The following is a 57,336-nucleotide window of genomic DNA, read 5'->3' as shown; positions in this document are numbered from 1 at the left end:
TCGGTGCGGCCGTCGAGGCACTGCTCGATGGGCGTGTTCCAGAACGCGATGTTCTTCCAGTAGCTCTCGTCGGTGGCGTGGAAGGTGTCGCAGAAGGTCTTGTCGCTGGTGTACTGACAGGCCTGGGAGTTGGCGGGCGCCTCACCGAAGTACTCGGCCACCTGGGCGTTCACCTTCGGCGAGATGATCCAGTCCATCCACTTGTAGGCGCAGTTGGGGTGCTTGGCCTTGGCGGAGACCATCCAGGTGTCGGACCAGCCCGTGGAACCCTCCTTGGGCACGAAGGCCTTCACCTTGGCGCCCTCGTCGGCCGTGAGGTTCGCGATGACCTGCCAGGTGGTACCGACCACGGAGTCACCGCTCTTGAAGGCGGAGATCTCCTTGAGGTAGTCGCTCCAGTACTCCCCCACGTTCGCGCTCTGCTTCTTCAGCAGGGCGACGGCCGCGTCGAACTGCTTCTGGTCGAGCGCGTAGGGGTCCTTGATCTTCAACTCGGGCCTGGCCGACTTCAGATAGAGCGCCGCGTCGGCGATGTAGATCGGCGAGTCGTACGCGGTGACGTGGCCCTTGTTCGCCGAGGCGTCGTCGAAGACCGCGGACCAGGACGTGGGGGCGGGGGTGACCTTCTGGGTGTTGTACATCAGGAGGTTGGCGCCCCGGCCGTGCGGGATGCCGTACATCTGGCCGTGGACGGAGTTCCAGGCGCCCTTCTTCAGGCCGCTGAAGACGTTCTTGTAGTTCGGTACGAGGCCGGTGTTGACCGGGGCCGCGTCACCCGAGGCGATGAGGCGCAGGGAGGCGTCTCCCGAAGCGGAGACCGCGTCGTACTGGCCGGTCTTCATCAGCTTGACCATCTCGTCCGAGCTGGCGGCCACCTTGGAGTTGACCTGGCAGCCGGTCTGCTTCTCGAAGTCGCTGACCCAGTCGACCTTGGGGTCGTTGGAGCCGTCCTCGACGTAGCCGGCCCAGGCGATCAGGTTGACCTGGCCTTCGGCCTTGCCGAGCTTCGACTGCGCCTTGAGGTCCGGCGGGTTGAGGCCGCCGGACGCGGAGGAGCCCGTACCGGACGATCCGCAGGCGGTGGCCGCGAGGAGCACCGCGACGGCGGCGGCGGCCTTGAGGGTTGGGGTGAGGCGCACGGCGTACTCCATACGTGACGGGTGACGGGGAGGGAGGGTCAGCGGGGGTCGGGGACCTGGAAGGTGTGGCGGCGCTGCCACTGGAGCCGGACCCGGGTGCCGCGGAGGGCGGCGACGTCCTCGGAGGAGGTCTCCAGGTTCTGCTGGAGCGCGGTGAGGCGGCCGCCGACGTCGAGGTCCACCAGGAAGCGGGTGGCGTCGCCCAGGTAGACGACCTCGGCGACGGTGCCGGTGGCGGTGGAGTACTCCGGCCCGGCGGACTCGGCAGGCCCGTCGGACGCGGCGGAGTCGGCAGGCCCGTCGGACGCGGCGGAGTCGGCAGGCCCGTCGGACTCGGCGGACTCCTTGAGGACCCGGATCTTCTCGGGCCGGATGCTGTACGTGCCCGGGGCGCCGACGATCTGCTGCGCCGACTGCCCGTCGAGCAGGTTCGATGTTCCGACGAAGCCCGCGACGAACGGGGTGGCGGGGCGTTCGTAGATCTCGGCCGGGGTGCCGACCTGTTCGATGCGGCCCTGGTGGAAGACGGCGATGCGGTCGCTCATCGTCAGGGCCTCCTCCTGGTCGTGGGTGACGAACACGAAGGTGATGCCGACCTCGCGCTGGATCGCCTTGAGCTCGACCTGCATCTGCTCGCGCAGCTTGAGGTCGAGGGCGCCGAGGGGCTCGTCGAGGAGCAGGACGCGGGGGCGGCCGACCAGGGCCCTGGCGAGGGCGACGCGCTGGCGCTGGCCTCCGGAGAGCTGGCTCGGACGGCGTCGGCCGAACCCTTCCAGACGTACGTCGGCGAGCGCCTTGCGGGCCCGGACCAGTCGCTCGGCCTTGGGTACCTTGCGGACCTTCAGGCCGTAGGCGACGTTCTCCTCGACGGTCATGTGCGGGAACAGGGCGTAGTCCTGGAAGACGGTGTGGACGTCCCGTTCGAAGGGGGCGAGACCCGTGACCTCCTGGCCGGCCAGTTCGATCCGGCCCGCCGTCGGGCTCTCGAAGCCGGCGATCATCCGCAGCACGGTCGTCTTGCCCGAGCCGGACGGGCCGAGCATCGAGAAGAACTCGCCGTCGGCTATCTCCAGATCGACTCCGGCCACGGCGGTCGTCTCACCGAACGCCTTTCGCAGGCCCTGGAGCCGGATCGCCTTTGCCTCCATGGGCGGGGAACCTTTCTGGTGCAGAGGTGCGTTGCAACACTGACCGGAAAGATATGAAGCCATAGTTCAAATCTCAAGACCCCATTAGAGTAAAGGTTGAGTCAACGCACAAGGTGGTGACCGTGAAGCAACACAGGGGCGACGGCGTTCGCAGAGCCGTCTTCACTCCCGTGGACAACCGCGCGCGCGTCGAGACGGTCGTACACCGGATCGGCGACGCCATCGAACTCGGGCTGCTCGCCGACGGCGAGCAGCTTCCCGGAGAGATGGAGCTGGCCGGGCAGCTCGGCGTGTCCACGGTCACCCTGCGCGAGGCCCTCATGGCCCTGCGGCAGCAGGGACTGGTCACCACGCGCCGGGGGCGTGGCGGCGGCAGCTTCGTGTCGCTGCCCGAAGTGCCGGGCGAGGAGCGACTGCTGGCCCGGCTGGCCGGCTGGAGCACCGAGGAACTGCGCGACCTGGGCGACCACTGGGCCGCCCTGTCCGGGGCGGCCGCCCGGCTCGCGGCGCAGCGGACGGAGCCGGACGACCTCAAGGCACTGCGGCGCACCCTGGCCGACCTGGCGTCGGCCGAGGACGCCGCCGCCCGCAGCCGCGTCTACGGCCGCTTCCACGTCGAGCTCGCCGCGGCGGCACAGTCCGCCCGGCTGACCCGCGAGCAGGTCGTGCTCCAGACGGAGGTGGGCGCCCTCATGTGCCTGGTCCTCGGGGACGACGAATATCGTGAAGAAGTCGCAGACCGTCACCGCTCCGTAATCTCGGCCGTGCAAGATGGGGCCCACGATTCGGCCAGAACGCTGGCCGAGCGGTGCGTACAGGACTCGACGGCGCGGCTCATCACCCTCCGCCTCTCGATGCCGCGCGCCATGTCAGGTCCGCGTCCACTGGAGGGCACCCATGAGCAGGAGCCCCGGCCCGGTCGGCGCTACGGCGACGCTTGACGCCACCGCCGAGGCGGCCGTCGCCGCGCAGGTCCGCTGCACGCTGGAGGCCGTCTTCGACGCGGTCGCCGACACGCGGGCCGATACGACCGCGCTGCTCACCCGCGTCGCCGCGCAGGGCCGCCGCCCCGCGACGGTGGACCTCGCTGCACTGCGCCCGGGGCTGCATCTGCGGCTCACCCGGCAGGAGTTGGTGTCGGGCGCCGGCTTCGTGGCGGCACCGGGCCTGCTCGCCGACGTACCGGCGTGGCTGGAATGGTGGCAGCAGGGCTCCGACGGGGGCGTACGACCGCTGCTGCTCGACCTCGATCCGGCGCACTCCGCGTACTCGGACTACACGCACTGGGACTGGTTCGCCCTCCCCCGTGACACCGGACAGCGCGCGGTCGCCGGGCCCTACGTCGACTACCTCTGCTCCGACGAGTACAGCCTGACCCTGTCCGCGCCGGTCCATGTGGAGGGCCGGTTCGTGGGGGTCGCGGCGGCCGACGTGTATCTGCGGCACTTCGAGGGCGCGGTCGTTCCGCTCCTCCAACGGCTTCCCGGAGCCGCCTACTTGGTGAACGCGCGGGGGCGGGTGGCCGCCTCCGCCGACCCGGCCCATCTGGCCGGATCACTCACCAAGGGACCGGACTTCGCGGCCGTGCTGGCGGCGGCCCGGCCCACCCGCCACGAGGACCTGCGGCTCGTCCCCTGCGCCAGTGTGCCGCTCGTCCTGGTGATGCCGGCCGCCTGCTGAACGGTCCCTTTCGCGGGGTCCCCGGGAGGTCGCGGAAACCTTCGGCGACGGGGCATGGCGGGGGCGGGGACGTGCACCCGCGACACAGGCGGGTCGAGCCCGGCGCGGACCCGCGCCGGCGACACGGCAGGACGAGTCAGGCCGGGCGCGGGCGGGCACCAGCGACACAGGCGGGGCGCCCGCGACGGCTCGTACCAGCGCCGGGGAGCGGGTGGGGTCACCGGCTCACACCGGCGCCGGGGGTCACACCGCTCGCAGCTCCGCCGCGCCGTTGCGTGTCTTGCGGGCCTTGCGCGGTCCGCCCGTGACCGGCCGGGCCGCCTCGCGCAACACCAGCGTCATCCGCGCATAGCCCATGTCCTGAAGGGCTTTGGGGGTGTCGTCGACGATCCGGCAGTCCGTCCTGCCCCAGCGCGGATCGGGGTGCACCAGCGGGCGGACGGCACCGTCGTGCTCGACCGCGCGCGGACCGACCGCCTCGATCCAGTGCGGCAGGCCGTGCCGGTACGCGGCGTCCATGATCGGGTCCTGGGCGATGTCCCGGCGGATCGCCTGGAGTCCGCGGTCCTGGCCGTTCCGCTCCACCGCCGCCGCGAAGTGCGCGAGCATCGGCAGGCACCAACTCGACTCGTGCTCACCGAGAATCGACCCCGCGTCCGGATGGAACAGCACGAAGCGCAGGAAATTGTCACCCGGCATGGCGGTGGGATGCGCACCGACGCCGTCGAAAAGTGTCTCGAACGCGGCGTTGGACAGAACGACGTCCCAGCGGTGGTCGAAGACGACGGAGGGGAAGGGGACGGCCTCGACCAGCGCGGCGTAGTCCTGGAGGTACGCCTGCGCTTCGAGACTCTCGGGGACAGGTCGCGGCTGGGACCGCTGCCTTCCTGCCTGGTACGCCATCGGGAGGTCCACCCCTCTTGCCTCTGCGGCCTTCACGCGGCGCCCCGATCCTGCTGCCCGGGGACGAGCGTGTCAACTATCGTGGCATTTGGCGCTTGTTGACGGCTGAATCTCGCCACAGTTGTGGCGAGACCTGGATGTGAGTTCGAGGGACGGGCTACGCTCCGGTTGGCTCCCCGGTCTTGCCGCCGGGATGGTTTCTGACCTTCGTGTCCACATGGTTCCCGAACTTCGTGAGAGCCACCTGAGAGAGACGTAGGAGATCTGTCGGTGACGGATGGCTTCGAGGTTCCGTGCGCCACGGCGACGGTTCTGCTGCAGGCCGTCGTGGCCAGGGTCACCGCCCTCGCCGACCGGCTCGGCGTGCCGCACGCCGAAGTCTTCGACGTCCGGCGGCTGTCGGCCGAGTCCGGCGTCCCCGAACCCGTGGTGAAGGCCCTGCTCAACGGCCGCCCCGCAGGGGAACCCGACCTGCAGGCACGGTTCCTGCAACGTCTGGACCTGCTGCGCCGTACCCGGCTCAAGCCCAACGGCCGCCGCTACACCCAGCAGGAGATCGCCGACGGCGCCGCCATGTCGCGCCAGCAGGCGGGCGCCCTCATCAACGGCGACCGGCGCCCCACCATGGAGCACTGCGACGCCATCCAGCGCTTCTTCCGGGTGCACGCCGGATTCCTCACGGCCGAGGACTCCGAAGCGCTCGTAGGCGCCCTCCAACGCTCGGAACAGGAACTCCTGCAGCGGCTCGCCGACCGCGAACGCGCGGCGGCCTCCGTCGGCCGCGATCCGCTGGAGCGGCTGCTGCTCGACCACGGCGTCCGCGGAATCGCCTGGCGGGCCGCGCAGTTGCCCACCGACCAGCACCGGGACAAGGTCGCGGAATGGCTGGACATGCTCCTGGAGAGCGTCAAACGGCCAGAGTCGTGAGCCGGGGGAGAGCAGTGGGCATCGGAAGGGAAATGCGCCGCCTGTGCGGCGAGTTGGTCTCGGAGCTGTCGCTCCCGGCGCCGGCCGCACCCGCCGACCTCTACACCGCGCTGTGCTGCGCGATGAGCAGACGCCGCGGCCGTCCCGTCCAGTTCCGTACGGCCGCCTTCCCTCCCGGCACCGCCAGCGGTCTGTGGCTCGACATGGCCGAACAGGACCTGGTCGTCATCGAGGAACGCACGGCTCCCGACCACCAGTTGGTCATCCTCGGCCACGAGCTGTGGCACATGAAGGCCGGGCACTGCAGCCACCACGTCGACGGCGCCGCCGTCGCGGCGCGCTTACTCAGCGACAGGGCGGACCTCCAGGCCACCGTCCTGAGAGTGGCCGCGCGTACCCGCTTCGACCTGGCCGACGAGAAGGAGGCCGAGAGCTTCGGGCTCCTTCTCGCCAGCAAGTGCCGTACCTGGCTGGCCGGTTCCTCGCTGCGCGGCCCGGTGCAGCGGCACGGTCTGGCCGGCCGCATCGAAGCGTCCCTGGGCTGTCGCGGGCCGCGGGGCTGAAGGTCCCGACGCCATGGACGGATCCAGCTACTACACCCCGGCCATCGCCATGGGCGCCGCGATCGCTTTCAAGGGACCCGCGCTGCTGCGCGGCTGGCGCGACCCGCTGCTGCGCTCCGTGGGCGTGCTGCTCGCCCTCGCGGGCCTGGTGTTCCTCTTCGCCGCCCCGCCGACCATCGCGGCCGTCAACGACATCACCGGGATACCCAACGTCTCCGCCCCATTGGTCTACTGCCTGCTGAGCGCGTACAGCGCCTCCTGTCTGGTGCTGATCATCAACTGGCGCGGCGGGCCGCCCGAGGTGACCCGTCGGCTGTCACGCCGCTGGATCCTCGGGTACACGGCGGTCGGCGTGGCGCTGATCGTCCTGTTCGTCCTCGGGGACGCCCCCGAGGAGCGGCTGCGGGACCTCGACACCTACTACGCCAACACCCCGTTCATCCGCGAGATGATCGTGCTCTACCTCGCGTCGCTCACCGTCGCCGGTGTCGCGATGAACTTCGTGTGCTGGCGCTGGGCGATACAGGTGCGCGGCCGGCTGCGCGCCGGGCTGGTGATCATCGCCTTCGGGTCCCTGTGCAACATCCCTTACTCCGCCGCCAAGTTCACCGCCGTGGTGGCCCGTTGGAACGGCGCGAACCTCGACGGCCTCAGCACCGATGTGGCACCGATGCTGGCCTCCGCGGGGGCCCAGATCACCGCCGTCGGATTCTGCCTTCCGCTGGCCTGGCGGCGCATCGGGGACAGCTGGAACACCTGGTCGACCTATCGCAGACTCGGGCCGTTGTGGCGCGAGCTGAGGCCGGTCTCCGTACCGGAGGACCGCGCGGTGCGGATCTCCTGGTGGTCGCCCGCCGAACTCCAGGTCACCCAGCGGGAGTCCGACATCCATGACGGGATGCTGAGCCTCTACCCCTACTTCGACTCCGGGGTCCGCTCCCGGGCGTACGGCGCCGCGGTCGCGGCGGGCTCGTCCTCCGCCGAGGCGCATGCCCAGGCGGACGCCGCGATGGTGACGGTCGCGGTGCGGGCCAGGGCCGCCGACCCGGAGGGCCGCGTCATCAGCGCGGCGGAGGCGGCCGCGGAACCGCCCGCGACCGGATCTCCGTTCGCGCACACCGACGGCCCGCGCGACCTCGTGCGCATGTCCATCGCCCTGCGCCGGTCGCCCGTCGTCGCGGCCGCCCGGGGACGGGTGACGACCAGATCGGGGAACGACGCCCGCGAACCGGCGGGTTAGCAGGCGAGGGCACCGTCCGTCGGCACGGCGTGCCGGCATCGGACGGCGCCCCGCGTCAGGACCTCAGGTCGCACTGCGTTCGCTCGCCTCGCGCAGGTTCTTTTCCACCGTGCGGTTGTGGACGGTGTCCGGTTGCCCGGCCGCCGTACCCGGGCGCCCGGCGCGCAGCAGTTCCCGCCAGTGCTCGCGGCTCCAGTCGGCCGGACTGGTGGTGGTCGTGAACTCCCTGACCAGGGCGAGGAAGCGCGCCGGATCGCTGTGGAAGGGGAAGTGACCGGCCCCCTCGAAGATCTCCAGGCGGCTGCCCGGCATGGCCTCGTGCGCCCCATGGGCGTGCCGTACCGGCACCACGCTGTCCCGGTCTCCCCAGAGCAGCATGGTGGGCATGCCCTCGGTGAGATAGCAGCGGTCGAGCATGGTGACCGCCTGGCCGCGCCAGTCGACCACGGCCCGCAGCGTCCGGATGAACGCGCTGCGGGAGGTCGTGTCGGGCAGCGCGTCCACCAGGTTCAACAACTCCGGTGCGTCCTGGGCCAGATCGGTGTCGAGCAGACGCATCAGACGTAAGAAGAGGCCGACTTGGAGTCGCATTCCGGGCAGTCGCAGCGTGGAGAGCATCAGATGGGCGCCCGGCAGCGACACGGCCCGCAGGACGGGGTTGACCTCACCCCCGACGCCGCCCGCGCTGACCAGGATCAACCGCTCGGTGCGCTCGGGGAACTGGTAGGCGAACTGCATCGCCACTCCCCCGCCCAGCGAGTGCCCGACCAGGGTGGCGGACTCGATGTCGAGGGTGGCCAGCAGATCGCGCACGCCGTTGGCGTAGGCGGCCACCGAGTAGTCGGCGCGCGGTTTGTCGGATGCGCCGTGGCCGAGCAGATCGGGGGCGATCACGGTGTGCGTGCGGGCGAGGTCGGGGATCAGGTCCGCCCAGGTCGCGGAGGAGTCGCCTATGCCGTGGATCAGGACGAGCGCCGGACCCTCACCGGCCATCCGGTAGGCGCGCCGATAACCGTGCACCACGCGGTGGTGCAGGCGCAGTTCTCCGTCACCGACCGAACGCAGCCGCGGGGTGCGCCGCGGTTGCCGAGGCTGTACGTCGACCACGGACCGACCTCCGTTCCCAGGCCGCCGCGAGGGCGGCTCCCGAGCCGCCGGAATGACGACTCCGGGGCCGCCCGGCAGGCGGCCCCAGCTCTCGTCTCCAGCGTAGGGCCCCTGTCCCACAAGGGATTTCCGTGAGGTTTCGCCTCCGCTAAGCGGGCGAACCTCCTCGGACGGAAACCGGATTGTCAGTGGCGGGCGGCAAGCTGGGGTCAGCACCAGTGTCACGACAAGCCGACCCGGGAGAGCCGTCCGATGCCGACCGCCGTACTGACCGAACACGAACGCGCCGCCGTGCAGGCCTACCTCCGCCTCCTCCAGACGGTACGAGCAGCCTTCGACGGCCCGCCGGACGGAGGCCGACCACCCATGGTCCCGCCCGCCGTACTCGCCGAGGCGGAGCGGGCCCTGAAGGCGGCGGGCCTCGCGGGCAACGAGGAGGCGTTCTTCGAACTGCTGCACTCCTGGTGCCCGGAGCCGGACTGGACGTGAGCGGGGCCCGGGGAGCGGGTCGCGAGGAGCTCTGCGGGCGTCCGGCCCGCCGAGCGGACGGCAGCGGTCTTCAACCGGCCGTTCGCATGGACGCACCGCGAAGGGCCCTCTGTCGTACCGGGGCCCCGAAGGGATCTGATCACGGCGGAGCGCGCCCCTGACCGCGCCGGGATCACTCCTCGGGCGAGCGTTTCCGGGCGGTTGCCTCCTTGGCGATGGCCGCAGGAAGGCGGCTCAAGACAGGCGATCGTCGATGTCTGTCGGTTCCTGGTGCTCCGCGTCGGCCGAACTCTCCGCGTGTGCGCTCGGTACCGCGGGTCCGGCAGCGCGGCAGCGGGAGGTCGGCCCCGGGGCCGTGTGCCGCAGCCAGCGGGCGTCGATCTCGCGGCCGTCCTCCAGGGTGTGACGCGGCGGCCCGTCGTCCGCGACGAAGCCGGCCCCCGCCAGCGCCCGCGCGCTGCGCGTGTTCGCCGACTCGTGTCCCGCCCGCACCACCTGAAGCCCCAGGTGGGTATGGCCGAGCAGCGCGGCGGCCGCGAACAGCTCTGCTCCGAGCCCTTGGCCACGCGCATGCGGAGCCAGCGATCCGCCGATCCGCCCGGTGCCGGGATGCAGTTGAGCGGACCCGGCGTATCTGCCGTCGTCCAGACGCACGGCGACCAGTATCTCTGCCGCTCGGTCGGGGCGGATCTCGACGGGACGGGCCGGCAGGCTTCGGACCCCCGGGGACGAACGGAGGGCGTCGGTGTCACCGGGGCGCAGCTCCAGGAGGGTCTCGCGAGCCTGCGCGTCGGTTATGACGTCTGTTCCCCCGAGCCATCGCTGGGCCTCGGGGTCCGAGCCGGCGGCCATGGCAGCCGCCAGGTCCGGCCACGTCTCCGGGGTGTGGAGCAGGAGACGCTCCGTGCGCAACGTATGCCGCCGATGCGCGCATACGCCGGGCAGCGGGAGCCTGGGCTTCGCCCGCCCGCGACGCAACAGAGACCAGACCATGTGCCCCCTTGGAGAACATCAGGCCGACGCGGCCGGGCTCGACATCGACCGGAGTCCAGTGCCCCCGACACCGGCATCCGTCGCCACCTCGACGGCCGAAGTGCCCTTCGTGGACTGTGGGTCCATCGCCCCCGCCGTCGGCTCCGCGTCCCGGCCCTCCGTTTCGCGGATCAGGGCGCGGAGCCGGCGGCGGAACTCGCCGGAGGTCTCGGCGAGGACCGCGGCCGGCGGGGAGCGCACAGCGGCGCACGTGGCGGGTGCCCAGGTGCCGCGCCCGCCGTGGTGGCCGCCCTTCGTACCTCCGTCAGCAGGACGCCGGTGGGATGCTCTGCTCGTACTGGAAGACGTTGCGGGGGTCGTACGTGGCCTTGACCCTGCGCAGGCGGTCGAGCCACGGCGAGTCGGGCTCGGGCCGCGATCAGCGCCCGGTAGATCCCGCGGCCCCGCCAGGCCGGCAGGGTCGTGCCGCCCCGGAGTCCGGCGAAGGCCGTTCCGGGGCTGAGGACCAGCCACGCGGCGGAGACGACCTCGCCGTCGGCCTCGGCGACCAGGACGGCGATGTCGTCCGCGGCCGCCGCGATCTGGCCGCTCAGGAACCCGTGGAGCCGGCGCCAGTCCATGCCCCACACGGTGGACTCCATCATGGCGATCCGGCGGATGTCTGCATCCTCCGCCACCCGGCGCAGCACCACGCCGGCCGGTACCACCGGCTCTGTCGCCGTGTCGGCGGCCCGTCCGAACAGCACGGTCTGCGGGTCCCCGGGGACGAATCCCGCCGCCCGGAGACGGTCGGTGAGGTCCGTCGGCATGTCATGGCTGCGGGTCTTCCACTCGACCGCCTCCCCCCGCGCCGCGAAGTAGTCACGCTGCCGGACGATCAGGCGGTCCAGGTCGGCACCGCTCAGCCCGGGGTCGCGCGGGGCGATGACGAACCCGCAGAAGTGTCCGACGACCCGCAGGAGCGGCCCGTCGCGTTCAATTCCGACCCCGGCCGGGAGGGCGGGGAGAACTCCACGCATCTGTGCGTCGTACGCGGCCAGCAGCTCGTCGAGGTCGTTCGCGTTGCCGTTCATGTCATCGTGCGGAATGTCTGCCGCGCTGTCGTCCGTCACTGTGTCGAGGGTACGCAACCGGGCGCCAACAGCCTTGATTTCTGGGCCTGTTCAGTCGTCAGACCGGGCGATGGACCGGACCGCGCGGCACCGTGACCGCCGTCGCGACCAGCCCGCTCTGGACGGTCCAGCGTCCGTCGAAGGCCTGGACGGTAACGCCGTCCACCACCGGCCCCGGGACCAGGAGTTGGGCGCGGAAGCCTCCCGACAGGGTGCGGGTGGAGGGTGTCGGTTCGAGGGAGATGTCGATGTCCGCCTCGAAGAAGTCGAGCCACTTGCCGGTGAGCGGGAACCAGGCCTTGTAGACCGACTCCTTCGCGCTGAACAGCAGCCGGTCCCAGTGGACGACGGGTGACCGGGCACCGAGGCGGTCCAGGCGGGCCGACTCGCCGGGCAGGGCCACGGCTTCCAGGACATCGTCGGGAAGGGCCAGGTGGGGTTCGGCGTCGATGCCGAGGGAGGCCAGATCGGTGGCGCGGGCGAGGGCGGCGGCTCCGTAGCCCTCGCAGTGCGTCATGCTGCCGATGACCCCCGACGGCCACTGCGGCGCTCCCCGCTCCCCCGGCAGCACGGGGCTCGGGGCCACGCCCAGCTTCTCCATGGCACGCCGTGCGCAGACACGCACGGTGGTGAACTCACGGCGCCGCTTCCCCACGGCGCGCGTCAGGACCGCCAGTTCCTCGGGGTACAGGGTCGCGCCCTCGGCCGCGTCGTCACCGTGGCTCTCCACGGCCACGACCGACTCCGGAAGCAGCTCCTCCATCACCGGCTTTGACCTCCATCGGCAGAATGCGGCGCAGCGTGCCCGGCGGTCCGGGGCGCTTACGCCATTCTCGCGGATAGCCCACCGACACCTCTTCGAAGCGGACACCCTCGTGCCAGGTGGTCCGTGGGATGTGCAGATGCCCGTAGACCATGGTCTCGACGCGGAACCTGCGGTGCCAGTCGGCCGTCGCCAGGGTGCCGCACCACATGGCGAACTCGGGGTGCCACAGGACGTCCATCGGATGACGGTCCAGCGGATAGTGGTTCACCGGGATGACGGGCAGGTCGTCGGGAATCTCGGCGAGTCTGCGCTCGGTCGCGGCCACCCGGGCCCGGCACCAGGCCTCGCGGCTCGGGTAGGGGTCGGGATGGAGCAGGTACTCGTCCGTGCAGACGATGCCGGTCCCGTGGGCGTACGCCAGCCCCTCTTCCTTGGTGGCACAGCCCCGCGGCAGGAGCGAGTAGTCGTAGAGCAGGAAGAGCGGCGCGACGACGGCGGGGCCTCCCGGGCCGTTCCAGACAGGGTAGGGGTCCTCGGGCGTCGTGACGCCCAACTCCCGGCACAGCGCCACCAGATGCTCGTAGCGGGCCACTCCCCGGAGCTGGACGGGGTCCTTGGAGTGGGTCCACAGTTCGTGGTTGCCCGGCACCCAGACGACCTTGCGGAAGCGGGCGCCGAGCGTCTCCAGGGTCCACCTGACGTCGTCGACGATCTCGCCGATGTCACCGGCCACCAGAAGCCAGTCCTCGTCCGTCTCGGGGCGCATGTTCTCGACGAGGGCGCGGTTCTCGGCGTAGCCGATGTGCAGGTCGCTGATGGCCAGCAGGTTCCCGCCACCGCCGTCTGTCGGCCGCACGCGCCACCCCCGTAGAAAGGCGAATGCCCACACAAGAACACACGCGCCGGGCGCCGGACAAGGAGGCCCGGGCGGGCAGGTCGGTGAATCCGTAACATCCCTGTAGCAGCACCAGGGTCCCCCGACCCTTATGATCGCCCCAACACCGCCGCTCGAATCTGCTTTGGCGTGCGACGGCTCGGTGTACCTCCCCTACCCCTGGCCGGGCCCGGCCCGCTCCGCCGTGCCCGCGAACCGTGAAAGGTGGCTTGCATGGGCTCTCGCGTACGCGTCTGGCTCAACCGCACGTACGCGGAGAACGTGTTCTTCATGGATCAGCTGCGAAGTAATCCGCAGCACCGCGCGGTCGAGATCCATGCCACCCACGGCGACGCCGACTCTCCCGTACTGGCCGCCGCCGACACCGCCGAGCCGGAGCCCGAGGGCCTGTCGCCACGCGCTTACGTCGAGTACGCCCTCGACATGTGCGCGCGCCGTTCCGTCGACGTGTTCGTGCCGGTCCTGCACCAGGCGGCGATCGTGGCGCAGCGCGCCGAGTTCGCCGCGCTCGGTACGGCGCTGCTTGCGCCGCCGGCGGAGGCGGAGGCGGTCTTCCACGACAAGGCCACCGCGTACCAGGCCGTCGAGGCCGTGGGCATTCCGGTGCCTCCGTGGTGGCGGGTGCGCACCGAGGAGGAACTGGTCGCGGCGGTCGAGGAGCTGGAGGCCGCGGGTCAGCGGGCCTGCTTCAAGCCCGCTGCCGGAGCCGGCGGTGTGGGCTTCCGGGTGATCACCCGCACCCCCTTCTCGATGATGCACCTCAACGGGTTCCCGAGCGCGTACGTGCCGCTGGAGCTGGTCGTGCAGGCGCTGCGCGCGGCCGACGAGCCGGTCGACTGGCTGGTGATGCCGCACCTCGGACAGCCGGAGGTGTCGGTGGACTGCCTCACCGGTCCTGACGGCCGGGTCCGTATGGCGATCGGCCGCACCAAGAACGGCCGGCGCCGCGGCTTCACCCTCGACGACGCGTGGATCGAGCCCGCCCGGCTGCTCGCGGAGGCGTTCGGGCTGCACTATCTGTCGAACATCCAGTTCCGTATGTACGGCGACGAGCCGGTCCTGATGGACGTGAACACCCGTCCCGCGGGCGGGCTGCACCAGCTCTCCCAGTGCGGGGTGAACGCCCCTTGGGCGGCTGTGCAGTTGGCGCTCGGCGAGGAGACGGGCGAGGTGGTCCCGCCGTTCCTCGGACAGGACTACACGGTGGTCTCCGGGCCGCGTCCGGTGCGTCCGGTGTCGCTGCCGCCGCAGCGGACCGACGCGCCCGTGCCGACGCTGCCCGCCGTGCCCGCGCCGATCGTGGAGTCCGCGTCCGTGCTGTCCGCCCCGGTCGAGGCGGCCGCCAACGCCGTTTCCGCCCAGGCCACCACGGCCGCGACGGCGGCCATCGCGCCCGCCTAGCCCTCGCCTGGCCCACCCCCACACGTTTACCGGTCTGGACCAATTCCGCTCAGTGTCTTGACAGCGGGATTGGTCCATACCAACTTGGTTGCGCACCTCTCTGCACTCCCGAACACCCCCATATCTCCAGGGAGATCGCGTGCGCATGACCATGCTCAGACGTTCCAGACACCGCCTCCTCGCCCTGCTGGGCACGGCCGCGCTGGCGCTCGCCGGCGCGGTCGCCCTGCCGAGTACGGCAGAAGCGGCCAACATCCTGTCCAACCCCGGCTTCGAAACGGGCAGCCTCTCCCCCTGGTCCTGCTCCGGCAACCTGGGTTCGATCGTCTCCAGCCCCGTGCACGGCGGCTCCAAAGCCCTTGCGGGCGCGGCGAGTTCGAGCGACAACGCCCAGTGCACCCAGACCGTCTCGGTCCAGCCGAACACGACGTACAACCTCACGGGCTGGGTCCGCGGCAGCTACGTCTACCTCGGTGTGGACGGCGGTGCCTCGAACTGGACGACGTCCACGTCGGCGTACAGCCAGCTCACCGTGCCCTTCACCACCGGCGCCTCGCAGACCAGCGTCAAGATCTACGTCCACGGCTGGTACGCGCAGGGCACCTACTACGCCGACGACATCAGCCTGGACGGTCCCGGCGGCGGCGGTGGCGGTTCCGACACCCAGGCGCCGACCGCGCCCACCAACCTGACCTCCACCGGCAAGAGTTCCTCCAGCGTGTCACTGTCATGGGGCGCGTCGAGCGACAACGTCGGCGTGGCCGCGTACGACATCTACAGCGGATCGAACCAGCTCCTGAGCGTGTCGGGCACGAGTGCCACGGTCAGCGGGCTGTCCGCGAGCACGGCCTACTCGTTCACCGTCAAGGCGCGGGACGCGGCCGGGAACACCTCCGCGGCCTCCAACTCCGTGAGCGTGACGACGGACGCGGGCGGCGGGGGCGGCGGCACCGGCTTCAAGCAGGCCGCTCCCTATCTGTACGAGGGCTGGGGCGATCCCCCGAACCCGACCACGGTGATGAGCGCGACCGGGATCAAGTGGTTCACGATGGCGTTCGTGCTGGACTCCGGCGGCTGCACCCCGGCCTGGGACGGCAGCCGCGCGCTGACCGGTGGCGTCGACCAGACCGCCATCAACCAGATCCGTTCCGCGGGCGGTGACATCGTTCCGTCGTTCGGTGGCTGGCAGGGCAGCAAGCTCGGCGCCAACTGCTCCTCGGCGAGCGCGCTCGCCGGTGCTCTGCAGAAGGTGATCGACGCCTACGGCCTCAAGGCGATCGACATGGACATCGAGAACACCGACGAGTTCGAGAACGAAGCCGTCCAGGCGAAGATCCTGACCGCCCTGAAGACCGTCAAGGCCAACAACCCCGGCCTGAAGACGATCGTCACCTTCGGCACCTCGACGACCGGCCCGACCTACTACGGCAACCGGCTCATCGAGCAGGCGCAGTCCCTGAACGCCAACATCGACGTCTTCACCATCATGCCGTTCGACTTCGGCGGCGGCTCCGACATGTACGGCAACACGGTCAACGCCGCCGAGGGGCTGAAGACCAAGCTGAAGTCGACCTTCGGCTGGGACGACGCCACGGCCTACTCGCACATCGGTATCTCCGGCATGAACGGCCTGTCCGACCAGCAGGAGAACACCACCCCGGCGATCTGGACCTCGATCCGTGACTGGTCGAACTCCCACCACATCGCCCGGCTCGCCTACTGGGCGGTCAACCGCGACCGGTCCTGCCCCGGCGGCGGCGTCGTGAGCAACTGCTCCGGCATCAGCCAGAGCACCTGGCAGTTCACGTCGATCACGGCCGGCTTCACGGGCTGAGGACGACGACAGCAGGACAACGCGTGGCACACCACGATGGGCCGTCCGGAGGATCCGGGCGGCCCATCGTGTCACGCAGGTGGTTCAGCCGTCACACGTCGTACGTCAGCCATCAGCCGTCGCACGTCGTGAGTCAGCCGTCAGCCGTCAGCCGTCGGACTCCGACGACGGGAGGTAGGCGCCCGGCACGTCCTGCGGCGCGAAGATCCGGTGCTCACCGGGGTACGGCTTGGTCCACCCGTGCGTCTGGTACCACGTGAAGTGGTTCATCTGCGCGGGGTTGGCGAAGTCCGGAATGGCGTTGGGTCCGGTCAGCCGCTGGTGCGACTTCCAGGTGTCCCACTTCGCCGCGAGCGGCCGCTCGGCCGCCGGCACCTTCGCCGAGGGCACCGGCGCCGCGCTGGGGTCCTGCGGAGCCGGGGTGTCCACACCGCAGGAGGGCGGGGTCTTGAGGCCGTCGGTCAGCGAGGTCCGGTTGGGCAGCGCGGTGAACGGCGTGTAGTCCGCGTGCCGGGTGAAGGCCGCGCTCATCGGGGTGGCGGCGCTGTCCTTCTGGTTCATCGGGTGGACCCCGAGGATCTGCTCGATGGTCCGGATCAGCGTGATCTGCGAGTAGTAGTGGCTGTCGACGACGCCGTGCCGGGCCCAGGGGCTGATGATCTGGATCGGGGCACGGTGGCCGTCCACGTGGTCGAGACCGGCCTGGGAGTCGTCCTCGACGACGAAGATCGCCGAGTCCTTCCAGTACTTGCTGTGCGAGATCTCGTCGACGATCCGGCCGGTCGCGAGGTCGTTGTCCGCGACCTGGGCGGCCGCGTTCGCCGGACCGCCGGTGTGGTCGCTGGAGAGCCAGAACATGTTCAGGTTCGCCGGACCGTTCTTCTCGAAGTCCTGCTTCCAGATCTGCTCCCGGTAGATGTCCGGGACGCTGGTGTCGAACTTCGGGAAGCCGTGCACGGAGACGTCGTTGAGCGACGGGATCGGCGAGGACGAGTTGAGTGTGTACCCGGTGTCCTGCCCGGTCGAGGCCATGTTCTTGGAGTCGCAGTACAGGTTCTGCCAGCTCGCGGCCGCCGGCTTGGTCAGGAACTGCTGGAACTCGCCGAAGTCCCGTGCCGACTTGCCCGTCGCCTGCGTGCCGGTCCACAGGAAGCCGGTCCGCTGGTGGCCGAGGGCGTCGTCCTCGGTGTCGTAACTGCGCAGGTACTCACCGGCCGAGGACTCGGTGTACTCCGGATCGTCCGCCTGCATCAGCCAGTTGTGGCCCTCGGCGGAGTTCGTGCCGATGTCGTACGTGTTGTCGTACAGCCCGAACTGCCGGGCCAGGGCGTGCTGGTTCGGCGTCACGTTCTCGCCGAACTGCGCAAGCGACGGGTCGCCGTTGCCCTCCGGGACATCCCCGAAGACCTGGTCGTAGGTCCGGTTCTCCTTGACGAGCAGGAAGACGTGCTTGATCGTCGAGGGCTCGCCGAGCCGCAGCGGGACGGGCACGGGCTTCGCGTGGCTCCTGCCCCTGGACTGGGTGACCGACCCGTGGGTCCAGCCGTTCTGCCGGAAGACCTTGGACGTCTGGGCCCTGATCACGCTGTCGTCCGGCAGCGTGAACCGCTGCACGCTCGACGTCGTGTCGTGGGTGCCGTGCCCGGTGCCGCTGATGGTCCGACGGGCGTCGATACCACGGGTGTTGGAGACGACCACGTCCTTGCCGACGGCGGCGATCTCCGCGGGGAAGTAGTCCGTCGGGAGCAGACCGATGTACCGGACCGGATCCTGCGGGGACCGGTACCGGTAGACGGCCACCGCGTTGGCGCGGCCGAGCGTCACCAGCAGATGACCGTCGTCGGTGAGCGTCACCGCGTCGGGCTCGTAGCCGACCGACGCCTCCGGCCACGGCTGGGTCGCGATGGTCTGTACGACCTTGTTCTTGACGGTGTCGATGACGGACACGTCGTTGGTGGCGGTGTTGGTGACGAACAGCGCCTTGTCCTTGGCGTACAGGGCGGTCGGGTGCAGACCGACGGGAATGCTCGCGACGGCGGCGGCCGGGTCCGCCAGGTCGATGACGCTGACGGTTCCGGTGGTGGCGGCCGCGGTGATCGGGTCGGCCGGCACCTGGGTGTTGTAGGAGTTGATCGTGGTGTCGCCGGCCTGCGCCGGGCGCCCGCCCTCGTTGCTGACGTAGAGCTTGGTGCCCACCTCGACCATGTCACGCGGGGCGTTGCCCACGTTCCAGCCCTGCCGGACGGTCCCGGTCGCCGCGTCGATGGCGACCACCCGGTTCTGTCCGTTGACCGCGGAGTACACGGTGGAGCCGTCGGGCGAGAACACCGCCGCGCCGACCAGCGCGTGCTTGGGCCCGTCCGCCGCGATCGGGACGAACACCGGGCTCGTGACGCTGCCGTCCGGGTTCACGGTGAACCGGGTGTAGCCGTCGGTCTGGCCCAGCCAGAGCTGCGAACCGTCGGGTGAGTACGTGGGGCCTTCCTGGCCCACGCTGTTGCCGCTGATGCGCGGAACCGACGACGCGGCGCTGCTGACGAGCTGCTGCACCTTCCAGTTCTTCAGGTCGACGATCGACAGGGCGCTCCCGCCGTCGGTGACCGAGGCCGCGAGGTGCGTGCCGTCCGGGCTGACCGAGGACGACATGATCTTTCCGTTGTCGACGACGAGCCGCTGGCCGTACGGGGCGATGTACTGGTCGCTGGAGACGACCTGACCCCGGTCGGTGACCTGGCCGACCTGGTCGGTACCGAACTGGCGCGTCTGGGCGAATGCGGCCCCGGCGGCGACCAGGGCGAGGACGGTGGTGCCTGCCGTCACCAGAGGTATCCGTCTGCCGGTGTGTCTGCCGAGAAGGCCCTTGAGCCCTTTCTCGTCATGCCGGCGGCGGCGCGTTACCTGCATGGAGTCATCCCTTCGAGGTGGCCAGCAGGTCGACATTGCCGTCGAACTGCCACAGCGGGTTCGGTGCGTCTCCGGTCGGTGTGCGGACGAGGAAGTAGCCGTTCACCTCCTTCGGTCCGTCGCCGTCGGCCATGTATCGGCCGTCCGGGGTGACATCGAGCTGGTAGACGGCCGTTCCCACGGCGTCGACGCCGGGAAGATGCCAGGAGACGACACAGCGCCAGTCGTTGCCCGGCCCCTCGGCCGCGACCTTGACACTGCCCTTGTCGCAGCTCGCCGTGACCTTGAGCTGCGCCTCCGTGACGGCGGGGCGGTTGAGCTGCCGGGTCTGCAGCCGGTAGAGGTGGGCGAAGGCCGTGGCGGCCGAACGCTGCACCTTGTCCTGCTCGATGCCGGAGCCCGTGGCCCCGGTGGCGGCGCCGACGACCACGACCGTCACGGCGGCCAGCGCGACGAGCGGCAGGACTCCGGCGGTGACCGCGCTGCGGCCCGAACCGTCGTGCGCCACGTCGGTGAAGTCGCGCCGCATGAACAGCGCGTAGGCCGCCACGGTCGCCGTCACGGCCCACAGCAGGCTGACCGCGATGCCGATGAGGAGCGGCCCGAGCTGTGCCGGGCTGGTGAACAGACCGCTCCAGGCGATGAACGCGTAACTGGGCAGCGCGAGACGCACGGCGACGGGGAGCGGCATCATCTGGGCGAGCTGCATCGCGAGCGCGACGAGCGCGGGCAGCAGCAGTCCCATCGGGGACCGTCCCAGAGTGATGGACCCGAGCAGGCCGATCGCGGCGAGGGCCAGGGTCGGGGCGAGGACGCAGACCCAGGCGAGCAGGACCTTGCCGGCGGCGTCCGCCGGTGTCAGGAGGTGGCCGTCCAGGCCGACCAGCGGCTGGTTGCCGACCGCCACGACCCCGCCGGCCGAGCTGGAGGCGACCAGTCCGGCCACGAGCAGCAGAATCACGGTGAGTCCGGCCAGCGCCTTCGCCGCGAAGATCCGGCGCGGCGACCTGACGGCCACGAGGAGATGGCGCCAGGTACCGAGCCGGTCCTCGGAGGCGAACACGTCGCCGGCGACGACCGAGGTCAGCAGCGGGAGCGCCCAGGTGCCCGCGAAGCCGAGCATCACCAGCGCTCCGGCCCACCCCGTGGCGTGCATCCAGCGGCCGAAGAGGGTGTCGACGGGGAGCGTGCTCTGTTGGCTCACCGCGGCGACGAAGAGCGCCGGCACGATCCAGCAGGCGAGGACCAGCAGTCGGATCCGCCACTGCGAGACGAGCTTGAGCAGCTCGAAGCGGTAGACACGCGCGACCGAGACACGGGGGGCGGCGGCGACGGCTTCCTCCAGACCCTGTGCTCCGAGGTCACCGTCCTCGGCGACGGTCGCTGTCATGTGCCGGTCTCCTTCTGCTCGGTGAGGGCGAGGAACGCGGCTTCGAGAGGCGACACCACGGGGGCGAGCTCGCGCAGCGCGATGCCCGCGCCCACGAGCCCGACGACCAGTTCGTCGACGGCGGGGACCAGGGCGCGCACGACGAGCGCGTCGGCGTCGTGCCGTGGTGTGGCGTCGTCGACGACCCGGATCCCGGCCGTGTCGAGGGCCAGCAGACGGGCGGCCCCGGGGTCGGAGGTGAGGACCCGGTAGTCGAGTTCACGGCTCTCGGAGGCCAGCTTGCTCAGCGGGCCGGTGAAGACGACCCGTCCGGTCGCGAGGATGGTGACCTCGGAACACAGGGCCTGGAGGTCGTCCATGCGGTGGCTGGAGAGAACGACCGCGGTCCCGTTCGCCGCGAGCCGGTCGAGGACACCGTGCACATGGCGTTTTCCGGCCGGGTCGAGGCCGTTCGACGGTTCGTCGAGGACCAGCAGCCGGGGCTCGGTGAGCAGGGCGGCCGCCAGGCCGAGCCGCTGACGCATGCCGAGGGAGTAGCCGCGGGCCGGGTCGTCGGCGACATCGGTGAGCCCGACCTGGTCGAGCACGTCCCCGACCCCGGCCGCCCGCGCGCCCTGGCCGCGGAGTGCGGCCAGGGCGGCGAGGTTCTGCCGGGCGGTGAGCGAGGGGTAGAGACCGGGCCCGTCCACGAAGCCGGCGACACCGTCGGGGGCGGCGAGCGCCCGCCGGAGCGGCGTGCCGAGGATCTCGAGGCGGCCTTCGTCCGCGACGGCCAGGCCCAGCAGGAGACCGAGCAGGGTCGTCTTGCCGGCACCGTTCGGTCCGACCAGTCCGTGGATCTGACCTCGTGCCACATCGAGATCGACGCCGTCGAGTGCGACGGTGTCGCCGAAGCACTTGGTGATCCCGCGAGCCCGGACGGCGAGGGGTCTGTCCATGAGTCCCTTGAGTCCCTTCCTTCGAAGCACTCGACGCACTCGAAGCACTCAGGGACCTTAGGGACGCTACACAACGCGGGCACAGGCGGCTGGTTGAACACGCAGGAAACGGATCGTCAAGGCGTCGGCAAGTCCCGTGCGCAAAGCGGGTGTCATCGAGACGGACCCGGGCAACACCTGCGGGCCCGGGCAACGTCCGCGGGCAACGTCCGTGGGCGCCGGGTCCGTACGAAGGCCGGGTCCGTACGGAGGCCGGCGGAAGCCGGGGGGCTCAGGCGTCCGCCGGGCCGGGCACCGGAGGCGGGCATCCCGTGCCCGGGCCTCCCCGGTGCCTCGGGCCCTCGCCGATCACGGGCACACGCGGTCCCGCACCGTAAGTCCACGGCGATCGAGGCCTACTTCAGGTAAGCGAGGCCCGGGTGTACGGCGGTGTAGCCGTCGACCAGGGCGCGTGCCACGTTCACGGAGTCGACGAGCGGGTGCAGGGCGAAGGCCTTCACCGCGGTCGCACGGGACCCCGACTCGGCGGCCGAGAGCACCTCCCGCTCCACCGCCTTGACCGCGCACACCAGTCCGGTGGCGTGACCGGGCAGCGGGTCGACGGCGACGGGGTGCGCGCCGTTGGCGTCGACCAGGCAGGGCACCTCGATGACGGCCTCGGCGTCGAGGACGCTCAGCGTGCCGCGGTTGCGGACGTTGAGGATCAGTGTGGCGCGTTCGTCCCGGGCGATGGCGCGCATCAGGGCGAGCGCCACCTTCTCGTAGCCGCCGGAGAGGTCGTCGTCGTCGCGCTCTCCGGCACCGGCCGCGTCCCGGTTCTCCGCCATGTAGGTGGCCTCGCGCTCGGCCCGGGTCCGGTCCCAGGCGGTCAGGGCCGCGGCGTCGGACTGCTTCATCTCGTCGTAGAACCGGGCCTGTTGGTCGCGCAGGAACGCGCCGCGTGTCATGTCGGCCCGCTGGTAGGCGCGGACGGTCTCGCGGTTGAAGTAGTAGTAGTGCAGGTACTCGTTGGGAACGGCGCCGAGCGACTGGAGCCATTCCGGGCCGAAGAGCTTGCCCTCCTCGAAGGAGCCGAGCAGCCCGGGGTCGGCGAGCAGCCGCGGGAGTTCGTCGCGGCCCGCGACGCGCAGTCCCCGTACCCAGCCGAGGTGGTTGAGCCCGACGTAGTCGATCCACGCCTCGCGCGGGTTCGCCCCGAGGACCTTGGCGATCCGGCGCCCGAGGCCGACCGGCGAGTCACAGATGCCGATCACGCGGTCGCCGAGGTGGCGGGACATGGCCTCGGTGACCAGTCCGGCCGGGTTGGTGAAGTTGATGACCCAGGCGTCGGGGGCGAGCCGGGCCACCCGCCGCGCGATGTCCACGGCGACGGGCACCGTGCGCAGGCCGTACGCGATGCCGCCGGCGCCGACCGTCTCCTGGCCGAGGACGTCCTGGGCGAGGGCGACGCGCTCGTCCGCAGCACGCCCCTCCAGACCGCCGACGCGGATCGCGGAGAAGACGAAGTCGGCGCCGCGCAGGGCCTCGTCGAGGTCGGTGGTGACGGTCACCTCCGGCGCGTCCGGGTCCCCGGCCGCCTGCTCGGCGAGGACACGGGCCACGGCGGAGAGCCGTCCCGCGTCCAGGTCGTGCAGCACGACCCGGGTGACGCGGCCCTCGGCGCGGTCCCCGAGCAGCGCCCCGTACACGAGCGGGACGCGGAATCCGCCGCCGCCCAGAATGGTCAGCCTCACGCAAGTACCACCTTCACAGTTCGTGCGGGGAGGCAGGTCGCGCGGCGAGGGAACGCGCCACGACCACCTGTCTCACCCACGTCTTCCAGGAAGCAGCGTGCCACCACGGCCACGGGCTCGGCCGTCACCACCACATCGAATCCCACCGGGCCGAGGACTCCCTTCCTCGCCGTGCCGCACACGACGGGCGCCGGCGAGGTCGAGCCCGCCGCCCACTGCGCCGCCATCGAGTCGACCCCAGGGCTTCAGTGCGGTGTCATCCGGGGGTCCTGGGAGCGCGCCATTCTCCAACGCGTGGACGACGGAAGATCGGCCGGGCGCGGTGGCACGCGGCCGTACGACGAGGGTGGCGCGGCAAGGGGCCGCCGCCGGGCGTACGGCGGCGACCGCGCGCCGGATACGGCCGCCACCCCTCGCGCGACGAACACGCCTTCCCCTTAACGTCGTTCATGACCCTCTGACCTAGGGACCGACACGACCATGACCGAGCAGCGACTGCCCACCTGGGCCGATCCGACCGTCTCCCCCGCCGCGCTCGATCCGCAGGGCCTGTCGCGGCGCGGACTGCTGCGCGGTGCCGGCCTGTTCGGGGCGGCCTTCGCGGCCGGCTCGCTCGCGACGCCCGCGGCGGCGTCCGGGAGAGGCCACGGCGGCAGCGACCCGCGCCTCGCGTATCTCGTGGGCGACCATCACGTCCACTCCGTCTACAGCCACGACGCGAAGTACACGTTCTCCCAACTCGCCCGCGCCGGGGCCGAGTACGGCCTCGACTGGATGGTCTTCAACGAGCACTCCAACTTCGGGCACGCCTCCTACGGCGCCCGGCTGGAGCACCAGGAGATCCTGAAGGCGCGCGCCGCGAACCCGCGCCAGCTGATCTTCCAGGGTCTGGAGTGGTACATCCCGGCGGCCGAGCACGCCACCGTCTTCGCCGCCCCGGGCCCGCACGAGGTGGACCTGCTCACCCAGTTCGAACTCGCCTACGACGGGAAGCTGTTGGGCTACACGGCGGGCTCGCCGACCAGCCCCGACACGGCCCGCAACGAGGCGCACGCGGTCAAGGCCGTCCAGTGGCTGGCCGAGCGGCGCCGCACCGGGTACGTCGACGACGTGCTGGTCCTCGCCAACCACCCGTCACGCCTGGGGATCGACTCCCCGCACGAGATACGCAACTGGCGCGACGCGGCCCCCGAGATCGTGATCGGTATGGAGGGCGCGCCCGGCGCCCAGGGCGGCGGTATCCCCGGCTGGGTCGGCTCGGGCCAGCAGCGCGGCGAGTACGTCAACAAGCCCTCGGAGAGCTCCTTCGCCGGCTATCCCGAGGACGCGTACGTCCTCTACGGCGGCTTCGACTGGATGACGGCGACGGTCGGCGGCATGTGGGACGCGATGCTCGCCGAGGGCCGGCTGTTCACCATCACCACCAACTCCGATGTGCACCGCGTCGTCTTCGACACCTGGAAGAACGGCGACTGGGCGCCCGGACAGAACTTCGACAACACCGGGCACGTCCCCGACCCGGTGAACACCGACGCCCAGCAGCCGGGCGGCGACTTCTGGCCCGGCCAGTTCAGCCGCACCCACGTCGGCGTGACCCACTACGGCTACCGCTCGGTGATGGCGGGCCTGCGCGCCGGCCGGGTCTGGCTGGACCACGGGCATCTGCTGGACGGGCTCGACGTCCGCCTGAAGCGGGACCACGACCACGGGGCGGGTGTCACCCTGGGCGGCCGCCTGCGCGTCCGCAAGGGCGACCGGCTCACCCTGTCGGTCACCGTGACGACGGCATCACGCCCCAACCCGCGGGGAATCCTTCCGGAGTTGGCGCATGTCGACGTGATCCGCGGCGCGGTGCGCGGCCGGGCGGAGGACCGCGATGTCTGGCGGGCTCCCGACACCAAGGTGGTCCGGACCGAGGACGTGAGCGGCCGCAAGGGCACGTACACCCTGCGCGTTCCGCTGGTCGCCGGCGACGAGCCGTTCTACGTCCGGCTGCGCGGCAGCGACGGCAACAGGAACGGCGCCGGTTACCTCGGTGCGGCGATCGACCCGCACGGCCCGATTCCGCACGTGCCCGGAAACGGTGACCCGTGGGTCGACACATGGTTCTACTCCAACCCGGTGTTCGTCGATGTGGAAGGCTGCTGATGAAGCGTCACTTACTTTCCCTCACCTGCCTGTTGGGCGCTCTCACGGTCGGCGTGAGTACGTCCTCCGCGATGGCCGGCGAACCCGTGTGGACCGAGACCGGCACGTCGTACGTCGACTCGCTGACCGGTGGACAGGGGCTGGCGAGCCGGGCGGACGGCTCGCTGCTGCACCGCGGGCTCGCCTCCATTCCGCTCGTCCTGCGCATCAAGGGCTGGAACCATGTGGGCGACCCGGACATCGCCCAGGGCTATGTGTTCGACGCCTACCAGGGGCCCGACACGGCGCCCTCGAAGATGTTCGCCGTCACCACACCCGCGGGCAGGCGCTTCGAGTACGTCCACCAGCTCGACGCGGGCGAGAAGCTGAACAACTCCTTCGCGACCGTGTCGCCCGACGGGCAGTGGCTGGTGTCCGGCGAATGGGGGGACCAGAACCGGCTCCAGGTCTTCCCCGCCCCGCTGCTCAACCCCTCGACCCCGCCCACCGGCGGCGCGCTGCCGCAGGCCGGGCAGATCACCTTCGACAGGCCCGTCCGTGACATCCAGGGCTGCGACTTCGTCGACGACACCCGGCTGCTGTGCGCCTCGGACGACAGCTCGCGCGCGCTCTTCCCCGAGGACCGGCCGCTGCTCCAGGTCGACCTGGACCGGAAGGTGGACGGCCGGCCGGTCACGGGGCATGTCACCAGCCTCTTCGCCCTGCCGCAGCGCAGCCTGTGCACGGACGGGACGTACGAGGCGGAGGGCGTCGACTACGACACGGCGAGCGGGACGCTGCGCGCCGCGGTGGTCCAGCCCGGTACGTGCAGCGTCGCGACCTCCGTGTACGCGTACCGGCTCAGGTAGGGGGCGCGGCCGCTGCGGAGGGGCCCCGGAGCACCGCCGCGACCCCCGGGTCTCAGACGGAGAACCGCGACAGGCTCCGCAGGACGGCGGCGGGTTTTCCGCCGCCGTCGATCTCCACCGTGCCGTCGACGGCGATCTGCACTCCGCCCGGCACGTCCTCGACGGAGGCGAGCCGCGCGACCAGCCGGATGCGGGAGCCGGCCTTCACGGGGGCGGGGAAACGCACCTTGTCGAGGCCGTAGTTGACCTTCGTGGTCACCCCCTCGACCTCAAGGAGCTCGGTGAAGAGCGGGATGAAGAGGGAGAGGGTCAGGTAGCCGTGGGCGATGGGCGCGCCGAACGGTCCCTCGGCCGCCCGCCGCGGGTCGACGTGGATCCACTGGTGGTCGCCCGTGGCCTCGGCGAAGGTGTCGATCCGCTCCTGGGTGACCTCGGTCCACTCACTGGTGCCGAGGTCGGCGCCCGCGAGCTTCCTGAGTTCGTCGAGGCCGTTCACGATGAGGGTCATGCGTTTCCCTGCCTGATGCGGTAGCCGGTGCCGTAGCGGGTACGGACGCGGGATTTGAGGAGCTTTCCGGAGGCGGTGCGCGGCAGTTCGTCCACGACGACCACCGACTTGGGGATCTTGTACTTGGCGAGACGGCCGGAGAGCGTGGCGAGGACCTCGTCCGGGTCCAGTTCGACGCCCTCACGGGCCACGACCACCGCGCGCGGGACCTCGCCCCAGGTGTCGTCGGCGACACCGATCACGGCGCACTCGACGATGCCGGGGTGGGCGAGGAGGAGGTCCTCGATCTCGGCGGGGTAGACGTTCTCGCCGCCCGAGATGATCATGTCCTTGATGCGGTCCACGATGAACACATAGCCGTCGTCGTCGACGCGGGCTGCGTCCCCGCTGCGGAACCAGCCGTCGGTGAACGCCGCGGCCGTCTCCTCGGGCAGCCCCCAGTAGCCGGGCATGACATGGGGTCCGCGGACGACGACCTCCCCCGTCTCCCCCGCGTCCACCGGGGTGAGGTCCGGCCGGACCACCCGGACATCGCTGAAGAAGTGGGGAACGCCCGCCGAACCGGCCTTGGCGACCGCGTGTCCGGCGTCCAGGAAGAGGGTGCCGGGCGCGGCCTCGGTCATCCCGTAGCCCTGGAGGAAGGTGAGCCCGCGTTCCTGGTAGGCGGCGATGAGCGGGTTCGGCACGGGTGAGCCACCGCAGGTGAGGATGCGCAGGGAGGACAGGTCGGCGTCGGCCCAGCGGGGGTGGCGGGCCACCCGGTCGAACATGGTGGGAACACCGAACATGAAGGTGATCCGGTGCCGTTCGATCAGGTCGAAGGTGGCCGCCGGGTCGAAGGACTCGGTCAGGACGCAGGTGCCGCCCTTGAGGAGCACCGGCAGGGTGAGCATGTTCAGGCCCGCTGTGTGGAACAACGGCGCCGAGACCAGGGCGCGTTCGTCGGCGGTCAGGTCGTGGTCGACGAGGACGTTGACGGCGTTCCAGGTGAGGTTGCCGTGGGTGAGCATCGCTCCCTTGGGGCGGCCCGTGGTACCCGAGGTGTACATGATGATGCAGAGGTCGTCGGCGGCGACCGGCCGGTCGATCGGCTCGTCGGGCGCGTCGGCGATCAACTCCTCGTAGGAAGTCCCCACTTCGATGACGGTACGGACTTCGGTGCCGTCCGGGGGTCCGACGGCGAGCCCGGCCTGGGCCGACGCGTGGATCAGGACCTCGGCGCCCGAATCGGCGAGCTGGTAGGCGATCTCGGGACCGGCGAGGCGCGGGTTGAGCGGCACGAAGACGGCGCCGAGCAGACCCGCGGCGAACAACGTCTCCAGATACGAAGGGTGGTTGGGGCCCAGATAGGCGATCCGGTCCCCGCGCCCGATGCCCAGGGTGCGCAGGGCGTGCGCGAGTCTCGTGGTGCGGGTGTGCAGTTCGGCGTAACCGAGCATGTCGTCGCCGTGGATCAGGGCGGTGCGGTGCGGGGTCTTGCGGGCCCGGCGTGCGGGCCACGACCCCAGTCCCTCGTTGCGCATCGGGCGCCCCTTACGGTGTGAGCCCGAGGAGCCGGGCGGCGTTGTCCTTGAGGATCTTCGGCCTGACCTCGTCCTTGATCGGAAGCTTCTCGAAGTCGGCGAGCCAGCGGTCCGGGGTGAGCACGGGGTAGTCGGAGCCGAAGAGGACCTTGTCCTTGAGCAAGGTGTTGGCGTACCGCACCAGTTGGGGCGGAAAGTACTTCGGCGACCAGCCCGACAGGTCGATGTGCACGCCCGGCTTGTGCGTGGCCACGGCGAGCGCCTCGTCCTGCCAGGGGAAGGACGGATGCGCCAGGATGATCTTCAGGTGCGGGAAGTCGGCGGCCACGTCGTCCACATGGAGCGGATTCGAGTACTTGAGCCGGATCCCGCCGCCGCCGGGCACTCCGGCGCCGATCCCCGTCTGCCCCGTGTGGAAGAGGGCGATGGTGCCGGTCTCCTCGATGACCTCGTAGAGGCCGTACGCCACGGAACGGTCATCGGGGAAGAAGCGCTGGATGCTGGGGTGGAACTTGAAGCCCTTCACCCCGAACTCCTCGACCAGGCGCCGGGCCTGGCGCACCCCCGCCTTCCCCCGGAAGGGGTCGATGGAGGCGAAGGGGATCAGCACGTCCGGGTTGGCGGCGGCCGCTTCGGCGACCTCCTCGTTCGGGACGGGTTCGGTGCCGGTGGCGGACTCGGCGTCCACCGTGAAGATCACGGCGGCCATCCTCCGCTCGCGGTAGTACGCCGCCGTCTCCTCCAGGGTCGGCCTCCGCTCGCCCTCGACCTTGAAGTAGGCGCTGGAGGCGTCGTGCAGACGGTCGTCGAGCGAGGAGTGGCCCTTGGAGGACACCTCGGCGTGGGTGTGGACGTCGATGGCGACGAGTTCGTCCGGGTTCATGGGAGGAGTCATCACGCCTCCGCCGTCTTCGGCGCGGGAGTCCCGACGGTCTGCGGTTCGGCGCCCAGGGAGGCCGCCCAGACGTCGGCGAGCGTCTGCGGGGTCCAACCACCGTCCGCGTAGGCCGTCTTGATCTCCTGCGGATGCGACCAGAGGGCGACCTTGTCGCCGCCGATGCCGATGGCCTGCCCGGTGATCCCGCGGGCGGCCTCGGAGGCGAGGAAGGGGACCAGGGCCGCGCAGTCCTCGGGGGTGCCGAAGCCCTCGCCCTTGCGCAGGAAGTCCGGAAGCGGTGTGCCGTCGCGCAGTGCCTCGACGTACGGGGCGAACGCCGGGATCGTCTCGGTCATCGCGGTGGCGGCGACGGGAACGATCGCGTTGACGGTGATGCCCGCGCGGCCCAGTTCCATCGACCAGGTCCGGGCCATGGCGGCGATGCCCGCCTTCGCGGCGGCGTAGTTCGTCTGCCCGAAGTTGCCGCGCTGTCCGGCGGGCGAGCCGACCAGGACCATGGTGCCGCCCTCACCCTGTGCGCGCATCCGCACGGCGGCGGCCCGGGCGCAGGTGAAGGTGCCCCTCAGATGGGTGGTGATCACCGCGTCGAAGTCGTCGTCGGTCATCTTCCAGAGCACCTTGTCGCGCAGGATGCCCGCGTTGGTGACGAGGATGTCGAGTCGGCCGAACTCCCGTACGGCGCGGGCGACGAGCCGGTCGGCGGCCTCGGCGGTGCCGACCGCGACCACCTCCGCGACGGCCTGCCCGCCGGACTCCTCGATGGACTTCACGGCCTGCTCGGCGACGTCCTCGTCGATGTCGTTGACGACGACGCGGGCGCCGACGGCCGCGAGGGCACGGGCGTAGGCCAGTCCGAGGCCACGGCCGCCGCCGGTGACGACGGCGGCCTTTCCGGTGAGATCGATGGGAGGCAACGAGGGGTCCCTTCACGTGGTGCGGGCGCCGGCCCGGAGCGCGGCTGCCCGCTGGAGGTGACGTCGAGATCGAAGCTAAGAGCAATAGTTGTCGACGTCAATAGTTGTTGCCGTCCGGTCGATACGGCATGCTGGGTCCGTACGTCCGAACCGCCCCCGCCCGGGGCCAGGCCCCAGGGAGCCCGTCATCGCAGGTCAGCAGCGCGCCGCAGAACACACCGGGGGCCCCGTCAGCATCGACGCCGAGGAGCCGTGGATGCGCGGCCTGCACGCGGACACCGGCTATCTGCTGTACCGGCTGGGCCTGCGCTCGGGACAGTTGTTCAACGCGTTCCTCCAGGAGTCCGGGCTGCGGCTGCGCCACTACGCGCTGCTGCGGTTCCTCGCCACCTCCAAGGGCGCGTTGCAGCGGGAGCTCAGCTCGCGGCTCGGCTACGACCCGAGCGCGATCGTCGGGCTCGTCGACGACCTGGAGAAGCTCGGTTTCGCGGAGCGCAGACCCTCTCCCGACGACCGCCGCAGCCGGATCGTCGTTCTCACCGCGGACGGCCGTGCCTTCCTGCGGGACACGGACGAGGCAGGACTGCGCGTGACGAACGACCTGCTCCAGCCGCTGGATCCCGCCGAGCGGGAGACCCTGCACGCGCTGCTGCAACGGATCGCGGACGCCGAACTGAACTCATGACCGCCCTGTCCGCCCCCGCTCGCCTCCTCGCCGTGCTCGCCGCCTTCGACCACGAGCACACGGCGCTGTCCCTGACGGACATCAGCCGCCGGGCCGGCCTCAGCCTCACCACCGCCCACCGGCTGGTGGCCGCGCTCACCGAGTGGGGCGCGCTGGAGCGGGACGCGGACGGCGTGTACCACGTGGGCCTGCGCCTGTGGGAGGTCGCGGCGCTCGCCCCGCGCGGTCTCGCGCTGCGGCAGATCGCCCTTCCGTACCTGGAGGACCTGTACGAAGCGACGCACGAGAACGTGCAGTTGGCGGTCCGTGACGGCTCCGAGGTCGTCTACATCGAGTGGATCGCCGGGCGCTCGTCGGTCGGCGTACGCATTCAGGTGGGCGCCCGCTGGCCGCTGCACGCGACGGGCGTCGGGCTCGCGCTGCTCGCCCACGCGCAGTCCGCGTTCCAGGACGCCTACTGCTCAGGACCGTTGGCCTCCTACACGCCGTACACGATCACCGAACCGGCCCGTCTGCGACGCGCCCTGGCCGAAGTCCGGCGTACCGGCGTGGCGGTGAGCACCCGTCAGGTGACCGATGACGCCCTGTCGGTGGCCGCGCCGGTGCGCGACGCGGACGGTACGGTCGTCGCGGCCGTGTCGCTCGTCGTGCCCCAGGCCGACGCGCAGGTACCGGCGTTGATCCCGGCGGTGCGACTGGCGGCCCGCGGAATCTCCCGGGCCCTGGGCTGGCGCCCGACGACGAGGACGGAACCGCACGCCTGACGCGAGCGTGCGCGGACTCACCTTGCGGGAGCGCGGGCACGGGTGGTGCTGCCGTCCCGCGACGGCGACACCGCCGGGCAGAGCACGCGCCCGCCCCGCCTCACTCGGGCAGCGCTGCCAGCAGGCGGCGGTCCCGGGGTGCGTGGCCTCGGTCGAGGCGGGTGTCCAGGAGGCGGCGGGCCGCATCACAGCGGCCCGCCGCGACCAGGGCGTACAGCAGCGTCTCCTCGACGACCTCGCGCTGGGCCGCGCTGCCGCCGACCCTGCCGAGAACGGGCAGGAGCGCGTCCAGTCCCCGGGCGGCCTCGTGGAAGCGCTCCTCGACGAGGGCGGCGAACGCCTCACAGAGGGGGACGACGACCTCGCGCTGCACGGGGTCGGCCCCGGCGGCGTGGTCGCGCAGCCGGCGCAGCGCCGCGAGGTCACCGGCGGCGGTGAGGGCGACCGCCGCGTGCAGCGCGGTGAAGGCGGTCGCGGGCCGTTCCACGATCTCACGGGCGACGCTGTCGAGGACGTCCGCCGCCGGTACCCGCCCCTGCCAGCTGTCGCTGAGCCGGGCCCGCCACAGCAGCGACCCGGAGTCGACCAGGGCCCGTACGCCGGTCACCCGCCCCGGCGCGAGCTGGGCGAACCAGCGTCTGCGGACGGCGGCGGGGTCGTCCAGGGCCAGTTCGTGCAGCGCGATGTGCCAGGAGAAGTGGGCCCGGTGGACGGCGCCCCGTCCGTGCCCCGAGACCCAGGCGTCCAGCCAGTCGCGGCCCCGCTCGTGGGCCCCGGACTCGTAGTGGACGTGGGCGAGTGCGTGCACGGCGTGTCCGGAGGCGGGCTCGACGGCCAGCGCGCGCCCGGCCAGCTCGGCGGCCTCGTCGTAGCGGCCCTGCTCCTGGCGCAGGAAGGCGAGGAGCGAGGCCGGGAACCAATGCCCGTCGTAGGCGGGCGAGGTGCGCTCGACCAGGCTCGACGCGTACGCCGTGTCGAGGTCGTTGAGGCCGGAGAAGGCGATGGTGGGGACGGCGGCGGCGAGCGCCAGCGCGTCGGCGGGGTGTGCGGCGAGGTGCCCGAGCAGGGCACCGGCGCCCGCGTCCGGAGTGTCGCCGTGCACGCGGCGGGTCACCACGTCGACGAACGAGCGCTCGCGTTCGTCGGCCCGTTCCCGGGCGCAGCGCTGCGCGTCGGCCAGCGCCCTCGGTACGTCGACGTCGGCGCCGCACTCGTGGCCGAGCAGGGCGAGGGCCGCGTGCCCGAGCGCGAAGCCGGGGTCGAGGGCGACGGCACGCGCGAAGGCGTCCTCGGCGCCGGCCCTGACCTTGAGGACGCGTTCGAGGCCGGTGCGGTGGGCTGCCGCCGCCTCGGCGTGGGTGGACAGATGAAGCCCGTGCGCGTCGAGGGGCCGTCGGCGGGCGGGGCGCCGGAGCGGAGTCAGCGGCGCGAGCAACTGCTCGGCCAGGTCGGCGGCTTGGACGCGGATCTCGGGGACGGCGGTCGTCTCCCACAGTTCGCCGCGGCGCGGGGCACCGAGGGTGAAGACCGGCGGCCCGGTCCGGCCCTCCGCGTCGAGGAGCCGTCCGTCGCGGGTCGCGACGCCGAGGCCCAGCGGGCCGGGCACGGCGGCACCCGTGTCGAACAGCGAGCGCCACAGGGGGTCTTCGGGGCGCGGTCCGGGTCCGGTGCAGTCGATCACCCAACCGGCCGTGAGGTGAAGGCCGTTGGAGAGCGTGACCAGCACGGAGCCGTCGGGCCGCGCGACGGCGTCGGTGATCCCGCCCGTGTGGACGCGCAGCCGCCGGGCCGTGCGGGCGCGGGCCAGCGACTCGGCCGTCGTCGGTGCCATCCGGTGGCGGTGGGTGTTCCACAGCGCGCCCTCGCGCCGCAGGAACGCGGCACGTTCCTCGGGTGTGAGGCTGCGCCACAGGCGCGCGGTGTGCGGGCGCAGACTGTCGAGCGCGGGACGCCAGTCGCCATGGGCGCGCACGGCGTGGCCGATGTGGCGGTAGACCGTCCGGCGCAGCGTGGACAGGGTCGGAGCGTCGAGCCCTTCGGGGGCGGCCATCGCCGGAGCGGGACTCAGGGCGTGCGCCTGCGGCAGCAGCCCGGTGCGGGACAGGGCGTGCACGGTGCGTCCGGGACGGTCGAGGCTGAGCGCGAGGTCGACCGCGGTGAGCCCGGTGCCCACCAGCAGCACGTCCGCGCCGGCACCGTCCCTCACCCTGTCCCTCACCCCGTCCTCCGCGCGGCCCTCCGCGCCGTCCTTCGCGCGGGCGTCCGGTCCGGCGAGCAGTCCGTCGAGGGCCCCCGGTGCCCAGGGTGACCCGATGAACCGTTCGGAGGTACGGAGTCCGGGCGGGGCCCAGTCGCCGGTCGTGGCCGCCGGTCCGGTGGCGAGGACCACGCTGTCGGCGAGCAGGCTTTCCCCGTCGGCGAGCCGGAGTTCCAGCCGGCCGTCCGGAGTCCGCGCGCAGCCCTCCGCCCGGGTCCGCAGCCGCTGTACGGCGACGGTGCCGTGGGCGTGGACGATCGCCTGCCCCAGGGTGTCGGCGAGGTAGGCGCCGTAGCGGTAGCGGGTGGCGAAGTCGCCTCCCCTGACGGTGGGTTCGCCGTGCCGGCACAGCCAGCGGGTGAAGTGGCCGGGGTCGTCGGGGTAGCAACTCATGCCGCCGGCGGGCACGTTCAGCCGGTGCCGGGGGTCGGTGGTGGCGTACGCGGTGCCGCGTCCGGCTTCGGGGGCGGGATCGACCAGGACGAGGTCGAGGGGGGTGCGGCGGCGGGCGGCCGTCTCGCACAGCTGCACGGCGGTGAGCGTGCCGGCGGCGCCCGCCCCGACGATGGCCACGGTGTGCCGCTCAGGGGCTGGATTCACGGATACCTCCGGCGTGGTCTGGTGCGGAACCGGCAAGCGGAACTTCTCCTTCACTCTCGCGACCGGAGAGGCCGAAAGGGGCTCCCGGAGGGGTTCTCACGGAAAACTCAGGGTTCCGGTAGGGCACTTCATACTCTGTTCACAATCCAGGGCGGCCCGGCAACCGTGGATTCAGGCCGTCTCTTCCGGCGTCTTCACCGGAATCTCAGGCAGGAGTAGCCGGATTCAAAGAATCAACCCATGGAAGTCGCGCAGGATGCACCCGCAGTGATGGTGAGCGAAGAACCGAGGAAAGGCGTTCCGTGGGCGTCCCTGAGATATCGAATCGGCCCGAGTACGCACCGGGGGACCCGGGACGGGCGCGGCCTCGTCCGGGGCGTCCGGCCTGGTCACGGCGGGGAGTCCTCGCGGCCCTCGGCACGGCCGTACCGGCTGTCGCGTTGAGCGGATGCGGTGACGCGGCGGACGCCACCGAAGGGAAGGGCGCCACGGCGACCGGCCGCACCGGGGCCGGGAGCACGACGAAAGCCCAGGTGAAATCGCCGAGGGTCACCGTCTCGCCGGCCGACGGCACGAAGAAGGCCGACTTCACCAGACCGGTCGAGGTCTCCGTGGCGTACGGCACGCTGTCGACGGTCGAGGTGACCGGCAACGACGGTTCCGCTCTGGCCGGATCCTTCAACGACGACCGTACGCGGTGGACCTCCGCCAGGAATCCGTACTCCGGCACCAAATACACGGTCACGGCGAAAGCAGCCGGCGCCCCGGAACACACCGCCGCCTTCGTCACGAAGTCCCCGGGAGAGACATTCGCGGGCTATTTCACGCCCGAGGCGAATTCGACCTCCGGTGTCGGCATGCCCGTGTCGATCAACTTCACGAACCCCGTGACGGACCGGGCGGCCGTCGAGAAGGCCATCACGGTGACGGCGGAGCCCGCGGTCGAGGTGGTCGGTCACTGGTTCGGGAACACCCGGCTCGACTTCCGTCCCGAGCGGTACTGGGCGGCCGGCACGAAGATCACACTGAGCCTGCGCCTGAAGGACGTCGAGAGCGCGAACGGCGTCTACGGCGTCCAGTCCAAGGACGTCACCTTCCACATCGGCCGCCGCCAGGTGAGCACCGTCGACCTCGCGAAGAAGACCATGACGGTGGAGCGGGACGGGGCGGCGCTCGCCACCTACCCGGTCAGCGGCGGCGCTGCGGACCACACCACCTGGTCCGGGATCATGGTGATCAGCGAGCGGTTCAAGCAGACCCGGATGGAGTCCTCGACGGTCGGGCTCGGCGACGAGTACGACATCGCGGATGTGCCGCACGCCCAGCGCCTGACCACCTCCGGCACCTTCATCCACGGCAACTACTGGGCTTCCGGCTCGGTCTTCGGCAGCAGCAACACCAGCCACGGCTGTGTCGGCCTGCACGACGCGAAGGGCGCGAACGACAGCTCCGTGCCGGGCTACCGGTTCTACGAGAGCTCGATGCTCGGTGACGTGGTGATCGTCGAGAACTCGGGCGAGCGGACCGTCGAAGCGTCGAACGGCCTCAACGGCTGGAACCTGTCCTGGTCCGACTGGAGGGCCGGGAGCGCCCTTTGACAGTCGCGTCCGAGATGCGGGCCCCAACTGGGCGCACCAGCAGGCCTCTTCGGAACACCGGCTTCTTTCACGGCGTGAACTCCCTTACGGGGAAAGGACTTTCTCGGCTTCACCTCTTGACGACCGGAGTGACAGAGAGCACATTGGCCGCGCAGCTGCTGTGAGAGCGCTCTCAACTGGCCATGGGAGCGCTCTCACCCCCCCACCCGCGCACCCCACACTCCGTACGCGAAGAGGCACCCATGAGTGAAACTTCCGGCACACCCAGACGCGGCTCCGTCCGGCGCGTGCTCATCGCCGTGTTCAGCACGCTGAGCCTGGCGGCGGCCGCCGCCACCGCGGCCACCCTCCCCGCGAACGCGTCCGCCCCCACACCCCCCACCGGCTGGTCCCAGGTCTTCCTCGACGACTTCAACGGGGCCGCCGGAAGCGGCGTCAACACCGCCAACTGGCAGTACACGACGGGCACCAGCTACCCGGGCGGACCCGCCAACTTCGGTACCGGCGAGGTCGAGACGATGACCTCCAGCACCAACAACGTCGCCCTGGACGGCAGCGGCAACCTGCTGATCACCCCGCGCCGCGACGCCGCGGGCAACTGGACCTCGGGCCGTATCGAGACCACGCGCACCGACTTCCAGCCGCCCGCCGGAGGCAAGCTGCGCATCGAGTCCCGGCTGCAGATGCCGAACGTGACCGGCGCCGCCGCCAAGGGCTACTGGCCCGCCTTCTGGGCGCTGGGAGCGCCCTACCGCGGCAACTACCAGAACTGGCCGAGCGTCGGTGAACTGGACATCATGGAGAACGTCCAGGGCCTCAACACCGAGTGGGCCACGATGCACTGCGGCACCAACCCGGGCGGTCCGTGCAACGAGACCAGCGGCATCGGCAACAACACCCCCTGTACCGGCACGACCTGCCAGGCCGGTTTCCACACGTACGCGATGGAGTGGGACAGGTCGACGAGCCCCGAGGAGATCCGTTTCTACCTCGACGGTGTCAACTTCCACACGGTGAAGGCCAACCAGGTCGACGCGACCACCTGGGCGAACGCCACCAACCACGGCTACTTCATGATCCTGAACGTCGCCATGGGCGGCGGCTTCCCGGGCGCCTTCGGCGGCGGCCCGGACAGCGGCACGGTCCCCGGCCACCCGCTCGTCGTCGACTACGTGCAGGTGCTCCAGTCGGCCGGCAGCGGCGGCGGCACCACTCCGCCGCCCACGGGCAACCGTGACGCGTACAGCGCCATCCAGGCGGAGTCGTACGACGGGCAGTCGGGCGTCGTCAGCGAGACCACCACCGACACCGGTGGCGGCCAGGACATCGGCACGATCGCGAACGGCGACTACGCGCTCTACAAGGGCGTCAACTTCGGCTCCACGGCGGCCACCCAGTTCTACGGCCGGGTCGCCAGCGGCGCGGGGAGCGGGGTCAGCGGCCTGGTCGAGGTGCGCCTCGACAGCCGTACGAGCACTCCGGTCGCCAGCTTCGCGCTGGGCAACACCGGTGGCTGGCAGTCCTGGAGGACCGTACCGGCGAACATGAGCTCCGTCACCGGGACCCACGACGTCTATCTGACCTTCACCAGCGGCCAGCCCGCGGACTTCGTGAACGTCAACTGGTTCGACTTCGGGCACTGAGAGTTCGGACCCCGTCCGCCCGGCACCGGGCGGCGGTGAGCCCCCGGCCGTACGGCCGGCTGAGCGGGGCGGACCCACGAGGTCCGCCCCGCTCAGCGCAGTTCGGCCCGGAAGACTATCGGGGTCGCCCCCGTGTGCTGGTGGAAGAACTTCGAGAAGTTGGCCGCGTCCGGGAAGCCGACGGCGACTCCGATGCGCCCGATCGGCATGTCCGTGTGGGCGAGGAGCCGTTTGGCCTCCAGGACGACCCGCTTGTCGATGAACCCCTTGGGTGTCTCGCCGGTGGCGGCGCGGACCGCGCGGACCAGGGTGCGGCGCGAGTATCCGAGCGTGTCCGCGTAGGCGCTGACACTGTGGTTGACGGCGAAGTCCTTCTCGACCGCGTCCCGGAAGCGGGTGAAGGTGGTGTCCGTGTGCTCGCGGGCCGCCTCGGCGGAGCTCGCCGCGAGATGGGCGAGGCGCAGCAGGAACGCGGTGAGCGAGTGCCGCAGCACCGAGGTGTGCAGGCTGAGCGGCAGCGTGGTCGTGTCGACGTACTCGCGCTCCAGCTGGGTCAGCGAGTGCTCCAGGGCGGCCAGCCGGGCGGAGTCGGGGCGCAGCAGCGGGGGCAGGTCGTAGCGGTAGAGGCCGGTCGCCTCGACGGTGGCGCGGGGAAGGAAGCCGGGCTGCATGGTGAGCACGGTGCCGCGGTAGCGGTCGGTGCTGGAGAAGCGGTGCACCTGACCGGGCCGGATCCACAGGATGTCGCCCGCGTCCGCCTCGTACTCGGCGAAGTCGATCATGTGCCGGACAGGACCATCGTGGAAGAGCATCACGACGTGGAAGTCGATGCGGTGCACGCGTTCCAGCGAGGCGTCCGCGTGCCAGGTGCGGCCGGTCCCCATCGCTCCGACCTGCATGCCCACACCGGACAGGCTCAGATCGGCCGGGAACGGAAACGTCCTGATCCCGTCCTGGCCGCCTGAACGCCCGGCGCCGCCTTGGGTGGTTCTGTCTGTCATGTCCTTCTCGCGTCGGCTCGCCACGACTCTTCGTGTCCCACTTTCACCGAAGGCTGACACACGGGCACCTTCCCCAGCAAAAGTCTGACTTTTAGGTTTGAACACAAAGACCTGGTCACCGCCCATTCCGTGAGGACTTCTTGAAGATGAGTACGCAGAGCTCTGACCGCTTCACCTGGACCGAGCTCGACCGCCGCGCCGTCGACACCGCCCGCGTTCTGGCCGCCGACGCCGTCCAGAAGGTCGGCAACGGTCACCCCGGCACGGCGATGAGCCTGGCCCCGGCGGCATACACGCTCTTTCAGAAGGTGATGCGTCACGACCCGGCCGATCCGGAGTGGACCGGCCGCGACCGCTTCGTCCTCTCCCCCGGCCACACCTCGCTGACCCTCTACACCCAGCTCTTCCTGTCGGGTTATGAAATCGGCCTCGACGATCTGAAGGCGTTCCGCACCCACGGGTCCAAGACGCCGGGTCACCCCGAGTACGGCCACACCGCGGGCGTGGAGACGACGACAGGGCCGCTCGGCCAGGGCGCCGCCAACGCGGTGGGCATGGCCATGGCCGCCCGCTACGAGCGCGGCCTCTTCGATCCCGAGGCCCCCGAGGGCGAGTCCCCCTTCGACCACACCGTCTGGGCGATCGTCTCCGACGGCGACCTGGAGGAGGGCATCTCCGCCGAGGCGTCCTCGCTCGCCGGCCATCAGAAGCTCGGCAACCTCGTCTTCCTCTACGACGACAACCACATCTCCATCGAGGGCGACACGGCGACGGCCTTCTCCGAGGACGTACTCAAGCGCTACGAGGCGTACGGCTGGCATGTGCAGCGGATCGAGCCCTCGTCCGAAGGCGACATCGACGTCCACGCCCTGTACACGGCGCTCAAGGCGGCGCAGGCCGAGACCGGACGCCCCTCCATCATCGCGATGCGCACGATCATCGCCTGGCCCGCACCCAACGCGCGGAACACCGAGGCCTCGCACGGCTCGGCGCTGGGTGCCGAGGAGATCGCCGCCACCAAGCGGATCCTGGGCTTCGACCCGGAGCGGACCTTCCAGGTCGACGCGGAGGTGCTGGCCCACGCGCGCCAGGCTCTCGACCGGGGCGCCGAGGCGCACGCAGCCTGGGACAAGCGGATCGGCGCCTGGCGCACCGAGCGGCCCGAGAACGCGAAGCTCTTCGACCGGATCGTCGCGGGCCAGCTCCCCGAGGGCTGGGAGAGCGCGCTGCCGGTGTTCGAGGAGGGCACGTCCGTCGCCACCCGCGCCGCCTCCGGCCAGGTCCTCCAGGCGCTCGGCGCCGTGCTCCCCGAACTGTGGGGCGGCTCCGCCGACCTGGCCGGCTCGAACAACACCACGATCGACAAGACCAGCTCGTTCCTCCCGAAGGGCAACCCGCTGCCGGAGGCCGACCCGTACGGCCGCACGATCCACTTCGGCATCCGCGAGCACTCCATGGCCGCGGAGATGAACGGCATCGCGCTGCACGGCAACACCCGTATCTACGGCGGCACCTTCCTGGTGTTCTCCGACTACATGCGCAACGCCGTCCGTCTCTCCGCCCTGATGCAGCTCCCGGTGACGTACGTCTGGACGCACGACTCGATCGGCCTCGGCGAGGACGGCCCCACCCACCAGCCCGTCGAGCACCTCGCCTCGCTGCGCGCCATCCCCGGCCTGAACATCGTCCGCCCGGCCGACGCCAACGAGACGGCCATCGCCTGGCGCGAGATCCTCAAGCGGCACGCCACGAACCCGGCCCCGCACGGTCTGGCCCTCACCCGTCAGGGCGTGCCGACCTACCCGGCCAACCCCGACGCGGCGCGCGGCGGTTACGTCCTGCGGGACTCCTCCACGGGAACCCCGGAGGTCCTCCTGATCGCGACCGGCTCCGAGGTCCGGCTCGCCGTCGCGGCGCGCGAGCTGCTGGAGGCCGAAGGGGTGGGCACCCGCGTGGTGTCGATGCCGTCCGTCGAGTGGTTCGAGGAGCAGTCCCCGGAGTACCGGGCAAGCGTCCTTCCGCCGTCCGTGAAGGCCCGCGTGGCGGTCGAGGCCGGAATCGGCCTGACCTGGTACCGGTACGTCGGTGACGCGGGGCGCATCGTCTCGCTGGAGCGCTTCGGCGCCTCGGCCGACGCCGGGACCCTGTTCGCCGAGTTCGGCTTCACTCCTGACCACGTGGCCGCCGCCGCGCGGGAATCTCTTACCGCAGTCCGCGGTTGATCCGATCGCACAAAGGAAGATGATCACTGTGACCGAAGCAGCCGCTCCCGCGGTAACCCTGAAGCGCCTCTCCGACGAAGGCGTCTCCATCTGGCTCGACGACCTGTCCCGCAAGCGGATCGAGTCCGGCAACCTGGCCGAACTCGTCGCCACGCGGCACGTGGTGGGCGTGACCACCAACCCGTCCATCTTCCAGGCCGCCATCGGCTCCGGCGAGGGGTACGAGCGGCAGCTCGCCGACCTGGCCCTGCGCGGAGTGACGGTCGACGAGGCCGTCCGCATGATGACGACCGCCGACGTGCGGGCCGCCGCGGACATCCTGCGCCCGGTGTTCGAGGCGACCGACGGCCGTGACGGCCGCGTCTCCATCGAGGTCGACCCCCGGCTCGCCCACCACACCGCCGCGACGATCGCCGAGGCCCGGCAGCTCGCCTGGCTGGTCGACCGCCCGAACGTGATGATCAAGATCCCGGCGACGAAGGCCGGACTCCCGGCGATCACCGAGGTCATCGGCCTCGGCATCAGCGTCAACGTCACGCTGATCTTCTCCCTGGAGCGCTACCGCGAGGTCATCGACGCCTACCTCGCGGGCCTGGAGCGGGCGCTGGCCGCGGGCATCGACCTCGCCGGCATCCATTCCGTCGCCTCCTTCTTCGTCTCCCGGGTCGACAGCGAGATCGACAAGCGGCTCGCGAAGGCCGGCACCGACGAGGCCCTCGCGCTCAAGGGCAGGGCGGCGCTCGCCAACGCCCGACTGGCCTACGAGGCGTACGAGAACGTGTTCGGCTCCGCCGACGGCTCGGCGGAGGGCGTCGCCCGCTGGACGGCCCTCGCCTCCTCCGGCGCCCAGAAGCAGCGCCCCCTGTGGGCCTCGACGGGCGTCAAGGACCCCGCGTACAAGGACACCCTGTACGTCGACGAACTGGTCGCGCCGGGCACGGTCAACACCATGCCGGAGGGGACGCTGAACGCCACCGCCGACCACGGCGACATCCACGGTGACGCGGTGACCGGCGGCTACGACCGGGCCCGTGCCGATCTGGCCGCGGTCGAGGCGCTCGGGATCTCCTACGACGAGGTCGTGGGACAACTGGAGGACGAAGGGGTCTCGAAGTTCGAGGCGGCCTGGGAAGATCTTCTCGACGCGGTGGCGACCTCGCTGCGCGGCAAGGGAGTTGAGGGGGAATGACCAAGGGTGAGGCGCTTTCCGACGGCAACCCGCAGGGTGCGGCCACCGCGCCGCAGGGATCTGGTGACCCGGCCGTGGAACCGGGTGGCCTGACCCCCGAGGCCCTCGCCGAGGCGCTCGGCGTCCCGGCCGCGAACTGGGACAACCCGCTGCGCGACCCGCGCGACCGCCGGCTGCCCCGGATCGCGGGACCCTCCGGTCTGGTCATCTTCGGCGTCACCGGTGACCTGTCCCGCAAGAAGCTGATGCCGGCCGTGTACGACCTCGCCAACCGCGGTCTGCTGCCGCCTGGCTTCTCGCTCCTCGGGTTCGCCCGTCGCGAGTGGGAGGACCAGGACTTCGCGCAGGTGGTGCACGATTCGGTGCGCGAACACGCGCGGACCGAGTTCCGCGAAGAGGTCTGGCAGCAGCTCGCCGAGGGCATGCGGTTCATCCCGGGCGACTTCGACGACGATGCGGCGTTCAAGCAACTGCGCTCCTCCGTCGATGAGTTGGACGCGTCCCGGGGCACCAGCGGCAACTACGCCTTCTACCTCTCCGTACCGCCGAAGTTCTTCCCCAAGGTCGTCCAGCAGCTCAAGAAGCACGGCCTGGCCGACGCTCCGGAGGGTTCCTGGCGGCGCGCGGTCATCGAGAAGCCCTTCGGCCGCGACCTGGCGAGCGCGCGCGAGCTGAACCGGATCGTGCACGACGTGTTCGACCCGGACCAGGTGTTCCGGATCGACCACTACCTCGGCAAGGAGACCGTCCAGAACATTCTGGCGCTCCGCTTCGCCAACCAGATGTACGAGCCCGTCTGGAACCGGTCGTACGTCGACCACGTCCAGATCACGATGGCCGAGGACATCGGAATCGGCGGCCGGGCCGGTTACTACGACGGCATCGGCTCCGCCCGGGACGTGATCCAGAATCACCTCCTCCAGCTCATGGCGCTGACCGCCATGGAGGAACCGGCCGCCTTCGACGCCGAGTCGCTGCTCGCCGAGAAGCTCAAGGTCCTCAAGGCGGTGAAGCTGCCGGAGAACCTGGGCGAGCACACCGTGCGCGGCCAGTACGCGGCCGGCTGGCAGGGCGGCGGGAAGGTGCGCGGCTACCTGCAGGAGGACGGCATCGACCCCCGGTCGACGACCGACACCTACGCGGCCGTCAAACTCCAGGTGGACAACCGCCGTTGGGCGGGCGTCCCGTTCTATCTCAGGACCGGCAAACGGCTCGGCCGACGGGTCACGGAGATCGCGGTGGTCTTCCAGCGCGCCCCGCACTCCCCGTTCGACTCCACCGCCACAGAGGAACTCGGCGCGAACGCGATCGTCATCCGCGTCCAGCCCGACGAGGGCATGACGGTGCGCTTCGGATCGAAGGTGCCGGGTACCTCGATGGAGATCCGGGACGTCACCATGGACTTCGCGTACGGCGAGTCGTTCACCGAGTCCAGCCCGGAGGCGTACGAGCGGCTGATCCTGGATGTCCTGCTCGGCGACGCCAATCTCTTCCCCCGTCACCAGGAGGTGGAAGAGTCCTGGAAGATCCTCGACCCGATCGAGGGGTACTGGGACGCGCACGGCAAGCCCGCGCAGTACCCCTCGGGCGGTTGGGGCCCGAAGGAAGCCGACGAGATGCTCGCACGAGATGGACGGAGCTGGCGCAGGCCATGAAGATCGACCTGACCGACACCACGGCAAGCAAGATCAACAAGGCACTCGTACGGGGGCGCCGTGCCATCGGCACCCCGGCCGTGGGCATGGTCCTGACGATGGTCATCGTCACCGACGAGGAGAACGCGTACGACGCGATCAAGGCGGCCGAGGAGGCCTCCCGCGAACACCCCTCGCGCACCCTGGTGGTCATCAGGCGCGTGGCCCGCAGCCCGCGTGACCGCACCAACTCCCGTCTGGACGCCGAGGTGCGCGTCGGTTCCGACGCGGGCACCGGCGAGACGGTCGTCCTGCGGACGTACGGCGACGTGTCCGACCACGCCGACTCGGTGGTCCTGCCGCTGCTGCTGCCGGACGCCCCGGTCGTCGTCTGGTGGCCGGTGGACGCGCCCGACACCCCGGTCAAGGACCCGCTGGGCGCCCTCGCGCAGCGCCGGATCACCGACATGTACGCCGTCGAGACCCCGCTCCAGGCGCTGGACGCCCGCGCCGCCTCCTACGCGCCGGGCGACACCGACCTGGCGTGGACCCGGCTCACACCGTGGCGCTCGATGCTGGCGGCGGCCCTCGACCAGGCCCGTACGAAGGTGATCTCGGCGACCGTCGAGAGCGAGGCGCAGAACCCGAGCGCCGAACTGCTGGCCCGCTGGCTGGAGGCCCGCCTCAAGGTCAAGGCCGAGCGCGTCGTCACCGCCGGCCCCGTGGTGACCGCCGTCCGGCTCGGCACCGACAACGGCGAGATCGTGATCGACCGCCCCGAAGGCCCGCTGGCGACCCTGTCCCTGCCCGGCCAGCCCTCCCGCACCCTCGCGCTGAAGGTGCGCTCCACCTCCGAGCTGATCGCCGAGGAACTGCGCCGCCTCGACGCGGACGAGATGTACGCCATCGCCCTGCGCGGCGAGGCCACCGAGGAGACCCCCCGTCATGTCTGACTACCCCAAGCCCACCCGGCGTCCGGAGTGGGTGGCCCTGGAGGACCACCGCGCGACCGCGCTGCTCCACCCGCGACTGCGTGACCTGTTCGCCGCCGACCCGGCCCGCGCCGAGCGCTATGCCGTACAGGTCGGTGACCTGCGGATCGACTACTCCAAGCACCTGATCACCGACGAGACCCTGGCGCTGCTCCAGGAACTGGCCGCCGCCACCGATGTGTTCGGGCTGCGGGACGCGATGTTCCGGGGCGAGAAGATCAACGTGACCGAGGACCGGGCGGTGCTGCACACCGCGCTGCGGGCGCCGCGGGACGCGGTCGTGGAGGTCGACGGGGAGAACGTGGTGCCGGCCGTGCACGCCGTGCTCGACCGGATGGCGGGCTTCGCCGAGCGGGTCCGCTCGGGCGAGTGGACCGGGCACACCGGCAAGCGCATCAAGAACGTCGTCAACATCGGTATCGGCGGCTCGGACCTCGGTCCGGCGATGGCGTACGAGGTACTGCGCTCGTTCACCGACCGCTCGCTGACCGTGCGGTTCGTGTCGAACGTGGACGGCGCGGACCTGCACGAGGCCGTGCGGGACCTGGACCCGGCGGAGACGCTGTTCATCGTCGCCTCGAAGACGTTCACCACGATCGAGACGATCAGCAACGCCACCTCCGCGCGCGCCTGGCTGCTGGCCGGGCTCGGCGAGGAGAAGGCGGTGGCGCGGCACTTCGTGGCGCTGTCGACGAACGCCGAGAAGGTCTCCGGCTTCGGGATCGACACCGCCAACATGTTCGAGTTCTGGGACTGGGTCGGCGGCCGCTACTCCTACGACTCGGCGATCGGCCTCTCGCTGATGATCGCGATCGGCCCGGACCGCTTCCGCGAGATGCTCGACGGCTTCCATCTCGTCGACCAGCACTTCCGCACGGCCCCCGCCGAGGCCAACGCGCCTCTTCTGCTGGGTCTGTTGGGTGTCTGGTACGGCAACTTCCACGACGCGCAGTCGCACGCCGTGCTGCCGTACTCGCACTACCTGTCGAAGTTCACGGCCTATCTCCAGCAGCTCGACATGGAGTCCAACGGCAAGTCCGTGGACCGTGACGGGCATCCGGTCGAGTGGCAGACAGGACCGGTGGTGTGGGGCACGCCCGGCACCAACGGCCAGCACGCGTACTACCAGTTGATCCACCAGGGCACGAAGCTGATCCCCGCCGACTTCATCGGCTTCGTCAACCCGGTCGGCGAACTGAGCGACGAACTGGCGGCGCAGCACGACCTGTTGATGGCGAACTTCTTCGCGCAGACGCAGGCGCTGGCCTTCGGCAAGACCCCGGACGAGGTACGCGCCGAGGGAGTGCCCGAGGAACTGGTGCCGCACAAGACGTTCGAGGGCAACCACCCCACGACCACGATCCTCGCGGCCGAACTCACCCCGTCCGTCCTCGGCCAGCTGATCGCCCTCTACGAGCACAAGGTGTTCGTCCAGGGCGCGATCTGGAACATCGACTCCTTCGACCAGTGGGGCGTCGAGCTCGGCAAGGTGCTCGCCAAGCGCGTCGAGCCCGCCCTGACCGAGGGCGCGGACGTACCCGGCCTCGACCCCTCCACGGCCGCTCTGGTGGCCGCCTACCGCACTCTGCGAAAGAAGTGAACTGACATGCAGCTCGGACTCATCGGTCTCGGCAAGATGGGTGGCAACATGCGCGAGCGGATACGCCGCGCGGGGCACACCGTCATCGGCTACGACCGCAACCCGGACCTCGCCGACGTGCACAGCCTCACCGAACTCGTGGGCAAGCTCGAAGGCCCTCGCGTGGTCTGGGTGATGGTGCCGGCCGGCGCCGCCACCCAGTCCGTCATCGACGAACTCGGCGACCTGCTGGAGGCCGGCGACACGGTCGTCGACGGCGGCAACTCCCGCTGGACGGACGACGAGAAGCACGCCGAGGAGCTGGCGGCCAAGGGCATCGGCTTCGTCGACGCGGGTGTCTCGGGCGGTGTGTGGGGCCTGCAGAACGGCTACGCCCTGATGGTCGGCGGCGACGCCGAGAACATCGAGAAGGTCCGGCCGGTCTTCGACGCGCTCAAGCCCGAGGGCGACTTCGGCTTCGTGCACGCCGGGAAGGTGGGCGCGGGCCACTTCTCCAAGATGGTCCACAACGGCATCGAGTACGCCATGATGCAGGCGTACGCCGAGGGCTGGGAGCTCCTGGAGAAGGTCGACTCCGTCACCGATGTACGTGAGGTGTTCCGCTCCTGGCAGGAGGGCACCGTCATCCGCTCCTGGTTGCTCGACCTCGCCGTCAACGCCCTGGACGGCGACGAGCACCTGGACAAGCTGCGCGGCCACGCGGACGACTCCGGCGAGGGCCGCTGGACCGTCGAGGCGGCCATCGACAACGCCGTTCCGCTGCCCGCCATCACGGCGTCCCTCTTCGCGCGTTTCGCGTCCCGGCAGGACGACTCGCCGCAGATGAAGATGATCGCGGCGCTGCGCAACCAGTTCGGCGGCCACGCCGTCGAGTCGGCGAAGTAGGCCGGACCATGGGCGATCTCATCCTGGTCCGCCACGGAGAGACCGAGTGGACCCTGACGGGACAGCACACCAGCTGGACCGATCTTCCGCTCACCGGGCACGGCGAGGAGCAGGCCAAGTCCCTTGCGCCGTTCTTCGCCGGGCACTCCTTCGCCCAGGTCCTCACCAGTCCCCTGGGCCGCGCGGTCCGGACGGCCGAACTCGCGGGTCTGTCCGGCGCGCGGATCGACCCCGATCTGCACGAGTGGGACTACGGCGGCTACGAGGGGGTCACCACCATCGCCATCCACCGGGCCCGGCCCGACTGGGTCCTGTGGAACGACGGAGTGCCGCCCGGCCCGGACGGCCACCCCGGCGAGTCGCCCCGCGAGGTGGGGGTGCGCGCCGACCGGGTGCTCTCCCGGGTGGACGCCGCGCTCTGCAACCACCCCGGTGACGTGGTGCTGGTGGCGCACGCACACTTCCTGCGTGTCCTCACGGCCCGCCGGCTGGGGCTGCCGCCCGAGTCGGGGCGGCTGTTCCAGCTCTCGACCGGTACCGTCAGCCGGCTCTCCACCGAGCACGGCGATCCGGTGATCGCCACGTGGAACGAACCGGGAACTTCCGTCGCGGTCCACTAGGTTCTACCGTGCTGTGGAAGCCGAAGAGGTTTCCGGTCCGTGGAGCCGAAAGGGTTTCCGGCCCGCGGAAGCCGAAGAGGTATCCGGTCCGCCCGCTCGACACCTCCGGTGGGGCGGGCCGGCCGACCCGGTGGCCGGGGCTCCGGCGCGTCCGAGGACGCCGGGTCGTCGCAGTGGTTCGCGAGTGTCGCCGCCAGACGGCCGGCCGCCGCGCGAAAGCGCCGGACGGCCCCGGTCACGTCGCCGGTGGCGAGGACGACGCGCGGAGGGGGAACCTGGACGATCCCCCGTCGGCCCGCCCTGCTTCTACAATCGCGGGCACCGACCGTCCCGCCCGAAGGAACCCCGATGACCAGTGCCGAAGAGCCGGCACGACCTGGCGGGCGCATCCCTGACGCCGCCCGCACCAAGGCCGAGATTCTCGACGTGGCGACCCAGGAGTTCTCCCGCGCCGGTTTCGGCGGCGCCCGGGTCGACGAGATCGCCGCCCGCACCAGCACCACGAAGCGGATGATCTACTACTACTTCGGCGGCAAGGAGCAGCTCTTCACGGCGGTCCTGGAGCGCGCCTACTCGGTGATCCGGCACGCCGAACAGGAACTGGACGTCGAACATCTGGACCCGGTCGCGGCCATCCGCCGGCTCGCCGAGCTGACCTTCGACCACCATGAGGCACACCCCGACTTCATCCGCCTGGTGACCATCGAGAACATCCACGAGGCCGAACACATCGTCACCTCGGAGGAGTTGGGCAGCATCGGCTCGCCCGCGCTCGACGTGATCGGCCGGATCCTGGCGACCGGCCGGAAGTCGGGTCTGTTCACCGCCGAGGTCGACGCCGTGGACCTGCACGCGATGATCAGCGCCTTCTGCTTCTTCCGGGTCTCGAACCGCCATACGTTCGGCGCCCTGTTCGGCCGCGATCTGATCGCGCCCGACCAGCGGGAGCACTATCGCACGATGCTCGGCGACATGGTCATCGCCTATCTGACCGCCGACCGCACGGCGGACTGAGCACGGGAAGATCCTTCGGTGGCACCCATGCGACACCCCGGAAACGTGGGCGCACGGTCCCCGCCCACCCGCTGACCATTCGGGTGAACCGGTAGGGCTTGGTCAGGTCCGTAGCGGTGTGGACATGTCGCGGTGGCAGGTGGGGCAGGCGCCGGTCCAGAGGGGGCAGGAACAGCCGCCGGTCGACCGCCGCCGAGGCGGTGAAGCCGGACGCCGGCCTGGCAGGATCCTTGCGCGCTAACGGCTCGAACACCTCCGCCGCGAACGCCTCCGGCTCACGACGCGCCACAGCAATCTCGTCCGGAGTCGCGCACCCTCCGCCCGGGCCTGGACGGGCTGGAGGATCTGGGCGGACAGGGCCCGCACAACGACGGATCACCGAGGCCGAACGCCCGAGGAGCGTCGGCCTGATCCAGCAGCACCCACCCGTCCCGAGGACCTCCTCGGCCCGCCGGCAGGCCTGGTCGACACGACAAGGCCTGCGCTATGGGTTGACGTACTCACAGCTCCTGCATAACTTGCGTCTTGCAGAATTGAATTGAATCGTTTCAAACATTGCGAGCCGTCATCCACCCGCCCTGGCCTGCGCATTCCTCGGCGGAGCATCGTCGCGTCCGGATCATCAAGGGAAGCACCCGCAACCTCGGAGTACGCATGATCATTTACGGCAGAAGGCATCCACCCCGCAGACGCAGCTCGGCCGGCGCGGCCATCTCGCTGGGCCTCGCCCTCGTCCTCGCCATGCTCGCCCAGCCGATGGCACCGTCCGCCACAGCAGCGACGCCTGCTCTCCTCTCCGCAGGGCACGCAGCCCGCTCCAAGGCGCCCCGGGTCCCCAGTGACTGGCGCGAGTACGTCCAGACTCCGAAGCGTTCCGATGTGTGCCCGGTGTCCGTGGTCAGCACGTCAGGCGCTGTCGAAGGCGCCCGGAACCTTCTGTGCGGCGGGTCGGGCGGAGCGACGCTGACCTACGTGGACGGCGGAGAAGCACCGACCATCCTTCTCGACTATGCCCAAGAGGTAGGCGGTCTGCCCTACTTCAACGTCTCCGCCAAGTCCGGGTCCCCGGCACTGAAGGCCGCGTACAGCGAGGGCCTGCAGTACATGAGCCCGTCCGGTGACGGGTCGCCACCCTGGGCCGACGGCGACAGTTCTCGGTCCGACACCTACCAGGTCTCCGGGCCGGGCACGATCACCAACCGCTCCGCGCAGGGAGGCGAGCGGTACCAGCAGATCACGCTCTCCGCGCCAGGCCGCCTGACACTGAGCAAGGTCGGAATCAACTACATCGCCGACCGCACCCAGGCAGACGGGTACGGGGGCCACTTCCTCTCCAGTTCGGACGAGCTGAACAAGATCTGGTACGCCGGTGCCTACACCTTGCAGACCGATCTCGTTCCGGCCAACTCCCTTCCCGGGTCCTGGTCCGTCCAGGACGGCGCTCTGAATGCCGGCGGTTCGAAGATCAATGACGGTGCCGGGGTCCTGAATCGTGGAGCCTCCTGGAGCGACTACACGACGACCTTCCGGACGAAGATTCTCCACAACCAGGCCGGGTGGATGGTCCGCGCGCAGAACTCCCAGAACGGCTACCTGTTCATTCTCGACGACAGCACCGACACCGGCGGTGCCCCGAATACGCTGCAGAAGTTCAACGTCCATGACGGGGCCTACACCAGCCTCGGCTCCGTGGCACTGCCCTCCCCCATGGACGAGGGGACCTGGCACACAGTGGCCACCACGGCGTCCGGAACCGGCATGACGATCTCGCTGGACGGCAGGCAGATCGACCGCGTCGACACGTCGGCCCTGCCCTCCGGCGCCGTCGCCGATCCCGCTGGGACCATAGGGTTTCGCGAGTTCGGCGACGAGAAGGCGGCCTTCAAGGACCTCACTGTCGTCAGCGGTACAGGCACGACGCTCTACAGCACCCCTCTGACCACTCCCACCGCGCTCGCCGACTTCACTCCACCGGGGTCCAACGCGCTGGCGTCGGTCCTCGACGGAGCCAGGCGCGACCGTGCGATCTGGAGCGGCGACATCCTGGTCGAGGGCCTCACCGACTACTACTCCGTGAACAACCCCGAGTACATCAAGCAGTCCCTGAACCTGCTGGGCAGCCGGCAGCTTTCCAGCGGGTTCGTTCCCGGTGCCCTTCACCCGGCGACCGTTCCGCACCTCGGACCGCTCACCCCGGGCGACACGACCACCTACTCGGCCACGTACTCCATGTACTTCGTCGCGGGCCTGGCGAGCTACTACCTTCACACCGGCGACAAGGATTTCGTCGCCGAGCAATGGCCCGTCGTCAAGCGTGAGCTCGCCTGGAACGCGACGCGGCTCGACGGGAACGGCTTGTTCTCGACCAGAGCCGGAGTCGACGGCGCGGACTGGAACTTCTACGACAGTGACAAGGGCGGCGAGGTCTCCGCCTACAACATCCTTTACTACAAGACGCTGCTTGACGGTGCGGCACTGGCGACCGCCGCGGGAGAGGCCTCACAAGCCGCTGCCTACAGGGCGGACGCCGAGGCGCTGAAGACGCGGATCAACGAGCGTCTCTACGACTCGACGAGCGGCCTCTACAAGATCAGTGACACCCAGTCAGGGGTCGCTCAGGACGCCAACGCCCTGGCCGTTCTGTACGGAGTCGCGCCGTCCTCGAAGCACGAGGAGATCCTGGCCAAGCTCAAGTCGGCCCTGTGGAGCTCCCCTTACGGACCGCTCCCCTTCTCTTCCGACGCAGGCAACAAAGACCTGGTCAGCCCCTTCATCAGCGGGTTCGAACTCCAGGCACGCCTGGCGGCCGGCGACACAGCGAACGCGCAGGAGCTCTTGCACGATGTGTGGGGTCACATGATCGCTCCGGGCCCGAACCGCACCGGGACCATGTGGGAGAACATATCCGGCCGCGACGGGACACCTGGTCTGGGGTCGGGGACGAGCCTGTCCCACGGGTGGTCCACAGCCCCGACATCCGCATTGTCGAGCTACGTCCTGGGCGTACGTCCGGATACGGCGGGATACACGAGCTGGACAGTCCAGCCCCACCCCGGAGACCTCACCTGGACGCGGGGAAGTGTTCCTACCCCGCGCGGCGACATCGACGTCCGCTGGACTGCCGGGACTGGCACTGATCGGTTCACTCTGACCGTCCATGCCCCCAAGGCCACCAGTGGCACCATCGCGATCCCGGTCTCCGGCCGGTCCCACACCGTCGCCGTCAACGGCAAGGTGGTGTGGCGCCACGGGACCTTCACCGCTGCGACCGGAGTCACGGGCGGCCACTTCGAATCCGGCTACGTCTACCTGAAAGTGAAGCAGCACGGCAGCTACAAGGTCACCTCACAGTAATAGGGCTTGGTTGGTCAGGTCGGTTGCGGTGACGCGCGTCCTGTCGGTCCGGTGTGGCGCCGAGGGTGTGCGACTCCGGACGAGATCGCCGTGCTGCGTGGCGAGTTGGAGAGGATCGCGGCGGAGGCGTTCGAGCCGTTCGCGCGCAAGGACCGGGAAGCCGGTGGGACACCGGCTTCCCGGTCCGAGCGGAACAACCGCACTCTGTGGGGCATTTGGCACACCGCCACGCCGGACCCGACGATCACCGGCCCCCGAAAGGCCCGCGTCTGCGGCACCCTTGAGTCGTGACTCCGCGCACCCCGGCCGAATTCAGGGACGGCCGGTGTGCGCGGAGCCCTCGCCGACCACCGTCGCCGGGGCACCGGGCATGCCGACCGACCGGCGGACCGGCGCGTCACGGCTCCGGCTCCGGCTCCGGCTCCGGCTCCGGGGGATCTCGTATCAGCGTCCGGGGATCCCGTACGCCCGCTCCACGCGCAGCCGCAGCACGAGCCGACCGTCGCGGACCATGGCGGCACGGTATTCGTCCCAGTCGGGGTGCTCGCCGAGGACGTCCCGGTAGACCCGGATGAGCTCCTCGACGGTGTCGTCGTGCGGATCCCCGGCGACGGGCGTCAGCTCGGCCGTGCCCTCGACCACCGTGTACGCCCACCGGTCCGCGCTGGTCACGTGGTACGAGGCCCGCGGGTCCCGGCGCAGGTTGCGGGTCTTGGCGCGGTCGTCGGTGAGCGACACACGGATGACCCCCTCGTCGGGGTAGTAGTGGTGGCTGACGTTCGAGAGCTGGGGCCGGCCGTCCTTCTTGAGGGTGACGAGCACCCCGCCCTTGTACTCGCCGAGCAGCTTGAGCAGTGCGTCCTGGGTCGCTTCCTCAGTCATATCGACGTCAACGCTCCGGATCCGGCACGTCATCCCGCGCCGAAGGTCTCTTTGGCTCCGGCCACCATCCCGTTTACGAGTAGACAGTGTCTACTCGGCCTGGTAGACAGTGTCTATGAGTGAGCTGGAGGCCACCGACCTGAGAACACGCCTGATCGACGTCGGAGTCGATCTCGTGACGACGGAGGGCGCGCAGGCGCTGACACTGCGGGAGATCGCCCGCCGGGCCGGCGTCTCGCACGGTGCCCCGCGCCGCTACTTCCCGACCCATCTGGAGCTGCTGTCCGCCATCGCCCGCCGCGGCTTCACCGACCTCCAGGACCGGGCGGCACGGGCCGTCGGCGACGGCGGGACCGGCCCCCGTGCCCAGCTCACCGCCCTGGCGAAGGTCTACCTGGACTTCGCGCTGACCCAGCGCGGAATGTACGAGCTGATGTTCCGTCACGACCTGTTGGAGAGCAACCGGTTGGGACTCCGGGAGACCAGCCTGCCGATGTTCGGGGTGCTGGTGGACCTCGTCGGCCTGGTGCGCCCGGAGGCAGACGCCCGGATCCTCGCCGGTGCCCTGTGGGCGAACCTGCACGGCATCGCCCAACTGTGGTGCTGGGGAAGCCTGAAGCTCACGACGGGCGCCGACGACTACGAACCGCTGCTGCACGCGACGCTCGACGCGCACCTCGGACCGGAGGAACGGTGAACACACCCGACTCGGGCGGCACGGCCCGACGTCCCACCACCGCTGCCACTGGTGCCAGTGGTACCACTGGTGCCACTGGTGCCACGCAGTGTGCCGCTCCCGCGGTCGCGCACCGCCGGATCACCCTCGCGAGCAGCGTCGTCGGGGCCGTGATCGTCGCCCTCGACGGCACGGTCCTCACCGTCGCGCAGCCCACGATGCAACGCGACCTGGGCGCCTCGTTCGCGCGGGTCCAGTGGACCAGCACCGGATATCTCATCGCGGTGGCGGGCCTGTTGGTGTTCTCGGGACGCCTCGGGGACCGCTACGGGCACCAACGGGTCTTCGCCCTCGGCATCCTGGGCTTCGGAGCGGCGTCGGCGGGGATCGGCCTCGCGCCCGGGATCGGCTGTGTGATCGCGCTGCGGGTCGCCCAGGGCGTCTTCGGCGCGCTCCTGCAGCCGGCCACGCTCGGCATGCTGCGCGCCGCGTACCCGCCCGACCGGCTCGGAATGCCCATCGCGCTGCGGACGAGCGCCATCGGTCTCGCCGCTGTCGCCGGTCCGCTGGTCGGCGGCGTGCTGGTCGGCCACTTCGGATGGCGGTCCGTCTTCTTCCTCAATGTGCCGCCCGCGCTGGTGATGGGCGCGGCGGCGCTCACCGTCCGGGCGCCGGCCGACCCGGAGACCGCGGCCGTCCGCCCCGCGGCGGCCGACGGTCTCGACGTGCCGGGCGCCTGTCTGCTCACCGTGGCCCTGGCCGCCCTCGTGCACACGCTGGTCGCCGCACCCGACACCGGCCGGCCGGCGACGATGGCCGGACTGGCCGTGGTGGCCGCCTCGGGCGCCGCGTTCGTCCACCGGGAACGCCGTACCGCGAGCCCCCTGGTGCCGTCCGAGGTCCTCGGCTCGGCGACCATCGGCGCGGCGCTCGGCATCCTGGTGGCCGCGTCCGCCGCCATGCTCGGCACGCTGTTCGTCGCCAGCTACTTCCTCCAGCGGACCCTGGGCCTCGACCCGCTGGAGACCGGCCTACGGGCCCTGCCGGGCGGCGTGATGATGGTGCTCGGCGCTCCCGTCGCCGCCGTCCTTCTGCGCAGACTCGGCCCGCGGCGGACGACCGTGGCCGGAACGCTCGTCCTCACGCTCGGTGTCCTGCTCCTGGCCCGGCTCGACGAGACGTCGACGGCCCTGCCCGTCGCGGCGGGCTTCCTGCTGCTGGGGGCCGGTTTCGCCACGGTGATGGTGACCGCGACGGCGGTCGTCGTACGGCAGGTGTCGGCCACGTCGGCCGGTGTGGCGGGCGGGTTGCAGCAGACGGCGATGAACATCGGACCCACGTTGGGGATCACGGTGGCGGCCACGCTGATGGCGGTGACGCCCGGCGCCGGTGTCGGTCCCCCGCTGGCCACGCTCGCGGCCATCTCCGCGACGGGAATACTGCTCGCCCTGCGACTTCCGGGGCACAAGGGCACCATGAGCACCGTGAGCACCGTCCAGGGGAGCCCGGACGACGTGTCGCCGGCCCGTGCGGGACGATAGAAGGTCACGAGCCGCAGCCCGGAGGAGAACCATGGGACACCTGCGACAGGAGGTCGAGCCGGAATCGGTCGGCCTCGACGCCGAGGCGCTGGACCGACTCGACCGGCACTTCGCCCGGTTGGTCGACGACGGCCGGCTGCCCGGCTACCTGGTCGCCGTCGCCCGGCACGGACAGGTCGCCCACCTCACCACGTACGGCCGGCGCGACCGTGCGGCCGGACTCCCGGTGGAGAGCGACACGTTGTGGCGGATCTACTCCATGACCAAGCCGGTCACCTCGGTCGCCGCGCTGATGCTCCTCGAAGAGGGCCGCCTCGGACTCGACGACCGGGTGGCCGACTTCCTGCCGGCCTTCGCCGAGCCGCGGGTGTACGTCGGCGGAACGGGACCCGGCACGAGGACGAGACCGGCCGAACAGCCCCTACTGATGCGCCACTTGCTGACCCACACCGCGGGCCTGACCTTCGGCTTCTACCACGCGCATCCCGTCGACGAGCTCTACCGGGACGCAGGTCTGGAGTCCTCGGTGGCACCGGGCGCCGACCTGGCCGAGACCTGCGAGGTGTACGCCCGGCTGCCGCTCCAGTTCGAGCCGGGCACGCGGTGGAACTACTCGGTCGCCACCAATGTGCTCGGCCGCGTCATCGAGGTGGTGTCCGGACAGGACCTCGACGCCTTCCTCCACCAGCGCGTCCTCGGCCCGCTCGGGATGACGGACGCCGGTTTCCAGGTCACCGACGAACAGGCGGGCCGACTGGCCGAGTTGTACGGAGAGGACGGCGATGGAGAGCTCACGCCGATCGCCGGGCTCCCGCTGCGTGGCCGGCCCCGCTTCCTGTCCGGCAGCGGAGGGATGGTCGCCACGGCCCACGACTACCACCGCTTCATGGAGATGCTCCGGCGGCGCGGCGAACTCGACGGAACACGTCTGCTCCGCCCCGGGACCGTGGACCTGATGGCGTCCAACCACCTTCCCGGCGGCGCCGACCGCCGCTCCTTCGGCAGCCCCGTCCACCAGGAACCCGGCAACGCGGGCCTCGGTTTCGGCCTGGGCGTCTCCGTCGTGGTGGACGCGTCGCTCACCCGGGCCCCTTCCAGCGAGGGCGCGTTCGGCTGGAGCGGAGTGGCCACCACGACCTTCTGGGTCGACCCCCGGCGCGACCTGACCGTGCAGTTCCTGAGCCAACTCCGGCCGACGGCCTCCCACTCGGTCTTCCCCGAGCTCAAACGGCTGGTGCACGAGGCGGTGCGGGCCTGACCGCCGCCTGTTCAACCGGGTTTCCGGTCCGTCCGGTTGATGCGGTACACGTCTCGTACGAACAGGTTGAGCACGGTGGCGGCCACGATCACGCCCGCGCACACCAGGAGCACCTCACGGTCGGACCAGGCGCCGGCGGCCAGGGCGGCGAGCAGGTAGCCGAGCGGAACCGCGCAGCGCTCCCCGACACTGTTGAAAGAAGTGGCCCGTCCCAATTCGTTCTCAGGAATGTGCAGTTGGAGGATGGTGGTCCACGCGACGATCGCGACGTCCAGACCGATACCCGCGAGAAGCGCGGCCAACAGGACGGCAGGCAGGGGCAGTCCGAGCCCCAGCGCCGTCAGCGGCAGAAAGAGCAGGGAGGCGGAGGTCACGGCGACGACGAGCAGCCGGTACGGCTTCCACCACAGGCACACCAGCGCCCCCGCCAGCAGCCCGAGCGCGAACGCCCCCTGCACCAGGCCCCAGGAGCTCGCGCCGGAGTACAGGCGGGCGGCGAGGACCGGTCCGAGCATCTGGAATCCGGCCAGCCAGGCGGCGACCACGACCATCCCGGCCACCGTGTACGTCCACAGCCAGGTGCGGGAACGGAATCCGGTCCAGCCGGCCCGCAGATCGCTCAGGGCGCTGTCCGCGGTGACGGGGGCGTCCAGGCGCAGCCCGTGCAGCAGGAGGGCCGCGATCAGGAAGGTGAGGGCGTCCCAGGCCAGCGCCCACCCCGGTCCGCAGAGCGCGACGACAAGACCGCCCACCACGGGCCCGAGCACCCGTACGGCGTTGCTCGGCAGCCTGACCAGGGCGTTGGCCCGCTGCAGATGCTCCGGCGCCACCAACTGGTTCACCACGCCCTGAGCGGCCGGCCCGGCGAGCGCCACGGCGACGCCCGAGAGGAAGCCGCAGGCGGCGACGGAGCCGGTCGA

At 70.7% G+C, this 57,336-nt stretch carries 46 protein-coding genes and 1 pseudogene (2 of these 47 cut by a window edge); 26 read left to right on the top strand and 21 right to left on the bottom strand.

Annotated features, from left to right (window positions below; genetic code table 11):
• Together ACIQRL_RS35925 and ACIQRL_RS35920 are read right to left on the bottom strand one after the other, a co-directional pair.
• Positions 1–1,151: the 5' portion of an ABC transporter substrate-binding protein gene (locus ACIQRL_RS35925; protein WP_401339534.1), read on the bottom strand. The gene continues 58 nt to the left of window position 1, outside the view; the window shows 1,151 of its 1,209 coding nt (coding positions 1–1,151); its start codon is at positions 1,149–1,151; the stop codon falls past the left edge of the window.
• Between the two features lie 26 nt (positions 1,152–1,177).
• Positions 1,178–2,287: an ABC transporter ATP-binding protein gene (locus ACIQRL_RS35920; protein WP_401339532.1), complete on the bottom strand. Its 1,110-nt coding sequence runs from the start codon at positions 2,285–2,287 to the stop codon at positions 1,178–1,180.
• 122 nt (positions 2,288–2,409) lie between these two features.
• Between ACIQRL_RS35920 and ACIQRL_RS35915 the strand changes: the two genes are divergently transcribed.
• Together ACIQRL_RS35915 and ACIQRL_RS35910 are read left to right on the top strand one after the other, a co-directional pair.
• Positions 2,410–3,228 (top strand): FadR/GntR family transcriptional regulator, encoded by an 819-nt coding sequence (locus tag ACIQRL_RS35915; RefSeq protein ID WP_401339531.1) that lies wholly within the window; start codon positions 2,410–2,412, stop codon positions 3,226–3,228.
• Positions 3,185–3,967 carry a hypothetical protein gene (locus ACIQRL_RS35910; RefSeq protein WP_401339529.1) on the top strand — a complete coding sequence of 261 codons (783 nt, stop codon included), beginning with the start codon at positions 3,185–3,187 and terminating at the stop codon, positions 3,965–3,967. Before ACIQRL_RS35915 ends, ACIQRL_RS35910 begins: the two co-directional genes overlap by 44 nt.
• Before the next feature lie 243 nt (positions 3,968–4,210).
• On the opposite strand, the gene ACIQRL_RS35905 is transcribed toward ACIQRL_RS35910, so the two are convergent.
• A complete protein-coding gene (locus ACIQRL_RS35905; protein ID WP_401339528.1) occupies positions 4,211–4,870 on the bottom strand; it encodes a hypothetical protein in 660 nt (219 codons plus the stop codon).
• Positions 4,871–5,140: 270 nt separating this feature from the next.
• On the opposite strand from ACIQRL_RS35905, the gene ACIQRL_RS35900 reads away from it, so the two are divergent.
• The 3 genes from ACIQRL_RS35900 to ACIQRL_RS35890 are packed head-to-tail and all read left to right on the top strand — an operon-like array spanning position 5,141 to position 7,600.
• On the top strand, positions 5,141–5,797 hold the full coding sequence (locus tag ACIQRL_RS35900) for a helix-turn-helix domain-containing protein (RefSeq protein ID WP_401339527.1): 657 nt from the start codon (positions 5,141–5,143) through the stop codon (positions 5,795–5,797).
• 32 nt (positions 5,798–5,829) lie between these two features.
• Entirely contained in the window at positions 5,830–6,360 is a 531-nt protein-coding gene (locus tag ACIQRL_RS35895) for a toxin-antitoxin system, toxin component (protein WP_401339653.1), read from the top strand.
• Between the two features lie 13 nt (positions 6,361–6,373).
• Entirely contained in the window at positions 6,374–7,600 is a 1,227-nt protein-coding gene (locus ACIQRL_RS35890) for an MAB_1171c family putative transporter (RefSeq protein WP_401339525.1), read from the top strand.
• Positions 7,601–7,663: 63 nt separating this feature from the next.
• On the opposite strand, the gene ACIQRL_RS35885 is transcribed toward ACIQRL_RS35890, so the two are convergent.
• Positions 7,664–8,707: an alpha/beta fold hydrolase gene (locus ACIQRL_RS35885; protein ID WP_401339523.1), complete on the bottom strand. Its 1,044-nt coding sequence runs from the start codon at positions 8,705–8,707 to the stop codon at positions 7,664–7,666.
• 252 nt (positions 8,708–8,959) lie between these two features.
• Here ACIQRL_RS35885 and ACIQRL_RS35880 point away from each other — a divergent pair, with 252 nt between their 5' ends.
• Positions 8,960–9,196, top strand: coding sequence for a hypothetical protein (locus tag ACIQRL_RS35880; protein ID WP_401339521.1), 237 nt, complete (start codon positions 8,960–8,962; stop codon positions 9,194–9,196).
• 234 nt (positions 9,197–9,430) lie between these two features.
• On the opposite strand, the gene ACIQRL_RS35875 is transcribed toward ACIQRL_RS35880, so the two are convergent.
• The 5 genes and pseudogenes from ACIQRL_RS35875 to ACIQRL_RS35855 form a co-directional block, all read right to left on the bottom strand.
• Positions 9,431–10,108 (bottom strand): GNAT family N-acetyltransferase, encoded by a 678-nt coding sequence (locus ACIQRL_RS35875; protein WP_401339518.1) that lies wholly within the window; start codon positions 10,106–10,108, stop codon positions 9,431–9,433.
• 385 nt (positions 10,109–10,493) lie between these two features.
• Positions 10,494–10,571 (bottom strand): BBE domain-containing protein, encoded by a 78-nt coding sequence (locus ACIQRL_RS35870; protein WP_401339651.1) that lies wholly within the window; start codon positions 10,569–10,571, stop codon positions 10,494–10,496.
• Positions 10,572–10,575: 4 nt separating this feature from the next.
• Positions 10,576–11,262: pseudogene (locus tag ACIQRL_RS35865) on the bottom strand (GNAT family N-acetyltransferase); the annotation flags it as partial.
• 97 nt (positions 11,263–11,359) lie between these two features.
• Positions 11,360–12,067 (bottom strand): 4'-phosphopantetheinyl transferase, encoded by a 708-nt coding sequence (locus ACIQRL_RS35860; RefSeq protein ID WP_401339516.1) that lies wholly within the window; start codon positions 12,065–12,067, stop codon positions 11,360–11,362.
• Positions 12,015–12,923, bottom strand: coding sequence for a metallophosphoesterase family protein (locus ACIQRL_RS35855; protein ID WP_401339514.1), 909 nt, complete (start codon positions 12,921–12,923; stop codon positions 12,015–12,017). The genes ACIQRL_RS35860 and ACIQRL_RS35855 overlap by 53 nt, the downstream gene beginning before the upstream one ends.
• A gap of 252 nt (positions 12,924–13,175) precedes the next feature.
• Here ACIQRL_RS35855 and ACIQRL_RS35850 point away from each other — a divergent pair, with 252 nt between their 5' ends.
• Both ACIQRL_RS35850 and ACIQRL_RS35845 read left to right on the top strand, forming a co-directional pair.
• Positions 13,176–14,363 (top strand): ATP-grasp domain-containing protein, encoded by a 1,188-nt coding sequence (locus ACIQRL_RS35850; protein WP_401339513.1) that lies wholly within the window; start codon positions 13,176–13,178, stop codon positions 14,361–14,363.
• Positions 14,364–14,508: 145 nt separating this feature from the next.
• Positions 14,509–16,197: a carbohydrate binding domain-containing protein gene (locus tag ACIQRL_RS35845; protein ID WP_401339510.1), complete on the top strand. Its 1,689-nt coding sequence runs from the start codon at positions 14,509–14,511 to the stop codon at positions 16,195–16,197.
• 147 nt (positions 16,198–16,344) lie between these two features.
• Here ACIQRL_RS35845 and ACIQRL_RS35840 read toward each other — a convergent pair whose 3' ends face one another.
• From ACIQRL_RS35840 to ACIQRL_RS35825, 4 genes are all read right to left on the bottom strand, one after another.
• The gene (locus ACIQRL_RS35840; RefSeq protein WP_401339508.1) at positions 16,345–19,101 is read right to left on the bottom strand and encodes a bifunctional YncE family protein/alkaline phosphatase family protein; all 2,757 of its coding nucleotides are present in this window, start codon (positions 19,099–19,101) and stop codon (positions 16,345–16,347) included.
• Positions 19,102–19,105: 4 nt separating this feature from the next.
• Entirely contained in the window at positions 19,106–20,491 is a 1,386-nt protein-coding gene (locus ACIQRL_RS35835; protein WP_401339506.1) for an ABC transporter permease, read from the bottom strand.
• A complete protein-coding gene (locus tag ACIQRL_RS35830; RefSeq protein WP_401339503.1) occupies positions 20,488–21,429 on the bottom strand; it encodes an ABC transporter ATP-binding protein in 942 nt (313 codons plus the stop codon). The genes ACIQRL_RS35835 and ACIQRL_RS35830 overlap by 4 nt, the downstream gene beginning before the upstream one ends.
• Before the next feature lie 395 nt (positions 21,430–21,824).
• The gene (locus tag ACIQRL_RS35825; RefSeq protein ID WP_401339501.1) at positions 21,825–23,162 is read right to left on the bottom strand and encodes a 6-phospho-beta-glucosidase; all 1,338 of its coding nucleotides are present in this window, start codon (positions 23,160–23,162) and stop codon (positions 21,825–21,827) included.
• Positions 23,163–23,642: 480 nt separating this feature from the next.
• Here ACIQRL_RS35825 and ACIQRL_RS35820 point away from each other — a divergent pair, with 480 nt between their 5' ends.
• Both ACIQRL_RS35820 and ACIQRL_RS35815 read left to right on the top strand, forming a co-directional pair.
• Positions 23,643–25,310: a histidinol-phosphatase gene (locus tag ACIQRL_RS35820; protein WP_401339499.1), complete on the top strand. Its 1,668-nt coding sequence runs from the start codon at positions 23,643–23,645 to the stop codon at positions 25,308–25,310.
• Positions 25,310–26,158, top strand: a complete 849-nt coding sequence (locus tag ACIQRL_RS35815) for a hypothetical protein (RefSeq protein WP_401339497.1) — start codon at positions 25,310–25,312, stop codon at positions 26,156–26,158. Before ACIQRL_RS35820 ends, ACIQRL_RS35815 begins: the two co-directional genes overlap by 1 nt.
• 52 nt (positions 26,159–26,210) lie before the next feature.
• On the opposite strand, the gene ACIQRL_RS35810 is transcribed toward ACIQRL_RS35815, so the two are convergent.
• From ACIQRL_RS35810 to ACIQRL_RS35795, 4 genes are read right to left on the bottom strand one after another with little or no spacing between them, the layout of a single operon-like run.
• A complete protein-coding gene (locus ACIQRL_RS35810) occupies positions 26,211–26,666 on the bottom strand; it encodes a MaoC family dehydratase (protein ID WP_401339494.1) in 456 nt (151 codons plus the stop codon).
• Complete coding sequence (gene menE, locus ACIQRL_RS35805; RefSeq protein ID WP_401339492.1) at positions 26,663–28,189, bottom strand: o-succinylbenzoate--CoA ligase; 1,527 nt, start codon at positions 28,187–28,189, stop codon at positions 26,663–26,665. The genes ACIQRL_RS35810 and menE overlap by 4 nt, the downstream gene beginning before the upstream one ends.
• A gap of 10 nt (positions 28,190–28,199) precedes the next feature.
• Positions 28,200–29,072 (bottom strand): amidohydrolase family protein, encoded by an 873-nt coding sequence (locus ACIQRL_RS35800; RefSeq protein ID WP_401339649.1) that lies wholly within the window; start codon positions 29,070–29,072, stop codon positions 28,200–28,202.
• An 11-nt stretch (positions 29,073–29,083) separates the two neighbouring features.
• Positions 29,084–30,001, bottom strand: coding sequence for an SDR family NAD(P)-dependent oxidoreductase (locus tag ACIQRL_RS35795; RefSeq protein WP_401339490.1), 918 nt, complete (start codon positions 29,999–30,001; stop codon positions 29,084–29,086).
• 256 nt (positions 30,002–30,257) lie between these two features.
• Between ACIQRL_RS35795 and ACIQRL_RS35790 the strand changes: the two genes are divergently transcribed.
• Together ACIQRL_RS35790 and ACIQRL_RS35785 are read left to right on the top strand one after the other, a co-directional pair.
• On the top strand, positions 30,258–30,686 hold the full coding sequence (locus ACIQRL_RS35790) for a MarR family winged helix-turn-helix transcriptional regulator (RefSeq protein WP_401339489.1): 429 nt from the start codon (positions 30,258–30,260) through the stop codon (positions 30,684–30,686).
• The gene (locus tag ACIQRL_RS35785) at positions 30,683–31,450 is read left to right on the top strand and encodes an IclR family transcriptional regulator (protein WP_401339486.1); all 768 of its coding nucleotides are present in this window, start codon (positions 30,683–30,685) and stop codon (positions 31,448–31,450) included. Before ACIQRL_RS35790 ends, ACIQRL_RS35785 begins: the two co-directional genes overlap by 4 nt.
• A gap of 100 nt (positions 31,451–31,550) precedes the next feature.
• Here ACIQRL_RS35785 and ACIQRL_RS35780 read toward each other — a convergent pair whose 3' ends face one another.
• Positions 31,551–34,307 carry an FAD/NAD(P)-binding protein gene (locus ACIQRL_RS35780; protein WP_401339485.1) on the bottom strand — a complete coding sequence of 919 codons (2,757 nt, stop codon included), beginning with the start codon at positions 34,305–34,307 and terminating at the stop codon, positions 31,551–31,553.
• Between the two features lie 302 nt (positions 34,308–34,609).
• Between ACIQRL_RS35780 and ACIQRL_RS35775 the strand changes: the two genes are divergently transcribed.
• Positions 34,610–35,905, top strand: a complete 1,296-nt coding sequence (locus ACIQRL_RS35775; RefSeq protein ID WP_401339482.1) for an Ig-like domain-containing protein — start codon at positions 34,610–34,612, stop codon at positions 35,903–35,905.
• Between the two features lie 242 nt (positions 35,906–36,147).
• A complete protein-coding gene (locus ACIQRL_RS35770; RefSeq protein WP_401339481.1) occupies positions 36,148–37,548 on the top strand; it encodes a glycoside hydrolase family 16 protein in 1,401 nt (466 codons plus the stop codon).
• 92 nt (positions 37,549–37,640) lie between these two features.
• Here the strand turns inward: ACIQRL_RS35770 and ACIQRL_RS35765 are convergent, their stop codons facing one another.
• Complete coding sequence (locus ACIQRL_RS35765) at positions 37,641–38,549, bottom strand: AraC family transcriptional regulator (protein WP_401339478.1); 909 nt, start codon at positions 38,547–38,549, stop codon at positions 37,641–37,643.
• A 146-nt stretch (positions 38,550–38,695) separates the two neighbouring features.
• Between ACIQRL_RS35765 and tkt the strand changes: the two genes are divergently transcribed.
• The 9 genes from tkt to ACIQRL_RS35720 all read left to right on the top strand — a co-directional run bounded on the left by tkt (position 38,696) and on the right by ACIQRL_RS35720 (position 52,059).
• Positions 38,696–40,771, top strand: a complete 2,076-nt coding sequence (tkt, locus tag ACIQRL_RS35760; RefSeq protein ID WP_401339476.1) for a transketolase — start codon at positions 38,696–38,698, stop codon at positions 40,769–40,771.
• 19 nt (positions 40,772–40,790) lie between these two features.
• Positions 40,791–41,960, top strand: coding sequence for a transaldolase (gene tal / locus ACIQRL_RS35755; protein WP_401339473.1), 1,170 nt, complete (start codon positions 40,791–40,793; stop codon positions 41,958–41,960).
• Positions 41,957–43,615, top strand: a complete 1,659-nt coding sequence (zwf, locus tag ACIQRL_RS35750) for a glucose-6-phosphate dehydrogenase (protein ID WP_401339472.1) — start codon at positions 41,957–41,959, stop codon at positions 43,613–43,615. The genes tal and zwf overlap by 4 nt, the downstream gene beginning before the upstream one ends.
• Complete coding sequence (gene opcA, locus ACIQRL_RS35745) at positions 43,612–44,547, top strand: glucose-6-phosphate dehydrogenase assembly protein OpcA (protein WP_401339470.1); 936 nt, start codon at positions 43,612–43,614, stop codon at positions 44,545–44,547. Before zwf ends, opcA begins: the two co-directional genes overlap by 4 nt.
• Positions 44,540–46,186: a glucose-6-phosphate isomerase gene (gene pgi, locus ACIQRL_RS35740; RefSeq protein WP_401339468.1), complete on the top strand. Its 1,647-nt coding sequence runs from the start codon at positions 44,540–44,542 to the stop codon at positions 46,184–46,186. Before opcA ends, pgi begins: the two co-directional genes overlap by 8 nt.
• Before the next feature lie 6 nt (positions 46,187–46,192).
• On the top strand, positions 46,193–47,071 hold the full coding sequence (gnd, locus tag ACIQRL_RS35735) for a phosphogluconate dehydrogenase (NAD(+)-dependent, decarboxylating) (protein ID WP_401339466.1): 879 nt from the start codon (positions 46,193–46,195) through the stop codon (positions 47,069–47,071).
• An 8-nt stretch (positions 47,072–47,079) separates the two neighbouring features.
• Positions 47,080–47,691 carry a histidine phosphatase family protein gene (locus ACIQRL_RS35730; protein ID WP_401339464.1) on the top strand — a complete coding sequence of 204 codons (612 nt, stop codon included), beginning with the start codon at positions 47,080–47,082 and terminating at the stop codon, positions 47,689–47,691.
• A gap of 348 nt (positions 47,692–48,039) precedes the next feature.
• Positions 48,040–48,705 (top strand): TetR/AcrR family transcriptional regulator, encoded by a 666-nt coding sequence (locus ACIQRL_RS35725; RefSeq protein WP_401339461.1) that lies wholly within the window; start codon positions 48,040–48,042, stop codon positions 48,703–48,705.
• Between the two features lie 654 nt (positions 48,706–49,359).
• Positions 49,360–52,059, top strand: a complete 2,700-nt coding sequence (locus tag ACIQRL_RS35720) for an alpha-L-rhamnosidase C-terminal domain-containing protein (RefSeq protein WP_401339458.1) — start codon at positions 49,360–49,362, stop codon at positions 52,057–52,059.
• Positions 52,060–52,503: 444 nt separating this feature from the next.
• On the opposite strand, the gene ACIQRL_RS35715 is transcribed toward ACIQRL_RS35720, so the two are convergent.
• Positions 52,504–52,941, bottom strand: a complete 438-nt coding sequence (locus tag ACIQRL_RS35715; protein ID WP_401339456.1) for a PPOX class F420-dependent oxidoreductase — start codon at positions 52,939–52,941, stop codon at positions 52,504–52,506.
• 115 nt (positions 52,942–53,056) lie between these two features.
• Here ACIQRL_RS35715 and ACIQRL_RS35710 point away from each other — a divergent pair, with 115 nt between their 5' ends.
• The 3 genes from ACIQRL_RS35710 to ACIQRL_RS35700 all read left to right on the top strand — a co-directional run bounded on the left by ACIQRL_RS35710 (position 53,057) and on the right by ACIQRL_RS35700 (position 56,416).
• Positions 53,057–53,638, top strand: a complete 582-nt coding sequence (locus ACIQRL_RS35710) for a TetR/AcrR family transcriptional regulator (protein ID WP_401339454.1) — start codon at positions 53,057–53,059, stop codon at positions 53,636–53,638.
• A 119-nt stretch (positions 53,639–53,757) separates the two neighbouring features.
• Complete coding sequence (locus ACIQRL_RS35705) at positions 53,758–55,158, top strand: MFS transporter (RefSeq protein ID WP_401339647.1); 1,401 nt, start codon at positions 53,758–53,760, stop codon at positions 55,156–55,158.
• A gap of 31 nt (positions 55,159–55,189) precedes the next feature.
• Entirely contained in the window at positions 55,190–56,416 is a 1,227-nt protein-coding gene (locus tag ACIQRL_RS35700; RefSeq protein WP_401339452.1) for a serine hydrolase domain-containing protein, read from the top strand.
• Between the two features lie 11 nt (positions 56,417–56,427).
• Here ACIQRL_RS35700 and ACIQRL_RS35695 read toward each other — a convergent pair whose 3' ends face one another.
• A protein-coding gene (locus ACIQRL_RS35695; protein ID WP_401339450.1) for an MFS transporter crosses the window boundary here: on the bottom strand, positions 56,428–57,336 show its 3' portion. Its footprint extends 327 nt past the window's final position; the window shows 909 of its 1,236 coding nt (coding positions 328–1,236); its start codon lies off the right edge, out of view; its stop codon occupies positions 56,428–56,430.

This window comes from Streptomyces sp. NPDC091209, assembly GCF_044757755.1.
Taxonomy (GTDB): Bacteria; Actinomycetota; Actinomycetes; order Streptomycetales; family Streptomycetaceae; genus Streptomyces.
Note: the sequence above shows the minus strand (reverse complement) of the source record. Positions and strands in the feature narration are given on the sequence as shown.

Excerpts from the sequence above, each read along its gene's own strand:
- ACIQRL_RS35920 (WP_401339532.1), bottom strand. The coding sequence starts at position 2,287 with ATGGAGGCAAAGGCGATCCGGCTCCAGGGCCTGCGAAAGGCGTTCGGT.
- ACIQRL_RS35910 (WP_401339529.1), top strand. The coding sequence starts at position 3,185 with ATGAGCAGGAGCCCCGGCCCGGTCGGCGCTACGGCGACGCTTGACGCC.
- ACIQRL_RS35905 (WP_401339528.1), bottom strand. The coding sequence starts at position 4,870 with ATGGCGTACCAGGCAGGAAGGCAGCGGTCCCAGCCGCGACCTGTCCCC.
- ACIQRL_RS35895 (WP_401339653.1), top strand. The coding sequence starts at position 5,830 with ATGCGCCGCCTGTGCGGCGAGTTGGTCTCGGAGCTGTCGCTCCCGGCG.
- ACIQRL_RS35890 (WP_401339525.1), top strand. The coding sequence starts at position 6,374 with ATGGACGGATCCAGCTACTACACCCCGGCCATCGCCATGGGCGCCGCG.
- ACIQRL_RS35880 (WP_401339521.1), top strand. The coding sequence starts at position 8,960 with ATGCCGACCGCCGTACTGACCGAACACGAACGCGCCGCCGTGCAGGCC.
- ACIQRL_RS35850 (WP_401339513.1), top strand. The coding sequence starts at position 13,176 with ATGGGCTCTCGCGTACGCGTCTGGCTCAACCGCACGTACGCGGAGAAC.
- ACIQRL_RS35845 (WP_401339510.1), top strand. The coding sequence starts at position 14,509 with ATGACCATGCTCAGACGTTCCAGACACCGCCTCCTCGCCCTGCTGGGC.
- ACIQRL_RS35840 (WP_401339508.1), bottom strand. The coding sequence starts at position 19,101 with ATGCAGGTAACGCGCCGCCGCCGGCATGACGAGAAAGGGCTCAAGGGC.
- ACIQRL_RS35835 (WP_401339506.1), bottom strand. The coding sequence starts at position 20,491 with ATGACAGCGACCGTCGCCGAGGACGGTGACCTCGGAGCACAGGGTCTG.
- ACIQRL_RS35830 (WP_401339503.1), bottom strand. The coding sequence starts at position 21,429 with ATGGACAGACCCCTCGCCGTCCGGGCTCGCGGGATCACCAAGTGCTTC.
- ACIQRL_RS35820 (WP_401339499.1), top strand. The coding sequence starts at position 23,643 with ATGACCGAGCAGCGACTGCCCACCTGGGCCGATCCGACCGTCTCCCCC.
- ACIQRL_RS35815 (WP_401339497.1), top strand. The coding sequence starts at position 25,310 with ATGAAGCGTCACTTACTTTCCCTCACCTGCCTGTTGGGCGCTCTCACG.
- ACIQRL_RS35810 (WP_401339494.1), bottom strand. The coding sequence starts at position 26,666 with ATGACCCTCATCGTGAACGGCCTCGACGAACTCAGGAAGCTCGCGGGC.
- menE (WP_401339492.1), bottom strand. The coding sequence starts at position 28,189 with ATGCGCAACGAGGGACTGGGGTCGTGGCCCGCACGCCGGGCCCGCAAG.
- ACIQRL_RS35800 (WP_401339649.1), bottom strand. The coding sequence starts at position 29,072 with ATGAACCCGGACGAACTCGTCGCCATCGACGTCCACACCCACGCCGAG.
- ACIQRL_RS35790 (WP_401339489.1), top strand. The coding sequence starts at position 30,258 with ATGCGCGGCCTGCACGCGGACACCGGCTATCTGCTGTACCGGCTGGGC.
- ACIQRL_RS35785 (WP_401339486.1), top strand. The coding sequence starts at position 30,683 with ATGACCGCCCTGTCCGCCCCCGCTCGCCTCCTCGCCGTGCTCGCCGCC.
- ACIQRL_RS35770 (WP_401339481.1), top strand. The coding sequence starts at position 36,148 with ATGAGTGAAACTTCCGGCACACCCAGACGCGGCTCCGTCCGGCGCGTG.
- ACIQRL_RS35765 (WP_401339478.1), bottom strand. The coding sequence starts at position 38,549 with ATGACAGACAGAACCACCCAAGGCGGCGCCGGGCGTTCAGGCGGCCAG.
- tkt (WP_401339476.1), top strand. The coding sequence starts at position 38,696 with ATGAGTACGCAGAGCTCTGACCGCTTCACCTGGACCGAGCTCGACCGC.
- tal (WP_401339473.1), top strand. The coding sequence starts at position 40,791 with ATGATCACTGTGACCGAAGCAGCCGCTCCCGCGGTAACCCTGAAGCGC.
- zwf (WP_401339472.1), top strand. The coding sequence starts at position 41,957 with ATGACCAAGGGTGAGGCGCTTTCCGACGGCAACCCGCAGGGTGCGGCC.
- opcA (WP_401339470.1), top strand. The coding sequence starts at position 43,612 with ATGAAGATCGACCTGACCGACACCACGGCAAGCAAGATCAACAAGGCA.
- pgi (WP_401339468.1), top strand. The coding sequence starts at position 44,540 with ATGTCTGACTACCCCAAGCCCACCCGGCGTCCGGAGTGGGTGGCCCTG.
- gnd (WP_401339466.1), top strand. The coding sequence starts at position 46,193 with ATGCAGCTCGGACTCATCGGTCTCGGCAAGATGGGTGGCAACATGCGC.
- ACIQRL_RS35730 (WP_401339464.1), top strand. The coding sequence starts at position 47,080 with ATGGGCGATCTCATCCTGGTCCGCCACGGAGAGACCGAGTGGACCCTG.
- ACIQRL_RS35725 (WP_401339461.1), top strand. The coding sequence starts at position 48,040 with ATGACCAGTGCCGAAGAGCCGGCACGACCTGGCGGGCGCATCCCTGAC.
- ACIQRL_RS35720 (WP_401339458.1), top strand. The coding sequence starts at position 49,360 with ATGATCATTTACGGCAGAAGGCATCCACCCCGCAGACGCAGCTCGGCC.
- ACIQRL_RS35715 (WP_401339456.1), bottom strand. The coding sequence starts at position 52,941 with ATGACTGAGGAAGCGACCCAGGACGCACTGCTCAAGCTGCTCGGCGAG.
- ACIQRL_RS35710 (WP_401339454.1), top strand. The coding sequence starts at position 53,057 with ATGAGTGAGCTGGAGGCCACCGACCTGAGAACACGCCTGATCGACGTC.
- ACIQRL_RS35700 (WP_401339452.1), top strand. The coding sequence starts at position 55,190 with ATGGGACACCTGCGACAGGAGGTCGAGCCGGAATCGGTCGGCCTCGAC.